The sequence below is a fragment of the Micromonospora sp. NBC_01405 genome, from assembly GCF_045040155.1.
Lineage (GTDB): Bacteria > Actinomycetota > Actinomycetes > Mycobacteriales > Micromonosporaceae > Micromonospora.
The window spans coordinates 4,190,001-4,246,514 of the sequence record NZ_CP109532.1 but is presented as its reverse complement, the minus strand read 5'-3'; the positions used below and the strand labels follow the sequence as shown (position 1 = coordinate 4,246,514).

General features: G+C 73.0%; 52 protein-coding genes, 2 rRNA genes and 1 pseudogene (2 of these 55 running past the window's edge). 15 read left to right on the top strand and 40 right to left on the bottom strand.

Features of this window, described 5'->3' with window-relative positions:
* Nucleotides 1-565, bottom strand: the 5' portion of a protein-coding gene (hrcA, locus tag OG559_RS18515; protein ID WP_387025034.1) for a heat-inducible transcriptional repressor HrcA. The gene continues 458 nt to the left of window position 1, outside the view; the window shows 565 of its 1,023 coding nt (coding positions 1-565); its start codon is at nt 563-565; the stop codon falls past the left edge of the window.
* Between the two features lie 266 nt (nt 566-831).
* Between hrcA and OG559_RS18510 the strand changes: the two genes are divergently transcribed.
* Nucleotides 832-1,527 (top strand): DUF4870 domain-containing protein, encoded by a 696-nt coding sequence (locus OG559_RS18510; RefSeq protein ID WP_405105393.1) that lies wholly within the window; start codon nt 832-834, stop codon nt 1,525-1,527.
* Nucleotides 1,528-1,608: 81 nt separating this feature from the next.
* Here the strand turns inward: OG559_RS18510 and hemW are convergent, their stop codons facing one another.
* A complete protein-coding gene (gene hemW, locus OG559_RS18505; protein WP_405105391.1) occupies nt 1,609-2,832 on the bottom strand; it encodes a radical SAM family heme chaperone HemW in 1,224 nt (407 codons plus the stop codon).
* 18 nt (nt 2,833-2,850) lie between these two features.
* Here hemW and OG559_RS18500 point away from each other — a divergent pair, with 18 nt between their 5' ends.
* The 3 genes from OG559_RS18500 to OG559_RS18490 all read left to right on the top strand — a co-directional run bounded on the left by OG559_RS18500 (nt 2,851) and on the right by OG559_RS18490 (nt 5,810).
* On the top strand, nt 2,851-3,633 hold the full coding sequence (locus OG559_RS18500; RefSeq protein WP_405105389.1) for an enoyl-CoA hydratase-related protein: 783 nt from the start codon (nt 2,851-2,853) through the stop codon (nt 3,631-3,633).
* Between the two features lie 191 nt (nt 3,634-3,824).
* A complete protein-coding gene (locus OG559_RS18495) occupies nt 3,825-4,688 on the top strand; it encodes a hypothetical protein (protein ID WP_405105387.1) in 864 nt (287 codons plus the stop codon).
* A 219-nt stretch (nt 4,689-4,907) separates the two neighbouring features.
* A complete protein-coding gene (locus tag OG559_RS18490; protein WP_405105385.1) occupies nt 4,908-5,810 on the top strand; it encodes a phytanoyl-CoA dioxygenase family protein in 903 nt (300 codons plus the stop codon).
* A 72-nt stretch (nt 5,811-5,882) separates the two neighbouring features.
* On the opposite strand, the gene OG559_RS18485 is transcribed toward OG559_RS18490, so the two are convergent.
* The 9 genes from OG559_RS18485 to OG559_RS18445 form a co-directional block, all read right to left on the bottom strand.
* Complete coding sequence (locus OG559_RS18485) at nt 5,883-6,527, bottom strand: MOSC domain-containing protein (protein WP_405105383.1); 645 nt, start codon at nt 6,525-6,527, stop codon at nt 5,883-5,885.
* Nucleotides 6,528-6,649: 122 nt separating this feature from the next.
* Nucleotides 6,650-7,483, bottom strand: coding sequence for a carbohydrate ABC transporter permease (locus tag OG559_RS18480; protein WP_405116769.1), 834 nt, complete (start codon nt 7,481-7,483; stop codon nt 6,650-6,652).
* A gap of 11 nt (nt 7,484-7,494) precedes the next feature.
* Nucleotides 7,495-8,481, bottom strand: a complete 987-nt coding sequence (locus OG559_RS18475) for a carbohydrate ABC transporter permease (protein WP_387025046.1) — start codon at nt 8,479-8,481, stop codon at nt 7,495-7,497.
* Nucleotides 8,478-9,767 (bottom strand): sugar ABC transporter substrate-binding protein, encoded by a 1,290-nt coding sequence (locus tag OG559_RS18470; protein ID WP_405105381.1) that lies wholly within the window; start codon nt 9,765-9,767, stop codon nt 8,478-8,480. The genes OG559_RS18475 and OG559_RS18470 overlap by 4 nt, the downstream gene beginning before the upstream one ends.
* A 211-nt stretch (nt 9,768-9,978) precedes the next feature.
* On the bottom strand, nt 9,979-10,260 hold the full coding sequence (locus OG559_RS18465) for a GlsB/YeaQ/YmgE family stress response membrane protein (protein WP_405105379.1): 282 nt from the start codon (nt 10,258-10,260) through the stop codon (nt 9,979-9,981).
* A 317-nt stretch (nt 10,261-10,577) separates the two neighbouring features.
* Nucleotides 10,578-10,865: a GlsB/YeaQ/YmgE family stress response membrane protein gene (locus OG559_RS18460; protein ID WP_350887192.1), complete on the bottom strand. Its 288-nt coding sequence runs from the start codon at nt 10,863-10,865 to the stop codon at nt 10,578-10,580.
* Nucleotides 10,866-11,176: 311 nt separating this feature from the next.
* A complete protein-coding gene (gene lepA / locus OG559_RS18455) occupies nt 11,177-13,054 on the bottom strand; it encodes a translation elongation factor 4 (RefSeq protein ID WP_405105377.1) in 1,878 nt (625 codons plus the stop codon).
* 122 nt (nt 13,055-13,176) lie between these two features.
* Nucleotides 13,177-13,710: a DUF4240 domain-containing protein gene (locus OG559_RS18450; RefSeq protein WP_405105375.1), complete on the bottom strand. Its 534-nt coding sequence runs from the start codon at nt 13,708-13,710 to the stop codon at nt 13,177-13,179.
* A gap of 85 nt (nt 13,711-13,795) precedes the next feature.
* Nucleotides 13,796-14,383 (bottom strand): DUF4240 domain-containing protein, encoded by a 588-nt coding sequence (locus tag OG559_RS18445; protein ID WP_405105373.1) that lies wholly within the window; start codon nt 14,381-14,383, stop codon nt 13,796-13,798.
* Between the two features lie 92 nt (nt 14,384-14,475).
* Between OG559_RS18445 and OG559_RS18440 the strand changes: the two genes are divergently transcribed.
* Together OG559_RS18440 and rpsT are read left to right on the top strand one after the other, a co-directional pair.
* A complete protein-coding gene (locus OG559_RS18440; protein WP_405105371.1) occupies nt 14,476-15,504 on the top strand; it encodes a phosphotransferase family protein in 1,029 nt (342 codons plus the stop codon).
* A gap of 113 nt (nt 15,505-15,617) precedes the next feature.
* Entirely contained in the window at nt 15,618-15,884 is a 267-nt protein-coding gene (rpsT, locus tag OG559_RS18435) for a 30S ribosomal protein S20 (RefSeq protein ID WP_396671444.1), read from the top strand.
* 134 nt (nt 15,885-16,018) lie between these two features.
* On the opposite strand, the gene map is transcribed toward rpsT, so the two are convergent.
* Nucleotides 16,019-16,795: a type I methionyl aminopeptidase gene (map, locus tag OG559_RS18430; RefSeq protein ID WP_405105369.1), complete on the bottom strand. Its 777-nt coding sequence runs from the start codon at nt 16,793-16,795 to the stop codon at nt 16,019-16,021.
* Nucleotides 16,796-16,860: 65 nt separating this feature from the next.
* Between map and OG559_RS18425 the strand changes: the two genes are divergently transcribed.
* Entirely contained in the window at nt 16,861-17,163 is a 303-nt protein-coding gene (locus tag OG559_RS18425; RefSeq protein WP_405105367.1) for a helix-turn-helix transcriptional regulator, read from the top strand.
* Nucleotides 17,164-17,615: 452 nt separating this feature from the next.
* On the opposite strand, the pseudogene OG559_RS18420 reads toward OG559_RS18425, so the two are convergent.
* From OG559_RS18420 to pepN, 9 genes and pseudogenes are all read right to left on the bottom strand, one after another.
* Nucleotides 17,616-17,930 (bottom strand): annotated as a pseudogene (locus OG559_RS18420) (hypothetical protein); the annotation flags it as partial.
* A gap of 14 nt (nt 17,931-17,944) precedes the next feature.
* Entirely contained in the window at nt 17,945-18,925 is a 981-nt protein-coding gene (gene holA / locus OG559_RS18415; RefSeq protein ID WP_405105365.1) for a DNA polymerase III subunit delta, read from the bottom strand.
* Nucleotides 18,926-19,048: 123 nt separating this feature from the next.
* Nucleotides 19,049-21,454: a ComEC/Rec2 family competence protein gene (locus OG559_RS18410; protein WP_405105363.1), complete on the bottom strand. Its 2,406-nt coding sequence runs from the start codon at nt 21,452-21,454 to the stop codon at nt 19,049-19,051.
* Nucleotides 21,451-22,221 carry a helix-hairpin-helix domain-containing protein gene (locus tag OG559_RS18405; RefSeq protein ID WP_405116767.1) on the bottom strand — a complete coding sequence of 257 codons (771 nt, stop codon included), beginning with the start codon at nt 22,219-22,221 and terminating at the stop codon, nt 21,451-21,453. The genes OG559_RS18410 and OG559_RS18405 overlap by 4 nt, the downstream gene beginning before the upstream one ends.
* A gap of 575 nt (nt 22,222-22,796) precedes the next feature.
* A complete protein-coding gene (locus OG559_RS18400) occupies nt 22,797-23,657 on the bottom strand; it encodes a DegV family protein (RefSeq protein ID WP_405105361.1) in 861 nt (286 codons plus the stop codon).
* A 47-nt stretch (nt 23,658-23,704) separates the two neighbouring features.
* The gene (locus OG559_RS18395) at nt 23,705-24,334 is read right to left on the bottom strand and encodes a histidine phosphatase family protein (protein WP_405105359.1); all 630 of its coding nucleotides are present in this window, start codon (nt 24,332-24,334) and stop codon (nt 23,705-23,707) included.
* Nucleotides 24,331-24,741, bottom strand: a complete 411-nt coding sequence (rsfS, locus tag OG559_RS18390; protein ID WP_387025074.1) for a ribosome silencing factor — start codon at nt 24,739-24,741, stop codon at nt 24,331-24,333. Before rsfS ends, OG559_RS18395 begins: the two co-directional genes overlap by 4 nt.
* A gap of 110 nt (nt 24,742-24,851) precedes the next feature.
* On the bottom strand, nt 24,852-25,448 hold the full coding sequence (gene nadD / locus OG559_RS18385; protein WP_396675059.1) for a nicotinate-nucleotide adenylyltransferase: 597 nt from the start codon (nt 25,446-25,448) through the stop codon (nt 24,852-24,854).
* Nucleotides 25,449-25,620: 172 nt separating this feature from the next.
* Complete coding sequence (pepN, locus tag OG559_RS18380) at nt 25,621-28,137, bottom strand: aminopeptidase N (protein WP_405105357.1); 2,517 nt, start codon at nt 28,135-28,137, stop codon at nt 25,621-25,623.
* Nucleotides 28,138-28,204: 67 nt separating this feature from the next.
* On the opposite strand from pepN, the gene OG559_RS18375 reads away from it, so the two are divergent.
* A complete protein-coding gene (locus tag OG559_RS18375) occupies nt 28,205-28,423 on the top strand; it encodes a DUF397 domain-containing protein (RefSeq protein WP_350887135.1) in 219 nt (72 codons plus the stop codon).
* A gap of 91 nt (nt 28,424-28,514) precedes the next feature.
* Here OG559_RS18375 and OG559_RS18370 read toward each other — a convergent pair whose 3' ends face one another.
* A complete protein-coding gene (locus OG559_RS18370) occupies nt 28,515-28,919 on the bottom strand; it encodes a hypothetical protein (RefSeq protein WP_405105355.1) in 405 nt (134 codons plus the stop codon).
* 189 nt (nt 28,920-29,108) lie between these two features.
* On the opposite strand from OG559_RS18370, the gene OG559_RS18365 reads away from it, so the two are divergent.
* On the top strand, nt 29,109-30,203 hold the full coding sequence (locus OG559_RS18365) for a glycosyltransferase (RefSeq protein WP_405105353.1): 1,095 nt from the start codon (nt 29,109-29,111) through the stop codon (nt 30,201-30,203).
* A gap of 82 nt (nt 30,204-30,285) precedes the next feature.
* On the opposite strand, the gene OG559_RS18360 is transcribed toward OG559_RS18365, so the two are convergent.
* From OG559_RS18360 to OG559_RS18350, 3 genes are read right to left on the bottom strand one after another with little or no spacing between them, the layout of a single operon-like run.
* Nucleotides 30,286-30,936, bottom strand: coding sequence for a DUF3618 domain-containing protein (locus OG559_RS18360; protein WP_405105351.1), 651 nt, complete (start codon nt 30,934-30,936; stop codon nt 30,286-30,288).
* Nucleotides 30,933-31,397: a phage holin family protein gene (locus tag OG559_RS18355; RefSeq protein WP_405105349.1), complete on the bottom strand. Its 465-nt coding sequence runs from the start codon at nt 31,395-31,397 to the stop codon at nt 30,933-30,935. Before OG559_RS18355 ends, OG559_RS18360 begins: the two co-directional genes overlap by 4 nt.
* A gap of 31 nt (nt 31,398-31,428) precedes the next feature.
* Nucleotides 31,429-32,241 carry a hypothetical protein gene (locus OG559_RS18350; protein ID WP_405105347.1) on the bottom strand — a complete coding sequence of 271 codons (813 nt, stop codon included), beginning with the start codon at nt 32,239-32,241 and terminating at the stop codon, nt 31,429-31,431.
* Nucleotides 32,242-32,434: 193 nt separating this feature from the next.
* Between OG559_RS18350 and OG559_RS18345 the strand changes: the two genes are divergently transcribed.
* Nucleotides 32,435-32,905, top strand: a complete 471-nt coding sequence (locus OG559_RS18345) for a DUF4383 domain-containing protein (RefSeq protein WP_405105345.1) — start codon at nt 32,435-32,437, stop codon at nt 32,903-32,905.
* A gap of 12 nt (nt 32,906-32,917) precedes the next feature.
* On the opposite strand, the gene OG559_RS18340 is transcribed toward OG559_RS18345, so the two are convergent.
* The 8 genes from OG559_RS18340 to OG559_RS18305 form a co-directional block, all read right to left on the bottom strand.
* Nucleotides 32,918-33,367: a GNAT family N-acetyltransferase gene (locus tag OG559_RS18340; RefSeq protein WP_405105343.1), complete on the bottom strand. Its 450-nt coding sequence runs from the start codon at nt 33,365-33,367 to the stop codon at nt 32,918-32,920.
* A 106-nt stretch (nt 33,368-33,473) separates the two neighbouring features.
* A complete protein-coding gene (obgE, locus tag OG559_RS18335) occupies nt 33,474-34,937 on the bottom strand; it encodes a GTPase ObgE (protein ID WP_405105341.1) in 1,464 nt (487 codons plus the stop codon).
* A gap of 100 nt (nt 34,938-35,037) precedes the next feature.
* Nucleotides 35,038-35,289: a 50S ribosomal protein L27 gene (gene rpmA / locus OG559_RS18330; protein ID WP_405105339.1), complete on the bottom strand. Its 252-nt coding sequence runs from the start codon at nt 35,287-35,289 to the stop codon at nt 35,038-35,040.
* 11 nt (nt 35,290-35,300) lie between these two features.
* Nucleotides 35,301-35,615, bottom strand: a complete 315-nt coding sequence (gene rplU, locus OG559_RS18325; protein ID WP_161691814.1) for a 50S ribosomal protein L21 — start codon at nt 35,613-35,615, stop codon at nt 35,301-35,303.
* A 237-nt stretch (nt 35,616-35,852) separates the two neighbouring features.
* Nucleotides 35,853-36,368 (bottom strand): hypothetical protein, encoded by a 516-nt coding sequence (locus OG559_RS18320; RefSeq protein ID WP_405105337.1) that lies wholly within the window; start codon nt 36,366-36,368, stop codon nt 35,853-35,855.
* 119 nt (nt 36,369-36,487) lie between these two features.
* Nucleotides 36,488-39,598, bottom strand: a complete 3,111-nt coding sequence (locus OG559_RS18315; RefSeq protein ID WP_405105335.1) for an Rne/Rng family ribonuclease — start codon at nt 39,596-39,598, stop codon at nt 36,488-36,490.
* A 138-nt stretch (nt 39,599-39,736) separates the two neighbouring features.
* Nucleotides 39,737-40,450 (bottom strand): TIGR03936 family radical SAM-associated protein, encoded by a 714-nt coding sequence (locus tag OG559_RS18310; RefSeq protein ID WP_405116764.1) that lies wholly within the window; start codon nt 40,448-40,450, stop codon nt 39,737-39,739.
* Between the two features lie 172 nt (nt 40,451-40,622).
* Complete coding sequence (locus OG559_RS18305) at nt 40,623-42,614, bottom strand: TIGR03960 family B12-binding radical SAM protein (protein WP_405105333.1); 1,992 nt, start codon at nt 42,612-42,614, stop codon at nt 40,623-40,625.
* A gap of 511 nt (nt 42,615-43,125) precedes the next feature.
* On the opposite strand from OG559_RS18305, the gene OG559_RS18300 reads away from it, so the two are divergent.
* The gene (locus OG559_RS18300) at nt 43,126-44,973 is read left to right on the top strand and encodes a hypothetical protein (protein WP_405105331.1); all 1,848 of its coding nucleotides are present in this window, start codon (nt 43,126-43,128) and stop codon (nt 44,971-44,973) included.
* Between the two features lie 73 nt (nt 44,974-45,046).
* On the opposite strand, the gene OG559_RS18295 is transcribed toward OG559_RS18300, so the two are convergent.
* Entirely contained in the window at nt 45,047-45,748 is a 702-nt protein-coding gene (locus tag OG559_RS18295) for a lysophospholipid acyltransferase family protein (protein ID WP_405105330.1), read from the bottom strand.
* Between the two features lie 274 nt (nt 45,749-46,022).
* Between OG559_RS18295 and OG559_RS18290 the strand changes: the two genes are divergently transcribed.
* Nucleotides 46,023-46,463 carry a carboxymuconolactone decarboxylase family protein gene (locus OG559_RS18290; protein ID WP_405105328.1) on the top strand — a complete coding sequence of 147 codons (441 nt, stop codon included), beginning with the start codon at nt 46,023-46,025 and terminating at the stop codon, nt 46,461-46,463.
* Nucleotides 46,412-47,344: an RNA polymerase sigma factor SigJ gene (gene sigJ, locus OG559_RS18285; protein ID WP_405105326.1), complete on the top strand. Its 933-nt coding sequence runs from the start codon at nt 46,412-46,414 to the stop codon at nt 47,342-47,344. Before OG559_RS18290 ends, sigJ begins: the two co-directional genes overlap by 52 nt.
* A gap of 39 nt (nt 47,345-47,383) precedes the next feature.
* Here sigJ and ndk read toward each other — a convergent pair whose 3' ends face one another.
* On the bottom strand, nt 47,384-47,809 hold the full coding sequence (gene ndk, locus OG559_RS18280; protein WP_405105324.1) for a nucleoside-diphosphate kinase: 426 nt from the start codon (nt 47,807-47,809) through the stop codon (nt 47,384-47,386).
* Nucleotides 47,810-47,953: 144 nt separating this feature from the next.
* Between ndk and OG559_RS18275 the strand changes: the two genes are divergently transcribed.
* Complete coding sequence (locus tag OG559_RS18275) at nt 47,954-49,321, top strand: VOC family protein (RefSeq protein WP_405105322.1); 1,368 nt, start codon at nt 47,954-47,956, stop codon at nt 49,319-49,321.
* A 93-nt stretch (nt 49,322-49,414) separates the two neighbouring features.
* Here OG559_RS18275 and OG559_RS18270 read toward each other — a convergent pair whose 3' ends face one another.
* The 3 genes from OG559_RS18270 to OG559_RS18260 form a co-directional block, all read right to left on the bottom strand.
* Entirely contained in the window at nt 49,415-49,813 is a 399-nt protein-coding gene (locus OG559_RS18270) for a DUF4233 domain-containing protein (protein WP_405105320.1), read from the bottom strand.
* Entirely contained in the window at nt 49,810-51,081 is a 1,272-nt protein-coding gene (locus tag OG559_RS18265) for a bifunctional folylpolyglutamate synthase/dihydrofolate synthase (RefSeq protein WP_405116761.1), read from the bottom strand. Before OG559_RS18265 ends, OG559_RS18270 begins: the two co-directional genes overlap by 4 nt.
* A 95-nt stretch (nt 51,082-51,176) precedes the next feature.
* Nucleotides 51,177-53,795: a valine--tRNA ligase gene (locus OG559_RS18260; RefSeq protein WP_405105318.1), complete on the bottom strand. Its 2,619-nt coding sequence runs from the start codon at nt 53,793-53,795 to the stop codon at nt 51,177-51,179.
* A 69-nt stretch (nt 53,796-53,864) separates the two neighbouring features.
* Here OG559_RS18260 and OG559_RS18255 point away from each other — a divergent pair, with 69 nt between their 5' ends.
* Nucleotides 53,865-54,548 carry a hypothetical protein gene (locus OG559_RS18255; RefSeq protein WP_405105316.1) on the top strand — a complete coding sequence of 228 codons (684 nt, stop codon included), beginning with the start codon at nt 53,865-53,867 and terminating at the stop codon, nt 54,546-54,548.
* A gap of 129 nt (nt 54,549-54,677) precedes the next feature.
* Here OG559_RS18255 and rrf read toward each other — a convergent pair.
* Together rrf and OG559_RS18245 are read right to left on the bottom strand one after the other, a co-directional pair.
* A 5S ribosomal RNA gene (gene rrf, locus OG559_RS18250) occupies nt 54,678-54,794 on the bottom strand.
* Between the two features lie 86 nt (nt 54,795-54,880).
* Nucleotides 54,881-56,514: ribosomal RNA gene (locus tag OG559_RS18245) — 23S ribosomal RNA — on the bottom strand; it runs 1,475 nt beyond the window's last position.

The window sequence follows — 56,514 nt, the reverse complement described above, 5'->3', positions numbered from 1 at the left end:
GGCTGCCGACCAGCTTCTCGTTGACCAGCCGGCGCAGGTCGGTGACGACGTCGGCGGGGACCGGCGCGGGCAGCTCGACCAGCCGCTGCTCGACCCGCCCCGTGTCGGCGATCATCACCAGCATCAGCCGGGTGGTGGAGATCGGCACCAGCTCCAGGTGCCGCACCGAGGACCGGGCGAGCGACGGGTACTGCACCACGGCTACCTGCCGGGTGAGCTGGGCCAGCAGCCGGACCGTGCGGTGCACCACGTCGTCCAGGTCGACCGCGCCGACCAGGAAGCGCTCGATGGCCCGGCGCTCGGCCGGGCTGAGCGGCTTGACCCGGGAGAGCCGGTCGACGAAGAGCCGGTAGCCCCGGTCGGTGGGAACCCGCCCGGCGCTGGTGTGCGGCTGCCGGATGTACCCCTCCTCCTCCAGCACCGCCATGTCGTTGCGGACGGTCGCCGGGGAGACGCCGAGCTGGTGGCGCTCGACCAGGGCCTTGCTGCCGACCGGCTCCTGAGTGGCGACGTAGTCCTCGACGATGGCGCGGAGCACGGCGAGCTTGCGGTCGTCGAGACCCACTCCCCTTACCTCCTGTCGCACGTCGGTGCCCCGTCGTCGCGGCGACGCCCCGGGCCTGCCCGCCTGCTGGCGAAGCCTGGCACTCGACTGTAATGAGTGCCAGTCTACGTCGGCTGCCCCGCCGTCGGTAAGATCACAGACGGACAGTCGGCCCGGCCACGGCACCCGGCGACGGGGCGGGACGCCGGCCCCGCTGCCGATCAGCCCCTCGTCCCGACCAGTGTCGCTCTGGTGTCCACTTGTCGGCAGCCCCTACCGTGACGTGCATGACTGAACCACCTCGCCCTCCCGGATCAGGCGACCCGGGCGGCTACCCGCCCGAGGCCAACCCGCCGTCGGCACCGTACGGCTCGTCGGCGGACGAGCCGCCCACCGCACCACTTTCCGGGGCTCCCGGGGTGGGCGGCTATCCCCCGCCCGGTGGCTATCCACCACCCACCGGCGACCAGTCGCCGTCGGGCGGCTACCCGCCGCCCGGCAGCCAGCCCCCACCGGGTGGCTTCAACCCGGGCGGCTACCCCCCGGGCGGCGCATACCCCCCGGGTGGCGCATACCCCCCGGGTGGCGGATATCCGACCGGCGGGGCGTACCCGGGCCCGACCGGCGGCTACCCGACCAACGACGACAAGACCTGGGCGCTGATCGCGCACTTCGGCGGTCCGCTCGGCGTGGTGGTCGGCGGCAGCCTGCTCGGCTGGGTCGCCCCGCTGATCGCGCTCATGGTCAAGGGCCCGCAGTCGCCGACCGTGCGCGCGCACGCCGTCGCGGCGCTGAACTTCCAGCTCACCTGGGTGGCCGCCCTCCTGGTCAGCTTCGTGCTCGCCGTGGTCACCTGCGGGGTGCTGTTCTTCATCCCGATGCTGGTCGCCCTGGTGCCGATCATCTTCGGCATCATCGGCGGCATCAAGGCCAACGAGGGCACGCTCTACCGCTACCCGATGACCTACAACATCGTGAAGTGACCCGCATCGGCCGGCCCTCGCCGGGCCGGCCCATGCCGGGCAGCCGGCCCGGCGGACGGGGGCGCGGGCCGAGGCGTCCGATCAGGGCAGCAGGTCGCGCACGACCGCGTCGGCCAACAGCCGGCCACGCAGGGTGAGCACGGCCCGGCCGGCCGCGTACCCGGCCGGGTCGAGCAGCCCGCCGGCCACGGCCCGCGCCGCGCCGCCCCGGCCGGGTGCGTCCAGCACGTCCAGCGGCAGGCCGGAGTCGAGCCGCAGGCGCAGCATCACGTCCTCCATGTGCGCCTCGCCGGGTGTGAGCACCTCCCGGGCCAGGCCGGGGGACTCCCCCGCCGCGAGGCGCTTCGCGTACGCGCTCGGGTGCTTGACGTTCCACCAGCGCACCCCGCCGACGTGGCTGTGCGCCCCCGGCCCCAGGCCCCACCAGTCCGCGCCGGTCCAGTAGAGCAGGTTGTGCCGGCACCGCCCGGCCGGCGTGCGGGCCCAGTTGGACACCTCGTACCAGGAGAAGCCGGCCGCGCCGAGGGCGGCCTCCGCGGCCAGGTAGCGGTCCGCCGCCACGTCGTCGGAGGGGTACGGCAGCTCGCCGCGCCGCATCCGCGCGGCCAGCCGGGTGCCGTCCTCCACGATCAGGGCGTACGCGCTGACGTGGTCCACCCCGGCGGCGACCACCTGGTCGAGGGACGCCGCGAAGTCCTCGGCGCTCTCCCCCGGGGTGCCGTAGATCAGGTCCAGGTTGACGTGGTCGAACCCGGCGTCGCGGGCCTCCGCCGCGGCGGCGGTGGCCCGGCCGGCGCTGTGCCGGCGGTCGAGGATCGCGAGCACCCCCGGCGCGGCGGACTGCATGCCCAGCGAGATCCGGGTGTACCCGGCCGCCCGCAGGGTCTTCAGCGACTCCGGCGTGACCGACTCCGGGTTGGCCTCGGTGGTCACCTCGGCGTCGGCGGCCAGCCCCCAGGCGCGGTCGATGCCGTCGAGGATCCGGGCCAGGTGGTCGGCCGGGAGCAGGGTCGGGGTGCCGCCGCCGACGAAGACGGTGTCGACCCTCGGCGGCGGGGTGTCGCCGAGCACCCGGCGGGCGAGCGCCAGCTCGGCCAGCACCGTGTCGGCGTACGACTCGCGGCCGACCCCGCCGCCCAACTCGTCGGCCGTGTACGTGTTGAAGTCGCAGTAGCCGCACCGGCTGGCGCAGAACGGCACGTGCACGTACACGCCGAAGCCGCGCGCGCCGACGGCGCGGGTGGCGGTGGCGGGCAGCGAGCCGTCGACGGGGACGGCTTCGCCTTCTGGAAGGACGCCGGGCATGGCCACTAGTGTGCCCGCATGACCTCCTCCGACGCGCTCGTGCGGGTCACCACGGCCCGCGGGGTGACCACCCTCACCCTGAACAGCCCGCACAACCGCAACGCGCTCTCGACGCCGCTGATGACGGAGCTGCTGGCCGGGCTGGCCGCCGCGGTGGCCGACGACGCGGTCCGGGTGGTCGTGCTCGACCACACCGGCCCGGTGTTCTGCTCCGGCGCCGACCTGAAGGAGACCGCCGCCGCGTACGCCAGCGGCAGCGTCCCGGCGGGGATGCTCGGCGACGTGCTCGCGGCGGTCTGGGAGTGCCCGAAGCCGGTGGTGGCCCGGGTGGCCGGGCCGGCGCGGGCCGGCGGGCTGGGCCTGATCGCGGCGGCCGACCTGGCGGTCTGTGCACAGGAGGCGACGTTCGCCTTCACCGAGGTGCGGATCGGGGTGGTCCCGGCGGTGATCTCGGCGACCGTGCTCCCCCGGCTGGCCCCCCGGGCCGCCGCCGAGCTGTACCTGACCGGCGACACCTTCGACGGCCGGCGGGCCGCCGAGATCGGCCTGGTCACCACCGCCGTGCCGGCCGACGGGCTGGACGCGGCGGTGGAGCGGGTGTGCGCGTCGCTGGTGCGGGGCGCGCCGCAGGCGCTGACCGGGGCGAAGGCGCTGCTGCGCCGGCCGCCGGCCACCGACCTGGCCGCCGAGATCGCCGAGCTGGCCGCCGTGTCGACCGGGTACTTCCTCTCCGAGGAGGGGCGCGAGGGGGTGCTGGCGTTCCGGGAGAAGCGGGACGCGAGCTGGGTGCCGACCGCCTGAGGCGTTTCCCGCCCCGGCCGGCGGGAAAGCCGGCCGGCACCGCGCCCGTCGCGCCCCGGCACCGGGCCGGGCGGAACACACCGCCCCGGGCGTGAAATGTGGTCGACTCGCTACGGAACGGAGCGAACCGGTCGGACGAGCCGGTCGGCGACGGTGGGGACGTACTCTTGGCGGACGCTGGCGAACAGGGGGTGCGGGTGCGAACTCGGGCAGTCGTCGCGGCCGGTGTCGTCGTCGCCGTCATCGCCGCCATCGGGATCTGGTTCGTGGCCCGCCAGGTGGGTGAGCGCCTACGGCTCCCCCTGGCCAGCCGCACCTGTCTCGTGCAGGCGGACGGCCAGGTGCGTCTCGACGCCGACCAGATGGCCAACGCCGCCACCATCGCGGCGATCGGCACCCAGCGGAAGATGCCGGAGCGCGCCGTGGTGGTGGCCCTCGCCACGGCGTACCAGGAGTCCGGGCTGCGCAACCTCGACGGCGGCGACCGTGACTCCGTGGGGCTGTTCCAGCAGCGGCCGAGCCAGGGCTGGGGCACCGGGGAGCAGATCGGTGACCCGCGGTACGCGACCAACAAGTTCTACGCCGCGCTCAAGCGGGTGCGCGGCTGGGAGAAGATGCGGGTCACCGATGCGGCGCAGCGGGTGCAGCGCTCGGCCTTCCCGGAGGCGTACGAGAAGTGGGCCGACGAGTCGCAGGTGTTGACCCGGGCGCTGCTCGGTCAGGCGACCGGGGCCGTGGCCTGCACCGTGGGGTCGACGCCGGTGATGCGCGGCGAGGCCGCGGCGGCGGCCCTGACCCAGGGCCTGAGCCTCGACTGGGGGCTGCCGAGGACGGTGTCGCTGGCCGAGCTGACCGGGCTCGCCGTGCCGGCCACCGACCAGCGCGACGGCTGGCGGTACGCGCACTGGCTCGTCTCGCACGCCTCCGACCACGGGGTGAAGCGGGTGCGCTTCGGCGGGTTGGAGTGGACCGCCGAGGCCGGCACCTGGGACCGGGTGGCCGACGCCCCGACTGCCGACCAGCGGGTCGTAGCGGAGGTCTTCGCCGACGCCTGATCGTCCCCGGATCTCCCCACCGACGGTGACCGCGCAATCCGGCATAGAGGGCAAATTCCCCGGGTTGGCACCCAATTGTCACCCTCCGCGCCCGACCGACTGCCGATCGTCGGGTGACCGCCCGGCCCCGGCCGGGCGCGGCGCCACCCCCGATGCCGGCGCAGTACCATCGGCTGCCTGGGCCAGAGATGGTTTCCTCATGGGGAGGGGTACTACGCGGTGTTCGATTACGACGGCCGGACCGGCTACGAACCGATCAGCGACACCGATCGCAAGGAGTTCCACGAGCAGGGCTTCCTCCTGCTGCGGAACGTGCTGACGGAGGACCACCGGGCCGCCCTGGAGGAGGCCGTCGACCGCGTCTACGCGGAGGAAAAGGCCAAGGGCAAGACCACCAAGGACGGCACCCTGCACCTGCTGGGCTTCCTGGATCGGGACGAGCTCTTCGGCAACCTGCTCACCCACCCGATCGCCTTCCCGTACATGTGGGGCCTGGCCGGGTGGAACATCTACACCCACCACAACCACCTGGACGTCACCCCGCCGGCGGCGGAGCCGGAGAAGCCGTACTGGGGTTGGCACCAGGACGGGTACCGGCAGAACTCCGACCCGGAGACGATGGACCCGAACCTGCCCCGGCCGATGTTCTCGCTGAAGGTGGCGTACGTGCTCTCCGACCTGTCGGAGACCGGGCGCGGCGCGACCAAGGTCATCCCGGGCAGCCACCTGTGGAACTCGCTGCCCCGGCCGAACGACCTGACGGTGCACAACCCCGACCCGGAGGGCACGGTGGAGATCACCGCCAAGCCGGGCGACGCGTTCATCTTCGACCGCCGCCAGTGGCACTCCCGGTCGACGAACCTCTCCACGATCACCCGCAAGATGCTCTTCGTCGGCTACACCTACCGGTGGATCCGCCCCCTCGACGAGCTGCACATCGACCCCGAGAGCGAGTGGTGGGCCAACCGCACGCCGGTGCAGCGCCAGCTCTGCGGCGAGGGCACCCACACCGCGAACTACTGGGGCATCAACTGGAACGGGTACGTCGACGACGAGATCCCGCTGCGCAAGGAGCTCAAGGAGCGCGGCCAGCTCGATCGCAACATCCCCTGGCTCCGCTGACGCGATAGGCGAAGGGCCCTCTGTCGGCGCGCGTCGCGCACGCCAGGGGGCCCTTCCGCACGCCCGGCGCGGTCAGGCCCGCCCCGCGTCGAGCCGGCGGCGGGCCTTCTCCCGGACCGACTCCGGCAGCTCGGGGACGTCGAGCAGCCGGGGCAGCAGCTCCGGCTGCAGGGTGCCGGCCCGGAACACCTCGCCGACGGTGATCCCGTGCGCCGGCCGGTCCACCACCTCGACCGGGTCGCCCGCGCTGACCTCGCCCTCCCGCAGCACCCGCAGGTACGCCCCGGGCGCGGCCCGCACGGTGAACCGCTTGATCAGGTCGGGCACGCCCCAGAACCCGGCGAACGTGGTGCACGGCGTGCGCGGCTTGGTCACCTGGAGCAGGGCCGAGCCGATCAGCCACCGCTCCCCGATCACCGCCCCGGTCACGTCCACGGCGTACGTGGTCAGGTTCTCGCCGAAGCCACCCTCCCGGACGGCCCGGCCCAGCTCGGCCGCCCACCAGGCGGCGTCCTCCTCGGCGTACGCGTAGACCGCCTGGTCGGGGCCGCCGTGGTGGGCCCGCTCGCCGATGAAGTCCCCCTCGACGCCGTCGGCCCGCAGCAGCACCGGCCCGTCGACCGGTCGCTTGTCGATCCCGCTGCGGCCGCTCGCGTCGCCCGCCCACTCCGCCTCGGTCACCACGCCGACGTTCACCGCCACCAGCCTGCCTGTCATGGCGTCAGCCTACGTCCGGGCACCGGCGACCGCCGTCCCCGCAACGGCGGAGGCCGCGCCGCCGGGCGACGGGCAGGGTCCCCTCCGGACGCTCACGCGCCCGGCCGGCCCCTGCCCGCGCCTCAGCCCTTGACCGCGCCCGCCACCAGGCCGGAGACCATCCGGCGCTGCACCAGCAGGAAGAAGATGATCACCGGAAGGGTGAACAGCGTCGAGGCGGCCATCACCGGCCCCCACGCGGTGTCGTCCCGGCCGAAGAAGAACGTCATCGCCACCGGCAGGGTGTACCGGTCCTGATCGTTGATGAACGTCAGCGCGAAGATCAGCTCGTTCCAGGCGGTGATGAAGGAGAAGATGCTGGTCGCCACCAGGCCGGGCGCGACCAGTGGGAACAGGATGCGGCGGAAGATCTGCACCCGGCTCGCCCCGTCGATCGCCGCGGCCTCCTCGAGTTCCTTGGGCACCGCGGCCACGAAGCCGCGCAGCATCCAGACCGCGAACGGCAGCGAGAAGCCGAGGTAGGTGAGGATCAGGCTGGGCAGGGTGTTGTAGAGGCCCAGCCGCTGGATCATCAGGAACAGCGGGATGACCAGCGCCTCCAGCGGGATCATCTGCACCACCAGCAGCATGATCAGGAAGCTGGTCCGCAGCTTGAACCGGAACCGGGCCACCGCGGTCGCCGCCAGCAGCGCGACCAGGCTGCTGAGCACCACGGTCGAGACCGCCACCAGGACGCTGTTGAGGAAGAAGTCCCCGAACGTCACGCCGGGAATCAGGTTCCCGGTCAGGATCTCCCGGTAGTGCTCCAGCGTCGGGTTGGCCGGCACCGGCCGGGGCGTGGCCGAGAAGATCTCCCGGTTCGGCTTGAGCGACGTCGCGATCATCCAGTAGACGGGGAACGCCGCGAAGAGCGCCACCAGCAGGCCCGCGCCGTTGAGGGCGACCCGCTTCACCACCGCGCCGCGCCTCACGACTCCTCCTCCTGCTTGAGCACCATCCGCACGTACACCCCGGTCACCAGGAGCAGGATCAGCGTGAGGATGACCGCGATCGCCGCGCCCAGGCCGTACTTCGGGGGCGGGGAGAAAGCCTCGGCGTACGAGTAGATCGACAACATGAACGTCGGCCGGTCCTGGGTGCCGCCGGCCAGCACGAACTGCTGGGTGAAGACCTTGAAGTCCCAGATGGTGGAGAGCACCACCAGGATTCCGAAGACCGGGCGCAGCAGCGGGAAGGTGATCTTCCAGAACACCTTCCACGGCCCGGCCCCGTCGACCCGGGCCGCCTCGTGCAGCTCGCCCGGCACGCTCTTGAGCCCGGCCAGCACGCTGACCGCGATGAACGGGAAGGAGTGCCAGACCACCACGAGGGTGAGGATCGAGAAGAACATCAGCGGCGAGTTGAACCAGCCGTAGCCGGTCCAGTCGGCGCGCCCGAACAACGCGTTCGACAGCCCGTCCGGCAGGGCGTTGAACAGCCAGGTCACCAGGCCGGAGGTGTCGTCGAACATCCACTTCCACACGATGGTGCCGGTCAGCGCCGGGGTGGCCCAGGCCAGCATCACGCAGCTCGCGACGAAGGTGGCCATCCGCTTGCCCAGCCCGTTGAGCAGCAGCCCGACCAGGGTGCCGAGGACCATCGTCAGCGCCACGTTGGCCACGGCGAAGAGGACCGTGTTGCGCAGCACCGTCAGGAAGAACGGGTCCCCGAGGATCTCGGCGTAGTTGCCGAACCCGACCCAGGGCCATTCCCGGTCGCCGCGCAGCTGCCGGACGTTGTTCAGCCGGAAGAAGGACATCGCCACCACCTGGCCGAGCGGCCACAGCAGCAGCACGCCGATGATCACCAGGCAGGGCAGGAGCAGCAGGTAGGGCAGGCGGTCCACCCGGCGACGCCGCCGCGCGGGGTTCTCCCGCGCGGCGGACGTCTCCGGCGCCTGGATCAGCGTGGTCACTTCGCGTTGAGGATGCTTTCCATCTCGGCAGCCGCCTCGGCGGTGGCCTTCTCGACCGTCTTCTGACCCTTGATGACCGAGCTGTTCATGGCCTGGGTCACCGTCTTGGTACGGCTGACCTCGACCCACTTCGGGGTGAGCGGGGTCAGCTTCGTGTTCTGCATCGTCGTGGCGAACGCCGCCATGAGCTTGTCGTTGGCGTACTCGCCGCCGCTGACCAGGTCGGAGTAGACCGGGAAGAAGCCGAGGCTGCTGGCGAACTCCTTGTCCTTCTGCTTGCTCAGCAGCACGGTCAGGTAGTCCCAGGCGAGGTCCTGCTTCTTGCTGTCCTTCCACAGGGCGATGTCCGAGCCGCCCGCGAAGGCCGGGGCCGGCTTGCCGTCCGGGCCGGGGATGGGGAAGGTGCCCCAGACCTTCTCGATGTCGGGGTTGTCCTTCTTGATGGCGCCGGCCTGCCAGCTACCGCCGAAGGCCATCGCCGCCTTGCCGGTGGCGAACTGGGTCCGGGCGTCGATCTCGTTCCAGCCGGCGGCGGCGGGCGGGGCGACCTTGTGCACGGTGACCATGTCGGTCCAGAACTTGACCGCCTTCTGGGCCTCCGGGGTGTTGTAGCCGGACTTCCAGGTGTCGCCCTGCTTGGTGGCGATCTCGCCGCCCGCGCCCCAGAGGAAGGAGTAGAACGGCAGCTCCGAGTTGCCCGGCAGCGCGATGCCGTAGGTGCCCGGCTTCTTCGCCTGGACGGCCTTCGCGGTGGCGACCAGCTCGTCCCAGCTCGTCGGCGGCTTCACGCCGGCCTCGGCGAACCAGTCGGTGCGGTAGTACAGCGCGCGGACGCCGGCGTACCACGGCACGCCGTACTGCTTGCCGTCGAGCTGGGCGTTCTTGACCAGGTCGGGGAGGATGTCCTTGCCCTCGGCCCAGCCACCGAACTTGCCGGTGACGTCGGCCAGCGCCTCCTGGTCGGCCCAGCCCTGGGTCTCGGTGTTGCCCAGCTCGGTGACGTCGGGTCCCTCACCGCCGGCGAGCGCCGCCTGGAACTTCTTGGGCGCCTCGAGCCAGGGGATGTACTGCACGACCACGTCGGTGTCGGGGTGCTTCTTCTTGAACTCGGTCTCGACGCCGTCGAGGAAGGCGGTCTGCGCCGCGCTGCCCTCGCCCATCATCCAGACCGTCAGCTTGCTGTTGTCGGCGGCCTTGTCGTCCCCCGAGCCACCGCAACCGGTGAGCACCATCGCGGCCGACGCCACCACGGCGGTGACCGGGGCCAGCCGTTTCCACCTGTTCACGCCACATCTCCCTCGCGCCGTCCTGGCACTAACCTTCTCCGCCGCACCCTAGTAGGAAAAATTCCTTTACGACAGGGGCGACTTGGAAGCGAGGCGACCGTACCGCAGCGGGGGCGCGGCGGCAGTCCGACGTGGACCGAACCGGGCGGGACGCAGACGAACGGGCGCCCGACCGGAGAAGGTCGGGCGCCCGCTGACGAGACGGTGGCTGTTACCGGTGGGAGACGCTGCGGCGACCACCCACGCCGGCCACGATCGCGACCGCGATGGCGGCGACGACGACCTGGACCAGCAGCTCGGCCCAGTCAACCCCGGCGGTGTTGGTGGAGATACCGACGGCGTTGGCCAGCACGGTGCCGAGCAGGGCGGCGCCCACGCCGACGAGCATGTGCAGCCAGATCGGCATGTTCTGCCGGCCCGGGACGACCAGGCGGCCCAGGGCGCCCACGATCAGACCGACGATGAGCGCGGTGATGATTCCGGTAACGGTCATGGTCGTTCTCCTCAGAAAGCTTCACAAGTATTGTTTGCTGTGGCGACAACTAAGTTCCCGACCCACCGGAAATCCAAACCCACCCCTCGGACATTGCGATGGATGCCCGCCACTCGGAACGTCTGAGCAGCTCAGGCCGCACGCGGCAGCCCTCGGCGCGCTCCCGGGCCCGGCCGGCACACCGGATCCCACATTGACAAGGGACAACTCGTGCCCACTTTCCCCACGCCTTCGGCACGGGCGCGGAAAGGCCGGACGCACGCGAAGGGCGCCCGACCGCTGTGGTCGGGCGCCCTTCGGGAGAAAACGGTGTGCCGTTACCGGTGGCTGACGCTACGGCGACGGCCGACACCGGCGACCAGGGCCACGGCGACGGCGGCCAGCACGACCTGCACCAGCAGTTCGGTCCAGTCGATCCCGGCCGTCTCGGTGGCGATGCCCATGGCGCGGGCGAGCACGGTGCCGAGCAGGGCGGCGCCGACACCGATCAGCATGTGCAGCCAGATCGGCATGTTCTGCCGGCCCGGGACGACCAGGCGGCCCAGAGCGCCGATGATGAGACCAACAATGAGTGCGGTGATGATGCCCCAAACGGTGAGCTCCACGGTCGCCCTCCTCCTAAAGATGTGTCACAACGGTGTTGTTGCTGTCGTGACCGCTAAGTTCCCGAGGGCCCGAAAATTCAAACCGGGTTCGCCGCCGATCTGCTGCCGCACGTCGATGTCGCCGCCCTCTCCGCCCACCCGCAGGGTGGGAAAAGGCCAGCTGGAAGGGCTCCCACCGCCCCCGCGGGGCGCGCTGCCGGACCCGGAAAATTCCTACCGGTACGACCGGACGCCCGTCCCCGGGCCGGCCTGGGTGGGCGTCCGTCGCGGTCACCCACGGTGGCCTGACCTCCCGGGGAGCGGTGGCGCGGCTACTTCTTGCCGGCGGCCTTGCCGTCGCCGTCGTCGGAGGACAGGGCGGCGATGAAGGCCTCCTGCGGGACCTCGACCCGGCCCACCATCTTCATCCGCTTCTTGCCCTCCTTCTGCTTCTCCAACAGCTTGCGCTTGCGGCTGATGTCACCGCCGTAGCACTTGGCGAGCACGTCCTTGCGGATCGCCCGGATGGTCTCCCGGGCGATCACCCGGCTGCCGATCGCAGCCTGGATGGGCACCTCGAACTGCTGCCGGGGAATCAGTTTGCGCAGCTTCGCGGCGATGGTGACGCCGTAGTTGTACGCCTTGTCCTTGTGCACGATGGCGCTGAACGCGTCCACCGGCTCGCCGTGCAGCAGGATGTCCACCTTGACCAGTTCGGACGCCTGCTCGCCCGAGGGCTCGTAGTCCAGCGAGGCGTAGCCCTTGGTACGGCTCTTGAGCTGGTCGAAGAAGTCGAAGATGATCTCCGCGAGGGGCAGCGTGTAGCGCAGCTCCACCCGGTCGGCCGAGAGGTAGTCCATCCCGAGCAGGTTGCCCCGGCGGCCCTGGCACAGCTCCATCACCGCGCCCACGTAGTCGTTCGGGGTGAGCACGGTGGCCCGCACGACCGGCTCGTACACCTCGGCGATCCTGCCGGCGGGGTACTCGCTCGGGTTGGTCACGACGATCTCCTGGCCGTCCTCCGTGATGGCCCGGTAGACCACGTTCGGCGCGGTGGAGATCAGGTCGAGGTTGTACTCCCGCTCCAGCCGCTCCCGGATGATCTCCAGGTGCAGCAGGCCGAGGAAGCCGCACCGGAAGCCGAAACCGAGGGCGCCGGAGGTCTCCGGCTCGTAGTCGAGCGCGGCGTCGTTGAGCTTGAGCTTGTCCAGCGCCTCGCGCAGGTTGGGGTAGTCGGACCCGTCGATCGGGTAGAGGCCGGAGTAGACCATCGGCTTCGGGTCCTTGTAGCCGCCGAGCGCCTGCGTCGCCGGCCTGGCGTTGATGGTGACCGTGTCACCGACCCTGGACTGGCGGACGTCCTTCACGCCGGTGATCAGGTAACCCACCTCGCCGACGCCGAGCGCGTCAGCCTTCACCATCTCCGGCGAGATGACGCCGATCTCCAGCAACTCGTGGACGGCGCCGGTGGACATCATCTTGATCCGGTCCCGGGCACCGATCCGGCCGTCGATCACCCGGACGTAGGTGACCACGCCCCGGTAGACGTCGTACACCGAGTCGAAGATCATCGCCCGGGCGGGCGCGTCGGCGTCGCCGACCGGCGGGACGAGCTGCCGGACGATCTCGTCGAGCAGGTACGGCACGCCGACGCCGGTCTTGCCGGAGACCCTGATGCAGTCCGCCGGATCGCAGCCGATCAGGTGGGCCAGCTCCTCGGCGTACTTCTCGGGCTGGGCGGCCGGCAGGTCGATCTTGTTGAGCACCGGGATGATCGGCATGTCGTTCTCGAGCGCCAGGTAGAGGTTCGCCAGGGTCTGCGCCTCGATGCCCTGGGCAGCGTCGACCAGCAGGACCGCGCCCTCGCAGGCGGCGAGCGACCGGGACACCTCATAGGTGAAGTCAACGTGGCCAGGGGTGTCGATCATGTTGAGCACGGCCTGTTCGCCGACCCGGTCGCCCTCGCGGACCGTCCACGGCATCCGGACAGCCTGGCTCTTGATGGTGATGCCGCGCTCGCGCTCGATGTCCATCCGGTCGAGGTACTGCGCGCGCATCTGCCGGGGGTCGACCACGCCGGTGAGCTGCAACATCCGGTCGGCCAGGGTCGACTTCCCGTGGTCGATGTGGGCGATGATGCAAAAGTTCCGGATGCGCGCCGGGTCGGTGGCACCGGGAGCGTTCGCGCCGGAATCGAGCGTCGGTGACACAGCGGTCCGTTCTGGTCGGCTGACGTGAGCGGGCCGACGCGACGCCGGCCCCCTCTATGCTCCCACGTCGCCCCGAGCCCGGTCGGATCACTCCTCCCGCCGCCCGGGGCGCGGCCGGCGGCTCACTCCGCGGGCGGCTCGACGAAGAGCGCGGCGAGCTTCGGCAGCCGGCGGCGGGCCTCCTCCTCGTCGTCGAAGTCCCAGAACTCGCCCAGCTCCGGGTAGGGCGTCTCCGGCACCGCCGGCAGCTCGCTGGCGGTCGCCTTCCGGTACGCCTCCTCGGCGACGGTGAGCATCTGCTCGGCCTCGAACTCCTCGCCGGTGAGCGCCGCCTGACGGATCTGCGGCAGCGCCGCCAGCGAGTCCGGGTCGGCCACCGCGCGGGCGAAGACCTCCCGGCCCTGGGTGATCAGCCAGCCCCGGAAGTACTCGAACCCGTCGTCGGACGCGCCCCCGTTGATCAGGTAGGCCGCGCCCCAGAGATCGGCCCGGTGGGACGCCGCCATGACTCGGCGCTGGTGCTGCGCATACCCGACGATGTCGGCGGCGTCGCGCTCGGCCAGCAACGCCACGGCCCGGACTGCGACCGGGCCGGCCGCCCCGCCCCCGCCGGCCCGGGCCCGGTCGATCAACTGCCAGAAGTCGTCGGTCCTCATGGGTTGGCAGTCTGACAGAGCCGGCCGCCGCCGCGGCGGTCGCGCGGGTCGCGGCGGTCCCGCGCCGCACCGCGGACGCCGCGGGTCACAGGCGGGCGGGCACGGGCGGGAACATCGCCGCCAGGCGTGGGTACCGGCGGGCGAACTCGGCCGGATCGTCCGACTCCTCCGGCTCGTCGCCGGGGTCCGGCGAGTCGTCGCCCGGCTCGCCGCCGCGCGCGAGCACCGCGCCCTCCAGGCCCTCGGCGACGCCGGTGATCCGCTCGTGCGCCTCGTCCGCCACGTAGTCGAGGGACTCCCAGTCCGGCCACTCGTCGTCGGACCACTCGCGGGTGGGGCGGCCGGCCAGCCGGCGCACCTGGGGAACGTCGGCCAGGGTGTCCGGGGCCGCCACCGCCCGCTCGAAGACCGACCGCCCCAGCCCGACCAGCCACGCCTGGAAGTAGCGGAACCCGTCGTCGGAGCAGAGCCCGCCGCAGATCCGCAGCGCGGCGACCCAGAGCAGCGTGGTGTCAGCCCGGGCGTGGGCTTCGTCCAGCCGGAGCTGGAAGTCGACCACCTCCGTCGCGGGGAGGCCGGCGAGCCGTTCCGTGAGCCAGGTCAGCCGCTCGTCCGGGCCGCCACAGGCCCGGGCGGACGCCTCCACCAGCGCCCAGAATCCCTCCGTGTCCATGCCGGCATCATCGCGCGGCGGTACGACATCCTTGGCCTGCTCACGGCACCCGGCGAACGGAGCGCCGGGCGCGGGTGGGGCAGCATGGTCGGATGGTCCCGATCTCACTTCCCCCGGTGCCGTACGACGCGACCGCGCTGCGCCCCGGCTGGGCGGAACTGCCGGCCGGCCTGCGGGCGGCGGTGACCGCCCGGCTGGGCGGTCCGGTGGCGGTGGCCCGGGTGGCCGGCGCGGGGTTCACCCGGGGCTTCGCCGCCGTCCTGGAGACCGCCGCCGGGCGGCGGACCTTCGTCAAGGCGGCGTCGCTGACCGAGCAGCGGCACCTCGTCGACTGGTACGCCCGGGAGGCCTCAGTCCTGGACCGGCTCCCCGCCGGCCTGCCGGTCCCCCGCCCGCGCTGGGCGGTGGCGGCGGCCGGCTGGTACGCGCTCGGCCTGGACGCGATCGACGGTCGCACGCCCACGCTGCCGTGGACCCCGGCGGACCTCGACGCGACCCTGGCCGGGTACGCCGAGGTGGCCGCCGCGCTGGCCGACCCTCCCCCCGAGCTGCTGGGGCTCGGCCTGCCCCGGCTCGCCGACCTGGCACGGGAGGACATCCTCTGGTGGGGCGAGGTGGCCGCCGGCCGGGAGCCGGCCCCGGAGCTGCCGCCCTCGGCCCGGGACCGGCTGCCCGAGCTGGTCGCGCTGGAGTCGCGCCTGCCCCGGTACGCCGAACGCGGCGGCCTGGCCCACGGCGACCTGCGGCTGGACAACGTACTCGTCGACCCGACCGGCCGGGCGTGGTTCTGCGACTGGACCTGGACCTGCCACGGGCCGGCCTGGTTCGACCTGGTCAGCCTGCTGATCACCGCCCACGCCAGCGGCCTGGACGCCGACGGGCTCTTCGCCGGGCACCCCGCGGCGGCCGGCGCACCCCCGGACGCCCTGGACGTGACCCTCGCCGCGCTCTCCGGTTACCTGCTCACCTCGGCCGCCGCCGGGCCGACGAGCGCGTCCCCGCACATCCGGGCGCACCAGCGCTGGAGCGGCGGGCAGGCGCTGGGCTGGCTCGCCGTCCGGCAGGGCTGGGCGGCGGCGCCGGAGGGCCGGGAGCCAACCACCCCCGGGCTGCGGAAGTGAGCCGTTTTGGCTCGTCCGGGCGGACCTGGTAGCCTGGCTATTCGCGCAGCGATGACGCATGCTCGTCGCAGCGGAATGCAGACCATACCGAGCTATCAAGACGAGGCTGTCGCGTGGCGAACATCAAGTCCCAGATCAAGCGCAACCGGCAGAACGAGAAGCGCCGGCTGCGTAACAAGTCGGTCAAGTCGTCGCTGAAGACCGCCATCCGCAAGTTCCACGAGGCTGCGGCGGCCGGTGACGCCGAGAAGGCCACCGTCCTCATGCAGGATGCCTCGCGCAAGCTGGACAAGGCTGTCAGCAAGGGCGTCATCCACTCGAACCAGGCGGCGAACCGCAAGTCGGCGATCGCCAAGCGCGTGACCTCGCTCGCCGCCTGACCGGCGTCCACAGACCTGACCGGAAGCCCCGGGTCAACCGGGGCTTCCGGCTTTCTGTGTGTCCGCACCGGCCTCCCCCGCGCGCCGGCTCCGGTTCCTGCGCACGGGGAACGCGGAAGGCCGTCACCTCACGGTTACGCCTGCTTCGGCAGGGTGAGGACTTCGGCTCCATCGTTGGTGATGGCGATCGTGTGCTCACTGTGCGCTGTCCGGCAGCCTGTCGCGCTTCGGAGTGTCCAGCCGTCGGCATCGGTGACGAGCTCGGCGGTGTCCGCCATGACCCATGGCTCCAATGCCAACAGCAGCCCAGGGCGCAGCCTGTATCCGCGACCCGGCCGCCCCGTGTTCGAGACGTGCGGGTCCTGGTGCATCGTCGATCCGACGCCATGACCGCCGAACTCGGTGTTGATCGAATATCCCGCCTCGCTGAGGACCGAGCCGATGGCATGGGAGATGTCACCGATGCGAGCTCCGGGACCGGCCGCGGCTATCCCTGCGCTCAGTGCACGCTCGGTCGCGTTGATCAACGCAATGCTCTCCGGGGGCTTGACGTCGCCCACGATGAAGCTGATGGCGGAGTCAGCGACAACTCCGCCTTGGGAGACAGCGAGGTCGAGCTTCAGCAGGTCGCCGTTGGCAAGCGGGTAGTCGTGCGGCAGTCCGTGGAGCACAGCGTCGTTAACTGACGTGCAGATGTAGTGGCCGAACGGCCCACGTCCGAAGGGCGGCTCATAGTCGACATAGCAGGACTGCGCCCCGGCCTCGGTGATCATGCTGCGGGCCCACAGGTCGATGTCCAAGAGGTTTGTGCCGACCGTGCTGCGGCTCCTCAGTGTCTGCAGGATGCCGCCGACCAGGGCGCCGGCGTCCTTCGCTCGCACCAGGTCTGTGGGACTCAGGATCTCGATCATGCAGCGCCTTCCTCGCGCGGCCAATAAATATCCCGGCCATATTATCCCGGTACTAGAATCGGAGCATGGTCAGGTTGCCGCTCACCCCCGCAGAGGTCGAGCGCGGGCAGCGCCTCGGCGCCCTCCTGCGTCGAGCCAGGGGGGAGCGTTCGATGCTCGTCACCGCCCTGGAAGCAGGTGTCTCGCCGGAGACTCTTCGGAAGATCGAGTCCGGTCGCGTAGCCACCCCTGCCTTCCCGACCATCGCTGCCATCGCCGACGTCCTCGGCCTCTCCCTCGATGCGGTGTGGTCGGAGATCAACCAGTCAGACGGCGGGGCCGAACTCGCAAGATCAGGTCGCTACGCAGGTGGGCGGTTGGCCTCGTGAGTCCCGACCCCGCAGCTCCGTTGCAGTTGCCGACGACAGAGAACACCGGGGCACAGCTCTCCATCAACGTCCCCGGCCAGTACAGCTAGGACAGCGCGGCACGGGCTCGGTGCGAAAAGGCCGCCCCGAGGCGGCGGCCCGCGCCCGGATCAGGGGCGGGGGCCGGGGGTGTGGTCCGGGAGGGTGTGGTCCGGGAGGCCGGGCTCCGCGCGGCGGAGGCCGTGGCGGGGCCGTTCTGCGCGCCCCGCCGGCTCGGGATGGACGAGAACGCCCGGGATGGCCCGCGAGGCCGAACCCGGAGCGTCGCGCGGGCCGGCACCGGGCGAGCCGGCGACACCGATCGCGCCCCGGCCACCAGCGCCCCCGCCCGCGTGACCAGCGCCCGCCTGACCAGCCCCACCCCGGTCAGCGTGACCGGCCGCCCCCGGACGGCCACCGACGCCGTGGACCGTGGCGCGCCCGATGACGGGCTCCATCTGCCGGCGGAACCGGTCCCGCTCCTGCTCCGGCACGAGCGCGGCCGTCCGGACCACCGCCTCCGCCACCATGTCGTTCAGCTTGACCATCGCCGCCACGGCGGCGGGCAGCACGAGCACCGCCCACCAGGTCACCAGCTCGGCCAGGGCAAGCAGGACGGCCAGCGCGACGGCTCCCTCGCAGAAAAGGAAGCAGAGCACACCGCCGGGGTTGACGAAGCGCAGGCCGAGGGCCCGGGCGTAGAGGGGGCGGTACCGCTCCTGGGCGGAGGGGACCGTCGCCCACGACACCCGGACCGGCCGGTTCACCGGGCGCCGCCCTGCCGGGCCGCCGCGACCGAGAACACCGCCCGCTCCAGCGCGTACGCGCGATCGTCCGAGCCACCCTTGACCGCCGCGTTGCACTCGGCGGCGGCCCGCATCGCCTGCACGAGGCCCTCCGGCGTCCAGCCCCGGGCCCGCTGCTGAGCGCTCTTGACCTTCCAGGCCGGCATGCCGAGGGTGCCTGCCAGCTGGTACGGGTCGCCCCGCCCCGCCGCGGCGACCCGGGCGACGGTGCGGACGCCGTCCGCGAGGGCGTCGGCGATCGGAACCGGGTCGACGCCGACGTGCAGCGCCCAGCGCAGCGCCTCCAGCGCCGCCGGCACGTCGCCGATCAGGGTGGCGTCGGCGACGGTGAAGCCGCTCACCTCGACCCGTCCCTTGTAGTAGCGGGCCACGGTGTCGGCCCCGATCCGCCCGTCGGTGTCGGCGATCAGCTGGGAACACGCGGCGGCCAGCTCGCGCATGTCGTTGCCGACCGCCGCGATGAGCGCCTCGGCCGCGTCGTCGGTGCACTTGCCGCCGGCCCGACGGATCTCCTCGCGGACGAAGGCCACCCGCTCGCGGTGCCCCTTGAGCTTCGCGGCCGGCACCACCGTCGCGCCCGCCGCCCGCAGCCCGTCCGCGAACGCCTTGCCCTTGGCTCCCCCGAGGTGCAGCACGACGAGCTGGACGTCCGGGTCCGGGTTCTTCGCGTACGCCAGCAGCGCCGCAGCCAGGTCCTTGCGGGCGTCCTGGCCGGAGCGCAGCACCAGCACCCGCCGACCGCCGAACAGCGACGGGCTGAGCATCTCGGCGATCTCACCGACGGCCAGCGCCCCGGCCTGATACTCCCGGACGTCGACGTCGGGATCGACGCTGCGGGCCCTGGCCACGGTCTCGGCCACCGCGCGCGTGGCGAGCAGTTCCTCGTCGCCGAGGACGAGCAGAATGGGAGCGAGGTCGGCGGCGGTCACGCCGCCCATATTCGCACGCCGCCCCCGGGATCGTGCCTGCTCGTCGAGGCCGCAGAAGGCGGAGCTCGCACTCAGCGCAAATCCAGACATTTACTTTTATCTCCCGCCAATGCCGCCAATAACCTTCGGTCCTCAGCGCTGCTGTCGTCCCGGGGCGAGGCCCCGACTCACCACGGCCATTCCGTCCCGCCCCAACACCACCGCCACGTCACCGTCGGTGTCCGTACGCAGCACCCGCGCCCCGCCCCTGGCGAGCCGGGCGAGCACGGCGGCGTTCGGGTGCCCGTACGAGTTGCCGACGCCCACCGGCACCAGCGCGACCCTCGGCCGGACCGCGTCCAGGAACGCCGGCTCCTGGTACGCCGACCCGTGGTGGGCGACCTTCAGCACGTCGGCGCGTACGCCGCCGGGCGGTGCCCGGTCGAGTAGCGCCCGCTGCTCCTCGGTCTCGGCGTCCCCGGCGAGCAGGATCCGCACCCCGGCCACCGTGGCGCGCAGTACGAGCGAGTTGTTGTTCGGGTCGGACCGGGTCCCCCGCAGCGGGTACGGCGGGCCGAGCACGACGAGTTCCAGCCCGCCGACCCGGTACGTCCACCCCGCCGTGGCCGCCGCCGTCCCCGCCCCGCCCGTCGCGGCGGCGGTGCGCACCAACTCCCGCCCGGCGGCGGGCTCGGGCCACTGCGGCGTGCGCACCGCCGTCACCCGCCGGCCCCGGAAGATCCCGGCCACCCCGCCGGTGTGGTCGACGTGGAGGTGGCTGAACAGCAGCAGCGGGACCTCCCGTACGCCCAGCCGGCGCAGGCAGCCGTCCACGGCCGCCGGGTCCGGCCCGGCGTCGACCACCACCGCCCGGCCGGTGCCCGCCGGCAGCACCAGCGCGTCGCCCTGGCCCACCGCGCACGCCACCGCCACCCAGCCGGTCGGCGGCCAGCCGGCGGCCACCAGCCGGACCGGCAGGGTGCCGGCGATCACGGCGACCGCGACCACCGCCACCAGCCGGCGGACCAGCGGCCGACGGGTGGCGACCAGCAGCGCCACGGTCAGCCCGGCCAGCAGCAGCGCCCCCGGAATCCCGCCCGGCCAGGGCACCGCGCCCGCCGGCAGCCGCGCCCCGTATCGGGCCACCGTGACCAGCCACCAGGCCGGCCAGCTCGCCAACCAGGCCGCGAACTCCGCGCCCGCCGGCCAGGCCGGGGATAGCACCGCTGCCGCCACCCCGAGCACCGTGGCGGGCGCGATCGCCGGCACCACCAGCAGATTCGCCGGTACGGCGACCAGGCTCACCGTCCCGGAGATCCCGGCCACCACCGGGCCGCAGGCCACCTGCGCCGCGGCCGGCACGGCCAGCGCCTCGGCGAGCCCCGGTGGCACGCCCCGCCGCCGCAGGCCGTCCCGCCACCCGGGGGCGAGCAACAGCAGGCCGGCGGTGGCCAGCACGGACAGCGCGAACCCGGGGTCGCCGGCCAGATCCGGGTCGAGTAGCACCAGCCCGGCCACCGCCGCGGCGAGCGCCGGCAGGGCCGCCCGGGGCCGGCCGACGGCCAGCGCCGCGAGGCCGATCGCGCCCATGGTGGCGGCGCGCACCACGCTGGGCGAGGGGCGGACCAGGATGACGAAGCCGACCAGGGCCAGCGCGCACAGCCCGGCGGCCACCCGGGGACCGGCCCGGGACCAGCGGGCCAGCAGCAGCACCGCGCCCACGACGATCGCGACGTTGGAACCGGAGACAGCATTCAAGTGGGTCATCCCGGTGTCCCGGAAGTCCTCCTCGACCGCCGACGGCAGCCGGCTGGTGTCGCCGACCACCAGGCCGGGCAGCAGCCCGCCCTGCTCGTCGGGCAGCGGCGCGCAGGCCCGTTGCAGGCCGGCGCGCAGTACGCCGGCGGCGCGCTGGGACCACGGCGGCGGGCCGTGCGGCGTCGGCGGACCGGGCACCGTGAGCACGGCGGCGGTCAGGTCACCGCCGCGCGGCGCGCCCAACCGCCCCTCGGCCGTGAGCCGCTGCCCGGGCAGCAGGCCCCGCCACCCCGGGTCGGTGGCGAGCACCAGCACCCGCACCGGGGCGGCGACCCGCGCCCCGTCGGGGCCGGTCAGGGCCACGAGGTCGGCCCGCACCAGCAGGGTGGCGGGCCGACCCGCCACGCCCCGGACCGGGCGCGGGTCGTCCCGGACGACCAGCTCGGCGTCGACCGTGGCCCGGTCGTCGACGAGGGACCGGACGGCGGGTGCGTCCCGGACGACGAGCCGGGCGGCGGTCGCCGCCGCGCCGCAGACCACACCGAGCAGCAGGGCCACCGCGATCCACCCGAAGCGACGCACGGGGGCCGCCGGGCGGCCCAGCGCGCCGAGCAGGTGGGCTGCGGTGAGCGCGGCCAGCCCGGCGGCACCGGTCGCGAGCAGCGCCGCCGCGCGGGGATCCAGGTGCAGGCTGGCCAGCGCGGCCAGCCAGGCGGCCACCGCCAGCCCGGCCAGCCGCAGATCGGGAATGCTCCCCCCGTCGGCCGTGGGACCGGCGTCCGGTCCCGGCGGGCCGCTCACACCGTCACCAGTTCCTTGAGCTGCTCGTACCGGGCGTCGCCGATGCCCTCCACCTGACGCAGGTCGCCGACGGAGCGGAACCCCCCGTGCTGGTCCCGGTGGGTCAGGATGCGCTGGGCGAGCACCGGCCCAACCCCGGGCAACGCGTCCAGTTGCGCCAGGGTGGCCGTGTTCAGGTTGATCCGGCCTCCGGCGACCCCCGGGCCCCCGCCGGGCGCGACGGGCGCGGCACCGGGCTGGCCCGCCGGGGCGGGCACGCCGACCAGGATCAGCTCTCCGTCGGTCACCTTGCGGGCCGGATTCAGTAGCGCCACGTCCACCCCGGGGAGCGCACCGCCGGCCGCCTGCACCGCGTCGGCTACCCGGGAGCCCGCCGGCAGCCGGACGAGCCCCGGCCGACGCACCTTGCCGGCGACCGCCACCACCAGCTCACCGCCCGGCGTCGGCCCGCCGGCCCCCGGCTGGGCCTCCTCCGGCCCACCGGAACCCGGGGCGACGGACGGGGCGGCCCCGACCGGTTCGGCCTGCGGCCGGGACTGCCACGCCCAGAAGCCCGCGCCGAGCACCACCAGCACGGCGACCACCGCCAGCGCCCGCACCCCCCGCCGCCCGGGGTCGAACGCGCCGGGACCCGGAAGCCGGGACGGCCGTTCCTCGGACGTCGGCTCGTCGCCGGGCCCGGAACCGTCACCGTGCCCGCTGGAGGAACCCGGGCGACCGGCGAAGAGAGCGGTGACCGGCGACGACGCGGGCTCCGGACCAGCCACGGCGAGCGGGTTGACGGACGGCGACGGTTCGGGCCCCGGGCCACCGGCGGGTGACGGGTGCCCGGGTGAGCGCGCGGGCCCGGGGGCACGGCGCCGGCGCGGCCCGGGGCCCGCCCGACCCGGCCATGGCACCGGCCGCTCGGCCGCCGGGCCGCTGGCCGGGGCCCACCGGTCCTCCGGGGGCAGCACCGTCGGCCACTCGGCCGACCGATCACCCGCCGGTGCCCGCCGGCCCTCGGGCGGCGCCACATGGGCCTCACTCCCGGCCGGCTCCGCCGGGAAACCGTCCCCGACCGGCGGCAGGTCGTCGGTGGGGGTCGGCCCGGCCGCCAGCCAGCGCAACCGCCGCCGTACGACCGTCTCCTCGTCGTCTGACACGACGCGAGGCTAGGCCGGCGGGCGTACCCGCTGCCCTCGCCTGTGGACAACGAGGCCCCTTGTGGACGAACGCCTGATCATGCCAGTCGTGTGCTACGGCTAGCGGGTCAGCCGGCCGCCGGCTCGTCGGCCGCGACCGGGCCGTGACGGGCGAGGTGCAAGACGACAGGCGCGCGGACCCTGGCTGGCAGAACGGATCATCCGACAGCACCGGACCGGCGGTGCACGACCACGCAGGCCAGCCCGGGGCCCGCGTGCGCGGCCACCACCGCGCCCGCCTCCGTCACGTACGACGAGCGCAGCCGGTCGCCGAGCCGCTCGGTGAGCGCGGCGAGGAGCTGCTCGGCACGCTGCGGGGCGGCGAGGTGGTGCACGGCGAGGTCCACGTCGGCGTCGCCGGCCGCGCCGACCGCCAGGTCGACCAGGCGGGCCACCCCCCGGCTCGCGGTGCGCACCCTGTCCATCAGCACGATCGCCCCGTCCGGCATGTGCATGATCGGCTTCACCGACAGCGCGGTGCCGAACAGCGCCTCGGCGGCGCCGATCCGGCCGCCCCGGCGCAGGAACTCCAGCGTGTCGACGTAGAAGAAAATGCTGGTGCGGTCGATGGCGTCGACCGCCGCCCGGCGTACCCCGGCCAGGTCGGCGCCCCCGGCGGCGGCCTCGGCCGCCGCGAGCGCCGGGAAGCCGAGGCCCATGCCGGTGGAGCGGCTGTCGACGACCACGATCCGGTCGCCGACCTCGGCGGCGGCCAGCCGGGCCGCCTCCACCGTCCCGGACAGCTCGGCCGACAGGTGCACCGACACCACCGCGTCCGCGCCCGCGTCGAGCAGCTCCCGGTACGTCCCGACGAACTGCTCCGGGGACGGCCGGGAGGTGCTGACGGAGACCCGGCGACCACCCAACGCCCGGGTGGCGTCCTCAGGGAAGGTTTCGATGCCCTCCAGCCCTTCCGCACCGTTGAGCACCACGGTCAGCGGGACGACGGTGAGCCGGTGCGACTGCGCCAGCTCGGGCGGAAGGTAGGCGGTGGAGTCGGTGACGACCGCGACGGGCATGCCGGCACGGTAGCCGATGTCGGCCCCGACCGCCCGGGACCGTGTGGTCAGACCGCCTCGGCGGGAGCCGGCAGGGTGACCGGGCCGACGTTGTGGGCCAGCAGCTGCCAACCCCGCGATTCGCTGTGCCGCAGCTCGGTCCAGTGACAGTTCTGCAGCGGGCCGATGGCCCGCAGCACCGTGTGGTCCCAGCCGAGCAGGTACCCGCAGCCCTGCCGGGCCCCACCGCCGTGGGTGGCGACCACGATCGTGCCGCCGGGTGCCACGTCGACCGCGTCCTGCAGGGCGGTGCCGATCCGTTTGCCGAGGTCATCGAGGCTCTCGATGTCCGCCCCCGGGTCCGGGTCGCCGGCCCGCCAACGGGAGTACTCGTCCGGGTACCGCTCGGCCGCCTCGGTGCGCGCGAGCCCCTGCCACTGGCCGAAGTGCCGCTCGCGCAGCCGGGCGTCGGCGCGCACCGGCAGCCCGGTGAGCGCGGCCAGGGCGGCGGCGGTGTCCGCGGCGCGGCTCAGGTCGCTGGCCACGATCGCGTCGGGACGCAGCGCCGCGAGCAGTTGTGCGGCGACGGCGGCCTGCTCCCGGCCGAGGTCGTTGAGCGGTACGTCGGTCTGTCCCTGCACCCGGTCGGTGGCGTTCCAGTCGGTGTTGCCGTGCCGCCAGACGATCAGTCGGGTCATTCGCCGGCGGTGGGTCCGGCGGAGGCCTCGGCCTCGACCAGGTCCCGGTCGACGAACGGGATCTGCGGGCAGTCCTTCCACAGCCGGTCGAGGGCGTAGAACTCGCGCTCCTCGGTGTGCTGGACGTGCACCACGACGTCGACGTAGTCGAGCAGGACCCACCGGCCGCCCCGCTCGCCCTCGCGCCGGAGCGGCTTGGCCTTCTCCGGCAGCTCGAGCAGCCGCTCCTCGATGGCGTCGACGATGGCCAGCACCTGACGCTCGTTGGGGGCGGCGGCGAGCAGGAACGCGTCGGTGATGGCGAGCTGCTCACCCACGTCGATGATGACGATGTCCTGCGCCTTCTTGTCGGCCGCAGCCTGGGCGGCGGCCATCGCCAGCTCGTGTGCGCGTTCGGAAACTGTCACCGTTCTCCTTCGATCAACCGTGCGACGCTCCAAGCGTCTCACACCCGGCGACGCGACGACCTGTCAGTTCTGGTCGATTTCCCGGACAATAAGGCGCGTATCCGGCGCGATCACCCGAGATAGAGCCGTCGTTTCGCGATGTACTGCACCACACCGTCGGGCACCAGGTACCACACCGGCTCCCCCCGGGCCACCCGGTCCCGGCAGTCGGTCGAGGAGATCGCCATCGCGGGCACCTGCACCAGACTGACCGTGTCGGCGGGGAGGTGCTTGGCGGACAGCTCGAACCCGGGGCGGGTGACCCCGATGAAGTGGGCCAGTTCGAAGATCTCGTCCAGGTCCTTCCAGGACAGGATGCGATCCAGCGCGTCCGCCCCGGTGATGAAGTAGAGCTGCACCTTCGGGCCGTACTGGGCGTGCAGGTCGCGAAGCGTGTCGACGGTGTACGTCGGCCCGCCCCGGTCGATGTCCACCCGGCTGACCTGGAACCGGGGGTTGGAGGCGGTGGCGATCACCGTCATCAGGTAGCGGTCCTCGGCCGGGGTGACCGACTGGTCCGCCTTCTGCCACGGCTGCCCGGTCGGCACGAAGACGACCTCGTCCAGCCCGAACCGGTCCGCCACCTCGCTGGCGGCCACCAGGTGACCGTGGTGGATCGGGTCGAAGGTGCCGCCCATGATCCCGACCCGGCGGGTGTCTTCCTCCATCCGGAGATCGTATGCCGGCCCCGCCCGGCCCGAACCGGGCCCTCGAACCGGGACGGGCCGGGCGGAAACGAACCGGGCGACACCGGGACGGATCGCGACGGGCAGGATCGGAAGGGGACGGCGGGAACAGGACGGAACCGGGCGGACCGGGGCCGGGCTGGAAGGGCCCGGGTCAGGCAGCGGCAGCGGCCACGGCCGTGCGGGCCACCAGGGCCCGGCGCAGGTCGTCGTCCAGGTCGGTGACCACCCGCCGCAGGCCGGCGGGAAGATCGTCGCGGGCCAGCAACGCCGCGGCCAGGTCCCGGGTGGGCTGCGCCACGGCGTACCGGGGGAAGGCCAGGTGCGCGACGGACTCGGCGGCCGAGGGGGTGCGCCGGGGCCACGCCGCCGGCATGTCGGCGAAGTACCGCGACACGTACGGCGCGGTCAGCTCGGCCTGCTCGGGCTGCCAGAAGCCCCCCGCGGCGGCCTCGACCAGCCGGACGGACAGCTCGGTGTTGCGCACCACGGCCTCCCACGCCGCCGCCTTGGCGGCCGGGTCGGGCAGCGCGGCCCGGCAGCCGGCGGCCCGCTCAGCGCCGGCGGCGCTCAGGTCGGCCGCCGCCTCGGCGGAGATCTCCGCCTCCCCGGCCGCGCCGAGCACCACCAGCCGGCCGAGCACCGACCAGCGCAGCTCGGTGTCCACGGCCAGCCCGTCGGGCACGCCCCGGCCGGCCAGCCAGCCGGTCAGCAGGTCGATGTCGGTGGTCGCGCCGATCAGGGCCCGCGCGGCGGCCAACTGCCGCGACCCGCCCGGGCCTGCGGCGGCGAGCATCCGCTCGCAGGCCCCGGCGAGCCGGAGCAGCGCCGCCTCCCGGGCCAGCGGGTCGAGGTAGCGGTCGACCAGCGGCCGGACCGCCAGCAGCACGTCCTCCACGACCCTCAGCTCGGTCTCGCCGGGCAGCGCGGCGTCGACCAGCCCCACCAGCCCGGCGACCGGCCGCTCGCCGTCGGTGGCGGCGTCCAGCGCCTCACCCCAGAGCAGGGCCCGGGCCAGCGGGTCGGTCAGGGTCGGCAGCACCAGGGGTACGGCGTCCGCCGAGGCGGGGTCGAGGCGGATCTTGGCGAAGGTGAGGTCCCCGGCGTTGGGCAGCAGCAGCCGGGCGGCCGGCTGCCCGACCAGACCGGTGAGGACCGTCCGGCCCCCGTCGGCGTCCGGGTCGAGGTCGACCTCGTCCCGGGTGACCGTGCCGTCGGCGGCGTACCGGGCGACGCCGATCCGGTGCGGGCGCAGCACGGGGTGGCTGGCCGGGGCCGTCTGCACGATCGCCGCCTGCGCGTACCGGCCGTCGGCGTCGACGGTGACCTCGGCCCGCAGGGTGTTCACCTGGGCCCGGCGCAGCCAGCGCCCGGCCCAGCCGGACAGGTCCCGGCCGCTGGCGGCGGAGAGTGCGCCGAGCAGGTCGGCGAGGGTGGCGTTGCCGAACCGGTGCGCCGCGAAGTGCGCGTTCAGCCCAGCCAGGAACGCCTCGTCGCCCAACCACGCCACGAGCTGACGCAGCACGCTGGCGCCCTTGGCGTACGAGATGCCGTCGAAGTTGAGCAGCGCCAGGGCCGAGTCGGCGACCTCCTCGGGCGCGACGGGATGGGTGGACGGGCGCTGGTCGGCCGCGTACCCCCAGCCCTTGCGGCGCAGCGCGAAGGTGGTCCACGCCTGGTCGAACCGGGTCGCCTCGGCGGTGACCCGGGTGCCCAGGTACTCGGCGAACGACTCGTTCAGCCACAGGTCGTCCCACCAGCGCATGGTGACCAGGTCGCCGAACCACATGTGCGCCATCTCGTGGGCGATCGTGGTGGCCCGCTGCTCGCGCTGGCTGTCGGTGACCGCCGAGCGGAAGACGAGGTCGTCGCGGAAGGTCACCAGGCCGGGGTTCTCCATCGCGCCGACGTTGAACTCCGGCACGAACGCCTGGTCGTACTTGCCGAACGGGTAGCGCTCGGCGAACAGCTCGTGGAACCGGTCCAGGCACTGCCGGGTGATGGTGAGGATCTCCTCGGCGTCGGCGTCCAGGTGCTCCGCCAGCGACCGCCGGCACCAGATGCCCAGCGCGACGCCGTCGTGCTCGGCCCGGCGCACGTGCCACGGCCCGGCGATCAGCGTGACCAGGTACGGTGCCAGCGGGGCCGTCGGGGCGAACTCCCAACGCCCCGGCCGGGGGGTGGCGACCGGTTCGGCGTTGGCCGCGACCGTCCACTCCGTAGGGGCGGTGACGGCGAGGGTGACCGGGGCCTTCAGGTCGGGCTGGTCGAAGGCGGCGAAGACGCGCTGGGCGTTGTCCAGGAAGGACATGGCGTACAGGTACGTCCCGCCGTCGGCGGGGTCGACGAACCGATGCAGCCCCTCGCCGGTGTTCGAGTACGCCATCTCGGCCTCGACGACGAGCGTGTTGGCCTCGGCCAGCCCGGCCAGCGGAAGCCGGTTGCCCGTGAGGACCCCGGGGTCGAGGTCCCGGTCGTTCAGGCGCACGGCCAGCAGCCTCGCGGGGTTGACCTCGACGAACGTCTCCGCCCCGGGGGTCGCCCGGAAGCGGATCGTGGTGTGCGAGCGGAACTGCCCGCCGCCACCGGTCAGGTCGAGGTCCACCTGGTAGGACTCGACGGTAATCAACGCGCCACGCGCGGTCGCCTCTACATGGCTCAGGCTCGGCATCCGCTTATCCTGCCCGATGGGAAACCACACTCGTTTCCCATCACGTTCTGCGATGGAGGAACCAACAATGGGTCAGCACCCCAAGGGCGACTTCGACCTGTCCCGGGCGATCTGGCAACGGGCCGAGGGCGACACCTCGGACAGCGCGGTCGAGGTGGCCTTCGTCGACGACCTGATCGGCATGCGCAACTCCGCCGAGCCGGAGGGCCCGGTGCTCGTCTTCACCCAGGCCGAGTGGGACGCCTTCGTCGCCGGTGCCCAGGACGGCGAGTTCGACCTGGACTGAGCCGGTCGACGCGACGTCGGCCCCTCGTCGGCGGCGGGATGGCACACCCGATCGGGGATGCCGCACCGCCGCCGACCCGGGGCCCGCCCGCTCAGTCGCCGTCTCCCCAGCCAAGGCCGCCCGGACCCGGCCCATGGTGGAAGCCGGGATGGCCGGCCACGTCGACACACCGCTCGCCGTCCGGGCCGACCGCACCGCAGAACAGCCGCTCGGCCCGGTGCCAGGCGTCGGCCGGGGACAACGCGGCGGCCCCGAGGGCCAGCTCGGGGCGGAGCAGGCTCAGCCCTTCGGCGTACGTGACGGCCAGCTCGCGGGCCAGGTCGGCGCCGTCGGCCGCGAACCCGAGGTGCACCGTGAAGTAGCACGGCGGCGCCTGCCGCCGGGGCGGGGCGAGCAGCGGGCGATCGGGTCCACCGATCCCGCCACCCGCCGGGCCTGCGCCCAGCCCCCTGACCGCCCGACGCTCCCGCCAGCGCCGCGACCCGTTCTCCCGCATGCGGTCCTCCCCGTCCTCGCCGACCGGCCGGGCCGCGGTCGGCCCGTGCGACCCAGCGAACCAGGTTTCCGCCGCCCGGGGAGGGGCCAGCCGGGCGCGGATCCGCCCGCCGACCCCGGGCGAGCGTTTGACCAGCCGAAATGCGGGCATCCGCTGCGGCCCGGCCGATCGACACCACGGGAGGCACCGGTGCCCTTCGACGTCAATGCGGCCGGCCGGCCGGCCACCGCCGTCCCCGACGGGGCGGACGTGGCGGACGTGGCGAGCCGGCCGGGGACGCTCGCGGACGCCGCCCCGGTCCGCCGCCGGCTCCCCGTCGAGTACGTCCTGCCGCTGCGCTGGTCCGGCGACGCCGGGCTGGCCGAGCTGACCGGCTACCTGCGCGAACTGGGCCGCCTCGTCGACGTGACCGTGGTCGACGGCTCCGCCCCCGAGGTCTTCGCCCGGCACGCCGCCGCGTGGCGGGGCGTGGTGCGCCACCTCGCCCCCGATCCGGCGGTGCGCGGCGGCAACGGCAAGGTCGTCGGGGTGCTGACCGGGGTGGCGGCGGCCCGACACGAGCACGTGGTGATCGCCGACGACGACGTCCGGTACGACGAGGCGGGGCTGCGCGCCGCGCACCGGCTGCTCGGCGGCGTCGACCTGGTCCGCCCGCAGAACCACTTCGACCCGGTGCCCTGGCATGCCTGGTGGGACACCGGCCGGACCCTGCTCAACCGCGCCCTCGGCGCGGACTGGCCGGGCACCCTGGCCGTGCGCCGGAGCACCTTCGTCGCCATGGGCGGGTACGACCCGGACGTGCTCTTCGAGAACCTGGAGCTGGTCCGCACCGTGCGGGCGTACGGGGGTACCGAGGCGACCCCGCCCGGGCTGTACGTCCGCCGGCTCCCACCGGACGGCGCGCACTTCTGCGGGCAGCGGGTCCGCCAGGCGTACGACGACCTGGCCCAGCCGGCGCGGTTGGCGACTTCGCTGGCGGTGCTGCCCGCCGTGCTGACCGCGTTGGCGGCCCGCCGCCCCGGCCTGGTGCTCGGCGCGGTGGCGGCCGTGGTGGCGCTCGCGGAAATGGGCCGCCGCCGGGCCGGCGGGGCACGGGTCTTCCCCCGCACGGCAGCGCTGGCCGCCCCGCTGTGGCTGCTCGAGCGCGGCGTCTGCTCGTGGCTCGCCGTCGCCCACCGGGCGCTGGGCGGCGTGCCCTACGCCGGTGTCCGCATCGCCCGCGCCGCCAACTCCCCCGGCGCCCTGCGGGCGAGGCGGAACGTCCGGTCGACACCCGAGGCGTAGCGGGCCCCCGACCGACGCAGCTCGCGGCCACTGCCCGGCCTGCGCCGGGCGTGACCGCGAGCTGCGCAGTACGGTGCCCTGATCAGTACCGGGCCTGTTCGCGGGACTGCTGGGCCTGGTCCCGCACGTCGTGCGCGGCCGACTTGGTGTCGTCCTTGACCGCGTGCACGGCGTCCTGGGCGGTGGACCGCACGGACTCGGTGGCCTGCCGGGCCGGCTCGCGCAGCTCCTCCTTCAGCTCGTTGGCGACCTCGCCGAGCTTCTCCTTCACCACACCGGCGTGCTCGCTGGCCCGGTCCTTGACCTGGGTCGCCACCTGCTGCTCGCGGCGGGTCGCCGGGATCAGCGAGGAGACCAGCATGCCGACGCCGAAGGCGATCAGTCCGGCGGCCAGCGGGTTGCCCTCCGACTTCTCCCGCAGCACCTGCGGTGCCCGCTGCGCGGCGTCGCCGACGGTCGAGGCCGCCGAGTGCGCCTTGTCGGAGACGGTGGACGCCGCCGACGAGGCCCGGTCGGCCACCGAGTGCGCGGCGTGGCTGGAGCTGTGGCCGTAGTCGGAAGCGGTGCCCATGACCTTGTCCCTCACATTCTGCAGCGCGTTGCGCGCCCGCTGCTTACGGTCGTCGACGATGCGGCCCGGGCTGACCTTGTACGCCAGGGCGTCCACATCGGTGCTGAGGCTGTTGCGGGTGGCCTCGATCTCCCGGCGGATCTGGTCGGGATCGGTGCTCATCGGGTGACTCCCTCCGGGTGGGGCTTGAGCGCGTCGGGAATCCGCTGCACGCTGTCGCTGGTCTGCTTGAAGCCGCGTACACGCTGGGCGTTCTTCTTGGCCATGGAGTAGAGGACGGCGGCGATCGCGCCCCAGATCACGGCGACGATCAACGCCGCCCAGCCGGCGTCCATGACGTTGGACAGCCCGGCCCAGAGGGCGATCGACAGGAACAGCGCCACCATGTAGCCGCCGAAGCCGGCGCCGCCGAACAGGCCGGCGGCCTTGCCAGCCTTCTTGCCCTCCTGGCGGATCTCAGCCTTGGCCAGCTCGACCTCCTGGCGCATGAGCGTGGAGAGGTCGCTGGTCACCTGGCGCATCAGCTCGCCGATGGAGCTGCCCCTGACCTCGTCCGCGGTGTGCGGCGCACCTGCGGGGCGGTACCCGGAGTCCACTCCGGGGTCCTGCGTCGGCACGGTCATCCCGTCGCCTCCCTTCGGATGGCTCGCACGGTCACGGACGGATGGTGCCGCTGGACGGCACGCCCGGCAGCGGGTCGGTCTGGGTCACCGGGGGCAGCGGCTGGCCGGTGCCCCCGGCCGGGTCGGCGTACCCGGTGGTCGTGCCCGGGTCGGGGTAGGCCGCGCCCTGGCCGGAGTAGCCGGCGCCGGACCCGGCGTAGGTGCCCGGGGTCGGGTCGAGGTAGCCGCCCGGCGGGATCTGGTCCGGCACGGCGCGGGGGGCCGGCGGGGTCGGGATGACGGCGGTCCGCTCCGGGTCGTAGCCGTCGGTCGGGCCGTACGCCCCGCGGGCGTCGCCGGTGCCGCCGGACGCGGCGGACAGGTTCCGGGTCAGCCGGCCGGCGAGCACGCCGAGCACGGCGGCGCCGACCAGGAAGGTGCCCGGGTTGCGGCGGGCGTAGCCCTTGACCTCGTTGACGATGTCGCCGGGCTGCCGCTCCTCCAGCCAGCCGGCCACGCCGTTGACCCGGTCGGCGGCCTGGTGGGCCAGCTCGGTCACCGGGCCGGCCTGGCCGCCCTGCTGCGCCATCGAGCGCATCTCGTCGGCCAGCGAGCGCAGCCCACCGGCGGCCCGGCGCTGCTGCTCACCGGTCTGGCCGGCGAGCTGGTCGCGTGCCTCGCCGTAGAGGTTGCGGGCCTGGCGCTTCGTCTCGCCGACCACCTCCCGGCCCTGCTCCTTGGCGGTCTGGGCGACCGCGTCGCCGGCGTGCGCGGCCTCGGAGCCCACCTGGCGGGCCTGCTCCCGGACGCCGTTGCTCGGCTCCGTCCCGTACGTGGAGGTCGTGGGTGACAGATCGTAGGTCATGATGCCCCTTCCGCTCGAAAAGTCGTCGCGGTATCACTTCATTGGGATTCGCTGGCCTTCATACCGCCGGCGTCTTTTGACCTACCCTCGGTCCAGCCCGCCATACCTGATTCCTGATTTCACTGCGGAATCTGTGAGCGCACACACAGAATGGAGGATCGTCGGGAGCTGCTGATCCACGGAGGTGACAGCGATGGCGCACGGAACTCCCAAGCCCCGGGTGCGACAGGCCGCCGCCGCGGTGGCCGCGCTGTTCCTCCTGCTCGGCGTCCTCGGCTTCGTCCCCGGCGTCACCACCGGCTACCACGAGCTGACCTTCGCCGGGCACACCTCCGGCGCGAAGCTGTTCGGCCTGTTCCAGGTGTCGGTCCTGCACAACGCCCTGCACCTGCTCTTCGGCCTGGCGGGGCTGGCCCTCGCCCGCAGCGTCGGCGGCGCGCGGATCTTCCTGGCCGGCGGCGGCGCGCTCTACCTCGGGCTCTGGCTCTACGGGTTCGCCATCGAGTTCTCCGCCGAGCACAGCGCGGTCAACTTCATCCCGCTCAACGGCGCGGACAACTGGCTGCACCTGGCGCTCGGCTTCGGCATGCTCGCCCTGGGTCTGCTGCTGTCCGAGCGGGCCGGCACGGGCGGCCGGCTCGACGACCCGATCGACCGCCCCTGAGGGGTGGCGGTGTCAGGCCGCGACCGGGAGGCGCTTGGCGAAGCAGCGGCTGTACGGGTTGGCGACGTACTCGCCGAACACCGGGATCGGGGCGTATCCGCAGGAGGCGTAGAGGCCGATGGCCGCCGGCAGGTAACTGCCGGTCTCCAGCCGGATCTCGGCGTACCCCTGTTGGAAGGCCAACTCTTCCAGTGCGGCCAACAGTTGCCGGGCGATCCCCCGCCCCCGGTACGCGGGCCGGACGTACATCCGCTTCAGCTCGCCGGTGCGCGGGTCGAGCTCCTGGATGCCGCCGCAGGCGACGGCCCGGCCGGTGGCCACGAACGCGAGGTAGCGGATGTCGTCGTGGGTGACGGTCGCCTGCCCGTCCAGGCCGCCGTCGGCCTCCCGCAGCTCCCGCTGCTGCGCCGCGACCAGGGTGGCGATCTCCGGGTCGGTGGTGGGCCGCGATTCGATCAGCATCCCGAGAACGTAGGCCGCCCGGGTTTCCCCCAGGTTTCCGGCGGGCGACCCGGCGGCGGAGCCCGGCGAGCGGTTCGTCGTAGGGCCGCCCGCCGGGCCGCCGGAGCTATTCGTCGAGGTCGGCGTCCGACTCGTCGTCCGTCCCGTCGGCACCCGGTTCGTCGTCCGAACGCACCCGGCGGGACTTGCGCGCGGCGAGCCGCTCGGCGGCCGAGGCCCGGGACGACTTCTCCTCCAACCGCACGTCGGTGCCCCGGTTGCCCGGGACGAAGTCGACGCCCGCGTGGAGGGTGGGCTGCCAGTCGAACTCGCGCTCGCCGATCCGCACCAGGTCGCCGGGGTTCGCCCCGGCCTTGGCCAGCTTGTCCTCGACGCCGAGGCGGGCCAGGCGGTCGGCCAGGTAGCCCACCGCCTCGTCGTTGTCGAAGGTCGTCTGCCGCACCCAGCGCTCCGGACGCACGCCCCGGACGGTGAACGACCCGTCCGGCTCCGCCTCGACGGTGAAGCCGGTGTCGTCGACCGCCTTCGGGCGGATGATGATCCGGGTCTCCTCGGTCGGCGTGGCGGCGATGCGGCCCTGCTCGACCAACTCCGCCATGGCGAACATCAGCTCCTTGAGGCCCTCGCGGGTGGCCGCGGACACCTCGAAGACCCGCAGGCCGCGGGCCTCCAGGTCGGGGCGGACGATCTCGGCGAGGTCCCGACCGTCCGGCACGTCGACCTTGTTCAGGGCGACGAGGCGGGGCCGGTCCACGAGCCCGCCGTACTCGGCGAGCTCGGCCTCGAGGGCGTCGATGTCGGCCAGCGGGTCCCGGTCGGGCTCCAGGGTGGTGGTGTCGATCACGTGCACCAGCACCGCGCAGCGCTCGATGTGCCGGAGGAACTTCAGCCCGAGGCCCTTGCCGGTGGCCGCACCCGGGATCAGGCCGGGCACGTCGGCGACCGTGAAGATGTGGTTGTCGGCCTGGACCACGCCCAGGTTGGGCACCAGCGTGGTGAACGGGTAGTCGGCGATCTTCGGCTTGGCCGCCGAGATGACCGAGATCAGCGACGACTTGCCGGCCGACGGGAAGCCGACCAGGCCGACGTCGGCCACGCTCTTGAGCTCCAGGACCACGTCGAGCTGGTCGCCGGGCTCACCCAACTCGGCGAAGCCGGGGGCCTTGCGCCGGGAGTTGGCCAAGGAGGCGTTGCCCCGGCCGCCCCGGCCGCCCCGGGCCACCTCGAACGTGGCGCCGGCGCCGACCAGGTCGGCCAGCACCTCGCCGTCCGGGGTCTGCACGACGGTGCCGTTGGGCACCTTGAGCACCAGTTGGCGCCCGTTCGCGCCGTCCCGGTTCGAGCCCGCGCCGCCCTTGCCGTTCTCGGCCTTGACGTGCGGATGGTAGTGGAAGTCGAGCAGGGTGTGCACCTGCGGGTCGACGACCATGGTCACGCTGCCGCCGTGCCCGCCGTTGCCGCCGTCCGGGCCGCCGAAGGGCTTGAATTTCTCCCGGTGGATCGAGACACAGCCGTGCCCGCCGTCACCGGCCTGCAGGTGCAGGACGACCCGGTCCACGAACATCGTCACGTCGTCAATCCTTCCAGCGGGATGCGCCCCGCGCGTACGAGAAAAGGCGAAGCGGGCCGGGACCTACCGGTCCGCGGCCCGCAACGCCTTCGAACTACTGCTACGCCGGTACGATGCTGACGGTCTTGCGACCGCGCTTGGTACCGAACAGGACCGAGCCGGCGGCCAGCGCGAAGAGCGTGTCGTCGCCGCCACGGCCGACCAGGTCACCGGGGTGGAACTTGGTGCCACGCTGCCGGATGAGGATCTCACCCGCGCTGACGACCTGACCACCGAAGCGCTTCACGCCGAGCCGCTGGGCCGCAGAATCACGGCCGTTACGCGAGCTGGACGCACCCTTTTTGTGAGCCATTTGAGGACGACCTACTTCCCGCTGGAGATGCCGGTCACCTTGACCTGGGTCAGCGGCTGGCGGTGACCCTGGCGCTTGTGGTAGCCGGTCTTGTTCTTGAACTTGTGGATCTTGATCTTCGGGCCCTTGGTGTGTGCGGCGATCTCGCCGGACACTGCGACCTCGGCAAGCTTCGTCGCGTCGGTCACCAGGTCGTCACCGTCGACGAGGAGCACCGCGGTGAGCTTCACCGCGTCACCGGGGGCACCGGCGAGCTTCTCGACCTCGATCACGTCGCCCTCGGCGACCTTGTACTGCTTGCCGCCGGTCTTGACGATCGCGTACATCGGAGGCGGACTCCCTGTCGTTGAGGCTGCTGGCGGTCGTTCCCTCGGCGGCTCACCGGGTAGCAGAGGCACGGCGGCGTGGGCACGCGGGAACACGGCACACCAAAGTGCGCCGCAAGATAGCCTACGCCATCGGTGGGCTGACGCCCAAACCGGGCTCCCCGCACCCCGGCGTGGCCGCCGGGGCCGAGACGGGCTCCGCGGCCACTTTCCGGGTGCGGCAGGGGCCTCGCCCCGTCAGCGGGCGCAGAGCTGGTCGAGGCGCTGCTGGAGCTCGTCCAGCTCCTCCTCGTCGATCGCGTCCACGTCGGTGCCCAGGGTGCCCACCTCGCTGGCCAGGTCAGCCAGCAGCGTCTTGAGCTGTGGGTCGGTGGCCCGGGCGGACTGCTGTCGCAGTTCGGTACGCCAGCCGGCCAACGCGGCCTCGGCCCGCTTGCGGGCGACCTCCGCCGTCGCACTGTCGTTGGCCCCGACCGCGCCGATCATCCGGCCCAGCTCCGCCACGTACGTGCGGACCGCCGCACCGCTGGCCTTCTGGGCTGCGGCGCAGACCTCCGGGCCGTTCCCACCGGCCGGCGGCCCGAGCGACCCGCCGGCCGCGCCAGGGCCGGCTCCCCCCGCCCCCGGGGTGGCCCCGGCCGCCGCAGGCGGCGAACCGCTCGGTCCGGGCTCGGAACCGGAGCGCTCGGCGGAGCAGGCCGCCCCGGCGGACAGGACCGCCATGGCGGCGGCAAGGGCGAGCAGACGACGCATTCTTCTTCTCCTGACCGGGGTGGCCGATCCTAACCGGGGCCGGGATGACCGACAGGGCCCCGCCCACCGGTGCTGTTGCCGGGGAAGGGGCCCTGCGGGAAGCGCGGAAGGTCAGCCGGTCACGGGCGGGTGCGCCGCCGGGTACCGCCCCGGCGGGACCGGCGCCGGCCGGTGCCGCCCTCGGTGTCGCCGTCGGCCTCGTCGCCCAGGGCGTCCGGGTCGTCGGCCCCGGCAAGCCGGGGTGACTCGCCCTGCTGGCTGTCCGTCACGGCCGGTGCGGCAGCCGTGTCCGCCTCGTACCGGGACAGGTCGTAGCCCATGGTGTCCTGGTACTCGACGACCGCGCTCCCGCCCGGTGCCTCGGGTGCCTCGGCCACCTCGACCACCGCGCGCTCCGGCGCGGCGCTCTTGCGGGCCCGCCGCCGCGGCGACGCCCCGCCGACCTGCTCGGCCGGGGCGGGGGTGGTGACGGCCGAGGCGACCGCCTTGACCTTCTCCCCCGCGCCCGCAGCGCGCGGCTTCTCCGGCACCGGCTCGGTGTGGATGACCACGCCACGGCCCTTGCAGCAGTCGCAGGTCTCGCTGAACGCCTCCAGCAGCCCCGCGCCGATCCGCTTGCGGGTCATCTGCACCAGGCCCAGCGAGGTGATCTCGGTGACCTGGTGCTTGGTGCGGTCCCGGCCCAGGCACTCGGTGAGCCGGCGCAGCACCAGCTCACGGTTCGACTCCAACACCATGTCGATGAAGTCGATCACCACGATGCCGCCGATGTCACGCAGCCGGAGCTGGCGGACGATCTCCTCCGCCGCCTCCAGGTTGTTGCGGGTGACCGTCTCCTCCAGGTTGCCGCCCGCACCGGTGTACTTGCCGGTGTTGACGTCGACCACGGTCATCGCCTCGGTCCGGTCGATCACCAGATGACCGCCGGAGGGCAGGAAGACCTTCCGGTCGAGACCCTTGAGGATCTGCTCGTCGATCCGGTACTCGGCGAACACGTCGCCGGTGCCGACGTACCGGCGCACCCGGTCGACCAGGTCCGGCGAGACGTGCGAGAGGTACGACTCGACCATCCCGTACGACTCGTCGCCCTCGATCACCAGTTCGCGGAAGTCCTCGTTGAACAGGTCCCGCACGACCCGGATGACCAGGTCCGGCTCCCCGTAGAGCAGCACCGGGGCGCCGCCGGAGGCCACCTTGGCCTGGATGTCCTCCCACTGGGCCTGGAGCCGCTCGACGTCGCGGGCCAGGTCGTCCTCGCTCGCCCCCTCGGCGGCGGTCCGGACGATCACGCCCGCCCCGTCGGGGACCAGCTTCTTGAGCGCGTCACGCAGCCGCTTGCGCTCGGTGTCGGACAGCTTGCGGCTGATGCCGGAGGCGTTGCCGTTCGGCACGTACACCAGGTGCCGGCCGGACAGGGCGATGTGGCTGGTCAGCCGGGCGCCCTTGTGCCCGATCGGGTCCTTGGTGACCTGCACCAGCACCGAGTCGCCGGACTTGAGGGCGTGCTCGATCGAGCGGGCCCGGCCCTCCAGACCCGTGGTGTCCCAGTTCACCTCGCCGGCGTACAGCACGGCATTGCGACCCCGACCCACGTCGACGAAGGCCGCCTCCATGCTCGGCAGGACGTTCTGCACCTTGCCGAGGTAGACGTTGCCGGCCATGGTGCCGGAGGAGTTGCGGGTGACGTAGTGCTCGACCAGCACACCGTCCTCCAGGACGGCGATCTGGGTGCGGTCGCCGCGCTGGCGTACCGCCATCACCCGGTCAACTGCCTCCCGGCGGGCCAGGAACTCCGACTCACTGAGGATCGGCGGACGGGTCCGCCGCTGCTCCCGGCCGTCGCGACGGCGCTGCCGCTTCGCCTCCAGTCGGGTCGACCCGGAGACGCCCTGCACCTCGTCGACGGCCTTGCGCGGCTCGCGGATCTTCACGACGGTGGGCACGCCGTCGTCGGCACCGCCGTCACTGTCCCCGGCGCCCCGCCGACGACGACGACGGCGGCGGCGGGTCAGCCCGTCCCCGCTCTCCTCGCCCTCGTCCTCGTCACCCTCGGCCTCGGCGGTCTCCTCCTCGGCCTGGGCGGTCTCCTCGGCGTCCTCGTCGGCGTCGTCGTCCGCGCCGCCCTTGCCGCGCCCCCGGCCCCGGCGGCCACGCCGACGCCGCCGGCGGGCCGCCGCGGTCTCGTCCTCGTCCTCGTCCTCATCCTCGTCGTCCTCGGCGGCCTCCTCGGCCTCCTCGATGACGGGCTCCTCGACGGGCTCCACCGCCTCGACGAGCTCGGCCTCGCGGCGACCGCGGCGACGTCGCCGGGTCGGCTCGGGCTGTTCCTCGGCCGGCTCCTCCTCGATCACGACGGGCACCACGACCCGGGCGACCGGCGCCTCCTCCGGCTGGGGTGCCATGAAGAGCACGGTGGGCGCGGAGAGCGCAGCCCGCCGCCGCCGGGTCTTCGGCTCGACGGGCTCGGTCGCCTCGACGGGCCCGACCGGCGGCACGGCGGGCACGGCCGCGCCGGGCGGGACCTCCCCGGCGCGGTTCTCCGCGCCGCTGGGCCGGGTGCCGGCGGCGGCCTGCGCCTCGGCGGCCCGGGTGGCCTCCGCGGCCTGGTCGGTCTCCTCGTCCTCGGCCGCCGCGCTGTCGACCGGCTGGGCGGCGGCGGGCCCGGACGTGGTCTGGGTGGCGGCGGGCGCGGACGACGCCTCCGCCTGGGTGACGGTCGGTTCGGCGCCGGCCTCGGCCGGGGCCTCCACCGCGGGCGCGGTGGCCTTGCGGCGGCGGGTCCGGGTCACCTTCACCGGGGGTACGACCTCGGCGGACGCCTCCTCCACGCCGGCCGCGACGATCGGCTCCTCCGCCGCCTTCGCGGTGGTCGCCTTGCGGCGGCGGCGCGGCGTCTTCGGGGCCTCATCCAGCTCACCGGCGATCGGGGCGAAGACCTCGGCCTGGGGGGACTCGCTGCTGGTCGAGCCGGCGGAGGTGGACGCCTCCGTCGGCGCGTCGGTCTGCTCCGGCTGGTTCAGCGGGGCAGCCCGCCGCCGGGTGGCCCGCTTGCGGGGCGGGGCGGGCGGCGCCTCGGCGGCCGGTTCCCCACCGGGCGCCTGCTGGGCGGCGGTGGACCCGCCGACCGGGGCGGCGCCCTCGGCTGTGCCGGCGTCGGTGGTGCGGTCAGCGGTCTCGCCGGCCGGCTGTGAACCGGTCCGTTCGCCGCCCTCGGGCTCGTTCTCGAGCATGGAGGTTCTCCAGTTCTGGCTGCCCCGGGCGCGGTTGAGCGCTGCCACGCAGGGTTGCCGCAAAAGTGTTTCCGCCGGGCGCGCGAGGTGCGCGACCGCCGAAGTCTGCCTGCCAGAGCGTTGACCGACGGTCAACGCTCATACGATGGCTGCCCCGATGCGGTCCGCGTCCAACGGATCCGCGATCGCGCCCTGCGCGGTCAACGTGCCCTGCGCCAGCCGGATCACCCTCGGGGCGACCGGCGGCTCCAGGTCGGCCACCGCGCGGAGGCCGGAAAGGACGTCATCGGGTCGTACGGACGGGGTGACCTGCCGGACGACCAGTTCGAGTATCGCACACGGTACGGCCGTGGCCCCGGAAGGCGTCTGCGGAGACGCAATCACATCGATGCTGATGACTGCCGCGCGAGCATCGAAGGTGCGGCGGCCCTGCTTGGTCATCCGCTCGACCTGGACATCCTCGGCGGCGGTGAAGGCGGCCACCGCGCGATCCAGCACGGCCGGCTCGACCTCCGGCAACTCGATCCGCCAGTGCGACGCCTCGATCCGGTCGGCAAGACCACCGCCGGAGGCGACGACAGCTTCCAGGATGTCGAGGCCGGGCGAGAGGGCGGCGTCCAGGGCGGCCCGCAACTGCTCCGGGTCGACCGGCTCGCGGAGCCCGATCTCGAGGTACTCCGCCTCACTGGCCACCCCGGTCGGGGCGGCGCTGGCGTAGGAGATCTTGGGATGCGGGGTGAAGCCCTGCGAGAAGGCGATCGGCACACCCGCCCGACGCAACGCCCGCTCGAAGGCACGGGCGAAGTCGCGGTGCGAGGTGAACCGCAGCGGTCCACGCTTGGCGTACCGGATCCGGACACGCTGGACGATCGGGGCCTGCCCGCCCTCCGGCTGTGGTTTCCTGCTGATCGTCGTGCTCCTCGGACTCAGAACCGGTTGGTCGTGCAGGTGCCGTCGCCGACATGCCGTGACCGTGACGACACCTACCTGATCAACGCAGCGGGCGGTGGTGGCCGGCCGTGGGTCAGGGGTGGGTGTGGGTGGGCACCTTCAGGCCGGCGCCGTTGAGCGGGGTGAGCGGAAGCAGCTTCTGGCCCGTCGGGCCGATCTGGATCTCGGTGTCCATGGACGGGCAGACCCCACAGTCGAAGCACGGGGTCCACCGGCAGTCGTCCTGCTCGTACTCGGACGTCGAGTCCTGCCAGTCCTTCCAGAGCCAGTCCTTGTCCAGGCCCGAGTCCAGGTGGTCCCAGGGCAGGACCTCCAGCTCGTCGCGCTCCCGGGTGGTGTACCAGTCCAGGTCCACGCCGAAGGCCGGCAGCGTCGCGGCGGCGGCGTCCACCCAGCGCTGGTACGAGAAGTGCTCGCTCCAGCCGTCGAACCGGCCGCCGTTCTCCCAGACCCGACGGATCACCGCGCCGACCCGGCGGTCGCCGCGACTGAGCAGGCCCTCGATCAGCGACGGCTCGCCGTCGTGGTAGCGGAAGCCGATCGCGCGACCGAGCGACCGGTTCGAGTTGATCTCCTGCTTGAGCAGCCTCAGCCGGCCGTCGATGACCTCCGGCCGCTCCATCTTCGCCCACTGGAACGGGGTGTGCGGCTTCGGCACGAACCCGCCGATGGAGACCGTGCAGCGGATGTCCTTCGAGCCGGTGGCGGCCCGGCCCGCCTTGATGACCTCGTGGGCCATCCGGGCGATCTGGAGCACGTCGTCGTCGGTCTCGGTGGGCAGGCCGCACATGAAGTACAGCTTCACCTGCCGCCAGCCGTTGGTGTATGCGGTGACGACGGTGCGGATCAGGTCCTCCTCCGACACCATCTTGTTGATCACCTTGCGGATCCGCTCAGACCCGCCCTCGGGGGCGAAGGTCAGACCGGTGCGCCGGCCGTTGCGGGACAACTCCTGGGCCAGGTCGATGTTGAACGCGTCCACCCGGGTCGACGGCAGCGACAGCGACACGTTGGTGCCCGCGTACTGCTCGGCCAGGCCGGAGCACATGTCGCCGATCTCGGAGTGGTCGGCGGACGACAGCGACAGCAGGCCCACCTCGTGGAAGCCGGAGAACTCCAGCCCCTGCTGCACCATCTGTCCCACAGTGGTGATCGACCGCTCCCGGACGGGCCGGGTGATCATGCCGGCCTGGCAGAACCGGCAGCCCCGCGTGCAGCCCCGGAAGATCTCCACCGCGTACCGCTCGTGCACGGTCTCGGCGAGCGGGACCAGGGGCTTCTTCGGGTACGGCCAGGCGTCCAGGTCCATCGTCGTGCGCTTGTGCACCCGGAACGGCACGTCCGCCCGGTTCGGCACGACCCGCTGGATCCGCCCGTCGGGCAGGTAGTCCACGTCGTAGAAGCGCGGGACGTAGACGCTCTCGGTGCGGGCCAGCCGCAGCAACAGCTCGTCCCGGCCGCCCGGGGAGCCCTCGGACTTCCACTCCCGGACGATCGTGGTGATCTCCAGGACAGCTTCCTCGCCGTCGCCGAGCACGGCGGCGTCGACGAAGTCGGCGATCGGCTCCGGGTTGAACGCGGCGTGCCCGCCGGCCACGATCACCGGGTCGGCGTCGGTGCGATCCGCCGCGAGCATCGGGATGCCGGCCAGGTCGATCGCGGTGAGCAGGTTGGTGTAGCCCAGCTCGGTGGAGAACGAGATGCCGAACACGTCGAAGTCGCGCACCGCGCGGTGGGCGTCGACGGTGAACTGCGGCACGCCGTGCGTGCGCATGAGGCTCTCCAGGTCGGGCCAGACCGCGTACGTCCGCTCGGCGAGCACGTCAGGCAGCTCGTTGAGGACCTCGTACAGGATCTGCACGCCCTGGTTGGGCAGCCCGACCTCGTAGGCGTCCGGATACATCAACGCCCAGCGGACGGTCGCCGTGTCCCAGTCCTTGACCACCGCGCCCAGCTCGCCACCGACGTACTGGATGGGCTTGGTCACCTGGGGCAGCAGCGGCTCCAGCCGGGGCCAGACGGAGTTGGCCGCGGCGGGGCGCGGGGTGGTGGACGGGACGCTCATGATGCCCAAGGGTACGCGTCCGCCCACCGGCCGCCGCGTCGCATCCGCCACGCGCCCGGCCCCGCCCCGGGGAGGACCGGTCGGGCCAGCGCTGATCAGCGCGGCGGTGCAACTGCGGGATGGTGGCCACCTACCCGATGAACACGCCACCGGGCGGGAGTTGCGCCGCCGCTACGGTGATCCGGCGGCACTGCCGAGGAGTGCCGGCGGAAGGAGCGGGCCCGGTGCCCGCGCCGGGGTCAGGCCTGCCCGACAACGAGAGGCACGGCCTCGGCGTCGTGCTGCACGGTGGTGGCGGCGTCCATCAGGCCCTTCTGATGCGGCCAGTAGGAGCGCCCCGGCGGCGGTGCCGCCGGCGACGGGACGGCGATGCCGGCCTGGGCGCAGGAGGACCCGGCCGGTGGGGAAGCGGCTGCTGGTGCCCGTCCACGCGCCACCCGGGACGTGGGCGGATCGTCGTCGGTGGCACCCCGGTACTAATCTCGGACCGGCGTGAGAGGAGATTGCCGCGATGCCGCACCCGCAGCCGGGAGCAGACCGACCGGCCGACGGGGGCACCCCGGCCAACGACCGGGACCAGGGTCCAGCCGTCGCCGGCGAGTCGACCCCCTCCCCCGAATCACCGCCCGCCGCCCCGGGCTCACGCGGCACCTCCGCGCCGCCCGCCGCCGCGGACGTGCCGGCCGCGGACCCGGAGGGCACGCCCGCCACCCCGGCGGATGACGCCCCCGACCCGGTCGGCTCCGCCGGCACCCCGGGTAGCGACGCTCCCGACGCGACCACCCCGGTCCGCGAATTCCGACCGGCGGCCGAGGCGTCGGCTCCGCCGGAGCCCACCCGGGTCGACCCTGCGGCGTGGCCCGAGCCGGCCACCCCGGCCCTGGCGGCCGACACCGCACCGCAGCCGACCGCGCCGCAGCCGACCGCCCCGGACCCGACCGGACCGGACCCGGCCGGACCGGACCCGGCCGGACCGGACCCGGCCGGACCGGACCCGACTGCGGCCGAGGCGACTCTCGAACAGAACGGCCCGGACCCCACCCGGGTCGAGGCCGCCCCGCAACGCACCGGCCCGGACCCCACCCGGATCGAGGCCACCCCCGGACGAACTGGCCCGGATCCGGCTCGCGGCGACGGTGGGCCGACCCCGGCAGTCCCGACCCCCGACCCGACGAAGGTCGACGCCCGACCCGACCGGACCACCCTCGACCCCGCCGCTTCCGCGCCCCCGGCGCCCCGGTGGACCGGCTCCGCGCCGGTCCCACCGCCGCCGCAACACAGGCGGCACTGGGGCGAGTCGGCGGAGCCCACCCCGCCGCCACCCGCCCCGATCGGGCACGGCCCGCTGCCGCCCCCGGAGAGCCAGGTGCCGGTGGACCCGTGGGCCGGCGTGGACACCGGCAGTTGGGACCTGCACTCCGCCGAGTTGCCCCCGCTGCCGCCGACGCTGTCGTACCCGACGCCGCCGGCCGCCCGGCGGCACCCGGGGCCGGTCGCCGGCTCGGCACCCGTCGTCGGGCCCCCGACCCCGCCGCCGGTGGCCCATCCGGCCACCCCACCGCAGGGGGCCCGGCCGGTGTCGCCCGCGGCGCGGCCCGTCAGTTCGCCGCCGCCCGTGGCCCGGCCACCGGCGCCGACCCGTCAGATGCCATCGCAGGCCCTGCCGCGTCAGGTGTCACCGTCCGCCCCGCCGCCGGCTCTGCCGGTCGCGCCGTCCCGGCCGCCGCAGCAGCACCGGCCCGCCCCGCCGCCGGCGGCGCCGATGCCGCCCGCGCCGAGGGCCCCCCGCCGACGCCGTCGGCGCTGGCCGTGGGTGCTGCTGCTCAGCATCGCCTGCTGCTGCGGCTGCCCGGCCTACTGGGTGAAGCCGATGTGGGAGCAGTACCCGGCGAGCGCCGCGCTGCCGCAGCAGATCTCCGACCTGTCGCTACGCGAGGACGCCCGAAGCCAGGCCACCGCGAAGGAACTGGAGAAGGAGGTGCGCAAGGCACACCTGCTGACCGAGGGCACCTTCGCCGGCGTGTACGCCTCGCCGGCGGGCAAACCGGTGGCGGTGTTCGGCGGCACCGGGTTCCGGCTGACCCCGGAGAGCGACGCGGACGACGAGATGACCCGGCTGACGGAGCCGTACCGGCTCGGGGACAAGCAGGTGGTGGAGACCGGCGTCCGGGGCCGGTTCGAGCGCTGCGCCGTCGGCGCCCTCGACGGCACCGACGTGGTGGTGTGCACCTCGGTCGACCATGGCAGCCTCACCACCGGCGTGTTCACCCAGCTCTCCGTCGACGACAGCGCCCGGCTGCTGGAGACCATGCGCGAGCAGATCGTCACGCCCGACCAGGACCCGGGCACGACGGGCTGAGGCCCGGCGCGACGGGGTGGGGTCGGCCGAGGCCGGCAGCCAGGGGCCGGAGTGAGGAACCGGGGCGGGCCGGTCAGGCCGCGGCCGGCGGCTCGCCCTCGGCCGCCGGACGCGCGCGGGGCGGGGCGTAGCGCGGCACGTACTCCTGGCCGGTGAGCTTCTGGATCTCGCTCATCACCTCGTCGGTCATCTCCCGCAGCGAGGTCCGGTCGTCCGGGCGGCCGGTGAAGTCGAGCGGCTTGCCGAAGCGCACGACGATGTCCGCCCGCCCGGGCCGGGGGACCCTGGTGCCGATCGGCTGCGCCTTGTCGGTGCCCGTCATACCGACCGGGATGATCGGGACGCCGGCCGCGACCGCCAGCCGGGCGGCCCCGGTGCGGCCCCGGTAGAGCCGCCCGTCGGGCGAGCGGGTCCCCTCCGGGTACACGGCGACGAAGTCACCGGCTCGCAGCGCCGGGATCGCCGCGTCGAACGCGGACAGCGCGGCCCGGCCGCCGGCCCGCTCGACCGGGATGGCCCCCAGCCCGGTGAGCACGAACTTCGACAACGCGCCCTTCGGGCCGGTCCCCTTGAAGTACTCCGACTTCGCCCAGAACGCCAGGTGCCGGGGCACGACCGTGCCGAGGAACAGCTCGTCGGCGACGGAGAGGTGGTTGCCGGCGAAGATGGCGCCACCGGTCGCCGGGATATGCTCCAAACCCTCCACGGTCGGTCGGAAGGCCAACCGGAGCGCGGGCGCCACGGTGAGCTTGCCGATGGTGTAGAGCAGCGGCACTGGTCCTCCGGCGGTCGTGCTGGACGGGGCGATGTCACGTTAGCCGACGCGGTCACGCCGGGCCGAACGGGTGGCCGGGCCGTCCGCTGCGTGGCGGAGGGCTGCCGGGCAGCGGCTCCTCCCGGAAAGGGCCCGTCTCGGCCGGCGGCCCGGGCCTCCGGCGAGGCCTCGAAGGTCGGCCGGCGGCGGCATGACCGGCGTCACACCCGCCGCCGTCACATCCACGCCCCCGCCACCCGTCGTCCTGTTGTACCGACGAGGACGGGAGAACACGATGAGTCGGATCGATCTGGAAACGGTGGCGCCGGAGGCGTACCGGGCGGTGGCCGGACTGGAGCGGTACAGCCGCGCGAACCTCGACCACACGGTGCTGGAACTGGTGAAGCTGCGCGCGTCGATGCTGAACGGCTGCGCGTTCTGCGTGGACATGCACAGCCGGGACGCCCTCGCGGCGGGCGAGTCCAGCCGGCGGCTGTTCGCCGTGGCGGCCTGGCGGGAGGCGCCCTTCTTCGACGAACGGGAACGGGCCGCGCTCGCGCTCACCGACGCGCTCACCCGCCTCGGGGAGCACGGGGTGCCCGACGAGGTCTGGGACGCCGCCGCGAAGGTCTGGTCGGAGAAGGAACTGGCGGACCTGACGGTCGCGATCGCCACAATCAACGTGTGGAACCGGATCGTGGCCGCCACCCGGCGCCAACCGCCGACGGACGGGTGACGACGGCCGGGGCGGCGCAGGCGGCCGGTGCGCTCGACGCGCACCGGCCGATGCTGCTCGGCCTGGCGTACCGGATGCTCGGCAGCCTGCACGACGCCGAGGACGTGCTCCAGGACGCGTACCTGCGGTGGCTGGGCGTCGACCGGGCTGCGGTGGACGAGCCGCGCCGCTACCTGTCCCGGGTGGTCACCCGGCTCGCCATCGACCGGCTCCGGGCCCGGCAGGCCACCCGGGAGACGTACGTCGGACCCTGGCTGCCGGAGCCGGTGCCCACCGCGCCCTCGCCGTTCGGGCCGCCGGAACACGCGGAGCTGCGCGACTCGCTCTCCCTGGCGCTGCTGCACCTGCTGGAGCGGCTGACTCCGCCGGAGCGCGCGGTCTACGTGCTGCGCACCGCCTTCGACCTGCCGTACGCGCAGGTCGGCGAGATCCTGGACCGGTCCGCGGCGGACTGCCGGCAGTTGCACCACCGGGCGGCGGCCCGGATCGCCGACGACCGCCGACGCTTCGCGGCCGACCCGGGCGAGCAGCGGCGGCTGCTGGACGCGTTCCTCGCCGCGGCCCGTGACGGCGACCTGGCCCGGCTGACGGACCTGGTGGCGACCGACGTCACCTCGTGGAGCGACGGGGGCGGCCGGGCCAAGGCGGCCCGCAACCCGGTGCGCGGGGCGGACCGGGTGGCCCGCTTCTTCGCCGGAGTCCTCGGGCCCCGGCGGCCGACGCCACGCGCGGTCCCGATCGAGTTCAACGGCCGGGCCGGGTACGTCGTGGACTGGCCCGGCGGCCGGCGGTACGCGCTGACCGTGGCCGCCGCCGGCGGCCGAATCACTGACCTGTACGTGGTCGCCAACCCGGAGAAGCTCACCCGACTGACGGGGTGAGCCGGCGGCCGGGCCGGGGTGCCCGGCGTCGGGAAGCCGTCAGCCCAGCTCGGGGAACCAGAGCGTGATCTCGCGCTTGGCGCTGTCGGTCGAGTCGGAGGCGTGCACCAGGTTCTCCCGGTTGGACAGGGAGAAGTCGCCCCGGATGGTGCCGGCGTCGGCCCTGCGGCCGTCGGTGCTGCCGATCATGCCGCGCACCACCTCGATGACCTGGTCGCCGGAGAGCACCAGGGCCACCAGCGGGCCGCTGGTCATGAACCCTTTCAGCGGCGGGTAGAACGCCTTGTCGACGTGCTCGGCGTAGTGCTGGTCGGCGAAGTCGCCGTCCATCGTCCGGAGAGCCATGGCGTCGATCCGCAGGCCCTTGCGCTCGAAGCGGGAGAGGATCTCACCGACCAGGCCACGGCCGACCGCGTCGGGCTTGATCAGAACGAGAGAACGCTCGTCCGGGCTGCTGCTGGACACGCTGGGTTCCTCCTGTGCGCGGAAGACGGCTCGGCTGGGTACGGTCAGCCTAGCGACCCGGTGCCGGCACCGGCGCGGCGGCTGCGCTATTCCCTGGGTCGCCGATCCGGCCTAGCCTGGCCCTTGACCCATGGGAGGTCCACAGTGGCGAATGGCGGGAACCGACCCATCGCGCCGGTACGCAAGCTCATCGCGGCGGTGCTGGGCACCGTGGCGACCTTCGTGGTCCTGTTCGGGCTGGGCATGACCAGCTGGGCGATCGTGGCGCTCGGGGTGGCCCTGCTGGTGCTGGCGATCGCGATGGCCACCGTGCGCGGCGGCGGCCGAACCTGGGTGGTCGGCGTCGGCCACGTGCACAGCGCCTCCGAGCCGCCGAACGCGTACGCGTTCGGCCGCTGCGAGTTGCAGCTCGTCATCGACGCGCCCGGCCTGCCGCCCCGGTCGAAGAAGATCATCGAGCCGCGGGTCCCGGTGGCGAAGTGGCCCTCGATCGGGCAGGCCCTGCCGATCCGGGTGGCCCTGGACGACCAGCGGCACGTCCGCGTCCTCTGGGACGAGGTGCCCACCCACGCGGAGACCGCCGCGGCGGCGATGGCCGACCTCCCGCCCGAGTACGCGGGCGCCGACCCGGTCGACGAGATGTTGATCCAGCAGGAGGCGCCGCCGTGGGCCGACCGCGTGCCGGACGACGACTTCCGCGACGACCTGCGCGACCTGCCCGGTTTCCACGACGACCTGCGTGGCTCGTCCGGTTTCCGCGACGACCTGCGCGACCCGCCCGGGCCCGACCCGCTGCGCGACGACGACCTCGGCCCGCTGCCGGAGGGCCGGGAGCCGGTCGTGATGCACCAGCGGCCGGGTGGCCCGGTCGTGCTGGAGGGGACGCTGGTGGACCCGGCCTCTGGCCCGCTGCCCCGGCGGGCCACCCCGGCCCCCCGCCCGCCGGCCGAGGAACGGTTCGACCCGACCGTCCCCGTCGAGACCATCGACGCGGGCGCCCCGGCCGACCCCATCGACGTGCCGCTGGGCGACCCGGCCCCGCGCCCCGGGCCGGCCCCCGACCAGCACGAGCTGGACGAGCTGGACGAGGCGATCTTCGGTTACGACCCGGAGACCGAGCCCGCCGAAGCGACGGCCCCGATCAGCGGGGTCGGCATCACCCTGCTGGTCACCGGCCTCGACCGGTCGTTGGAGTTCTACCGGGACACCCTCGGCTTCGAGGAGGTCGACCGGGGCGCCGGCAACGCCGTGCTCGCCTCCGGGACGACCCGACTGGTGCTGCGCGAGGTCACCGGCGCGGCCCCGATGAGCCGCCGCCTGGTCCACGTGAACCTGGAGGTCGACGACATCCAGGGCGCGTACGAGCGGCTGCGCGACTCCGGCGTCCGCTTCACGTACGCCCCGAGGGTGGTGAACCGGGGCACCAAACTGGAGGTCTGGGCGGCGGCCTTCCGCGACCCGGACGGCCACGGCATCGCCCTCACCCAGTGGCGCACCCGCGCCGACGCCTGAACGTGTGGGGACGGCCCTCCGACACCGGGCTCCGCGCCGCAGAGCCGCGCCGCGGAGCCGTCCCGCAGCGGACCCCGTCCGGCAGGCGGCGGCTCAGCGGCCGAGGATCACCCGGCGCACGTGCAGGGCGTACCCCCAGACCAGGGCGAAGATGATCCCCACCACCAGCAGCGACCAGTGCAGCAGCCCGGCAAGCAGCAGCGCCCCCTGGAGCACCGTGCCGGCGTACCAGGCCCACCGTCGGCGCATCATCCCGGCGAGCACCACCGCCGCCACGGCCAACGCCACGATCACCGCGACGGCCGCGCCACTGAGCTCCCCGCCGACCACCCGGATCGGCTGGATCGCGAGCAGCAGCACCAGGGCCTCCAGGCCGAGCGTCCCGGCGCCCAGGCCACGCACCGCCCCCTCGGGGTTGCGCAGCCCGGAGCGCCGTTGACCCGACCCGTCGCCGACGCCCTCCGCCGGGCGGTCGGGGTCCGGGGCGGTCATCGCTTGAACAGCCTGCGGGCGTCGGCCACGGTCACCACCGACCCGGTGATCAGCACGCCGACCCCGGACAGCTCGCCGGGGACGTCGGCCTCGGCCTCGGCCACCGCCGCCTCGATCGCGTCGGGCATCTCCTCGGCCACCGCCACCCGGTCCGCCCCGAAGACGGCCAGGGCCAACTCGGCCAGCTCGTCGACCGGCATCGCCCGCGGCGAGCTGTTGCGGGTGACCACCAGCGAGTCGAGCACCGGCTCCAGCAGCTCCAGCAGGCTCACCGCGTCCTTGTCGCCGAGCACACCGAGCACACCGACCAGCTTGCTGAACGCGAACTCCTCCTGCAGGGCGGTCACCGTGGCCGCCATCCCGTGCGGGTTGTGCGCCCCGTCGAGCAGGATCGTCGGCGCGTTCCGCACCTTCTCCAGCCGGCCGGGCGAGCTGACGGCGGCGAAGCCCTCCCGGACCGCCTCCACGTCGAGCTGCCGATTCGCCCCCGCCCCGAGGAACGCCTCCACGGCGGCGAGCGCCACCGCCGCGTTCTGCGCCTGGTGTGCGCCGTGCAGCGGAACGAACATCTCCTCGTACACCCCGCCGAGGCCCTGGATGCTGAGCACCTGGCCGCCGACCGCCACCGAACGGCGCAGCACGCCGAACTCCGACCCCTCGCGGGCGATCGTCGCGCCGACCTCGGCGCACCGCTCCAGGATCGGCCGGGCGGCCTCATCGTCCTGCGCCGCGCAGACGACCGTGGCCCCCTTGTGGATGATCCCGGCCTTGTGCAGGGCGATGTCCTGGAGGGTGTCGCCCAGCCACTCGGTGTGGTCCAGCCCGATCGGGGTAAGCACCGCGACGCCGGCCTGAATCACGTTGGTGGAGTCCTCCGCCCCGCCGAGCCCCACCTCGACCACCGCGACGTCGACCGGGGCGTCCGCGAAGGTGGCGAACGCCAGCGCGGTGGTCAGGTCGAAGTAGGTCAACGGCTCGGCGGAGCGCTGGTCGACCAGCTCGGCCAGCGGCACCACCTCGCGGTACGTGGCCACGAAGCGTTCCTCGCTGACCGGCTCCCCGTCCAGGCTGATCCGCTCCCGGACGGTCTCCAGGTGCGGGCTGGTGTACCGGCCGGTGTGCAGCCCGAACGCCCGCAGCAGTGAGTCGATCATCCGGGCGGTCGAGGTCTTGCCGTTGGTCCCGGTCAGGTGGATCGACGGGTACGCCCGCTGTGGGCTGCCGAGCAGGTCGAGCAGCGTCTCGATCCGGTCCAGCTCGAAGTGCATGCGGGTGAACCCGCGCGCGGCCAGCTCGGCGTCGACGGCGGCGAACTCGCCGTCGACGCCGCGAGCGGTGCGGTGGGTGCGATCGTTACGTTCGGTCACGAGGGCAGCGCCTCCAGAGCGGCATCGATGCGGATCAGGTCGGCCTCGGCGGTGGCGAGCCGGTCGCGGATCTTGGCGACCACCGGCTCCGGGGCCTTCCCCACGAACGCCGGGTTGTCCAGCTTCGCGCGGGCCTGCGCGACCTCCTTCCCGGCGGCGGCGCGGTCCTTGGTCAGCCGGGCCCGCTCGGCGGCCACGTCGATCGAGCCCCGGGTGTCCAGCGCGACGCTCACCTCGCCGGGCATGGCCAGGGTCGCGCTGGCCTGGAAGTCGTCGCCGGCCGGGTCGAGCCGGACCAGCGAGCGGATCAGCCGCTCGTGGGAGGCGATGCCCGCGCCGGTCAGACCGTCGAGCCGGGCGACCACCCGCTGGGTGGGCCGCAGGCCCTGGTCCGAACGGAACCGCCGGATCTCGGTCACCACCCGCTGGACGGCGCCGACCTCGCCCTCCGCGGCGTCGTCGATCCCGGTACGGTCGGCGGCCGGCCACGCGGCCGTCACCACCGTCTCCCCGCCGGTCAACGCGATCCACAGTTCCTCCGTGACGAACGGGATCACCGGGTGCAGCAGCCGCAGGAGCTGGTCCAGCACGTGCCCGAGCACCCGCCGGGTGGCGTCGGCCGCCGCCTCGCCCTCGGCGAGCACCGGCTTGCCCAGCTCCACGTACCAGTCGCAGACGTCGTCCCAGGCGAAGTGGTAGAGCAGGTCACAGACCTTCGCGAACTCGTACGCCTCGAACTGCTCGTCGACCTCGGCGGTGACGTGCGCCAGCCGGGACAGGATCCACCGGTCGACGGTGGAGAGCTGCTCGGCCGGCGGCAGCGGGCCGTTGGTGTGGGCGCCGTTCATCAGCGCGAACCGGGTGGCGTTCCACAGCTTGTTGCAGAAGTTGCGGGAACCCTGGCACCAGTCCTCGCTGACCGGGACGTCCTGGCCGGGGTTGGCGCCCCGGGCGAGGGTGAACCGGGTGGCGTCCGCGCCGAACCGGTCGATCCAGTCCAGCGGGTCGACCACGTTGCCGAACGACTTCGACATCTTCTTGCCGTGCTCGTCGCGCACCATGCCGTGCAGGGCCACCACGTCGAACGGCGGCCGGCCGTCCATGGCGTAGAGGCCGAACATCATCATCCGGGCGACCCAGAAGAACAGGATGTCGTAACCGGTGACCAGGACGCTGGTCGGGTAGAACTTCGCCAGGTCCGGGGTCTGCTCCGGCCAGCCGAGGGTGGAGAACGGCCACAGCCCGCTGGAGAACCAGGTGTCCAGCACGTCCTCGTCCCGGTGCCAGCCAGCGCCGGTCGGCGGCTCCTCGTCCGGGCCGACGCAGACGATCTCGCCGTCCGGGCCGTACCAGACCGGGATGCGGTGGCCCCACCAGAGCTGGCGGGAGATGCACCAGTCGTGCATGTTGTCGACCCAGGCGAAGTAGCGCTTGGCCAGCTCGGCCGGCTCGACCTTCACCCGGCCGTCGCGCACCGCGTCCCCGGCCGCCTTGGCCAGCGGGGCGGTGTTGACGAACCACTGCAGCGACAGCCGCGGCTCGACCGTGGTCTTGCACCGTGAGCAGTGGCCCACCGCGTGCACGTACGGCCGCTTCTCGGCCACGATCAGGCCCTGCTCGCGGAGCGCGGCGACGATCGCCGGCCGGGCCTCGTACCGGTCCAGGCCCTCGAACGGACCCGGCGCCGTGATGATGCCGCGCTCATCCATGATCGTCAGGGCGGGCAGGTCGTGCCGCTGGCCGATCTCGAAGTCGTTCGGGTCGTGCGCCGGGGTCACCTTCACCATGCCGGTGCCGAAGCTCGGGTCGACGTGCTCGTCGGCGACGATCGGGATGCGCCGGTCGGTCAGCGGCAGGGCGACCTCGGTGCCGATCAGGTGCCGGTACCGCTCGTCGTCGGGGTGCACCGCCACCGCGGTGTCGCCGAGCATCGTCTCGGCGCGGGTGGTGGCCACCACGACCTCGTCGCTGTACCGGATCGAGATCAGCTCGCCGTCGTCGTCGGTGTGCTCCACCTCGATGTCGGACAGCGCGGTCAGGCAGCGCGGGCACCAGTTGATGATCCGGTTGGCCCGGTAGATCAGCCCGTCGTCGAAGAGCTTCTTGAACATGGTCTGCACGGCCCGGGACAGCCCCGCGTCCATGGTGAAGCGCTCGCGGTCCCAGTCGACCGCGTCGCCGAGGCGGCGCATCTGGCCCAGGATCGCGCCGCCGGACTCGGCCTTCCACTGCCACACCCGCTCGACGAACTTCTCCCGGCCCAGGTCGTGCCGGGACAGGCCCTCGCCGGCGAGCTGCCGCTCGACCAGGTTCTGGGTGGCGATGCCGGCGTGGTCCATGCCCGGCAGCCAGAGCGCCTCGAAGCCCTGCATCCGCTTGCGCCGGGTCAGAGCGTCCATCAGCGTGTGCTCGAACGCGTGGCCCATGTGCAGCGAGCCGGTCACGTTGGGCGGCGGGATGACGACGGCGAAGGGTGGCTTGTCGCTCTGGGCCGACGCCCGGAAGTGCCCGGCGGCTACCCACTGCTCGTACCGTCGCTGCTCAACCTCGCCCGGCTGGTACTGGGCGGGCAGGGTCGGGGCGTCGGGGCGTCGGGCATCCAGTCTGTCGGTCACCCTGAAAGTCTACGGAGCGCTTCCGCGGACCCGACGTGCGCCACCTGCCCTTCGCGTACGGTGTCGGCTATGTCCGACGCACATCTCACCGAGCGTCCGCTCGCCGACGAGCCTGAGCCGATCGACCTCACCGAGGAACCGATCCGGCTCAGCAACCGGGACCCGCAGGACGGGGCCCGACGGCGCGGCCCCCAATCCCGGCGCGGACGGATCGCCCTCGCCGTGCTCCTGGCGGCCGGACTCGCCGGCGTCGGGGCGCTGGGCGTCGCCGGCTGGCGGGTGGCGCAGCAGAAGGACGCCCGGCTGGCCGCTCCGGCCACCGTCGCCGGCCTGCAACGCGACGACAGCGAGCGGGCCCGCAGCACCGCCGACTACCTGCGCGACGGGCTGTCCGCCGACATCGACCTGGATCGCAGCCTCGGCGTCGTGTACCGCGATCCGGCGGACGACAAGCGCTCGGTGCTGCTCTTCGGGGGCACCACCCTGCTGTGGCAGCCCGAACGCGACCTGGACACCCTCTTCGGCCTGATGGCCGACGAGACCGGGAAGGTCACCGGGCTGCGCAAGGTGCCGGCCGGCCGGTTCGGCGGGGTGATGAAGTGCGGCACCACCAGCGGCGACGGGGGTGACTTCGCCGTCTGCGGCTGGGCGGACCACGGCAGCGTCGCGCTGGCGATGATGCCGGGGCGCCCATTGGACGCCGCCGGTGACCTGATGCGGCAGATCCGCGAGGATGTCCAGACCCGCTCCTGAGCCCGCAGCGCCCCCGGCCGGAGACCTCGTTCAGGACGGTTCACGCCCGGAGCGGCCCGGTCCGGGTTCGGAAATGGTCACGGAAACGCGTCAGGGCCACCCCCGAAGGGGTGGCCCTGACCGAAAGATGTCCGGCGGTGTCCTACTCTCCCACACCCTCACGAGTGCAGTACCATCGGCGCTGGAGGGCTTAGCTTCCGGGTTCGGAATGTAACCGGGCGTTTCCCCTCCGCCATGACCGCCGTAACTCTATCGACATATCAAACAACACCAAACAAATCTGGTCTGTTGTTCATTTGTCGAGAGTTGCACAGTGGACGCGTAGCAGCTTAGTAGTCAAGTCCTCGGCCTATTAGTACCGGTCAACTCAACCCGTTACCGAGCTTACATTTCCGGCCTATCAACCCAGTAGTCTAGCTGGGGGCCTTACCCCACCAAAGGTGGGTGGGATACCTCATCTTGAAGCAGGCTTCCCGCTTAGATGCTTTCAGCGGTTATCCCTTCCGAACGTAGCTAACCAGCCGTGCCCTTGGCAGGACAACTGGCACACCAGAGGTTCGTCCGTCCCGGTCCTCTCGTACTAGGGACAGCCCTTCTCAAGTATCCTACGCGCACGGCGGATAGGGACCGAACTGTCTCACGACGTTCTAAACCCAGCTCGCGTACCGCTTTAATGGGCGAACAGCCCAACCCTTGGGACCTGCTACAGCCCCAGGATGCGACGAGCCGACATCGAGGTGCCAAACCATCCCGTCGATATGGACTCTTGGGGAAGATCAGCCTGTTATCCCCGGGGTACCTTTTATCCGTTGAGCGACACCGCTTCCACTCGCAAGTGCCGGATCACTAGTCCCGACTTTCGTCCCTGCTCGACCTGTCAGTCTCACAGTCAAGCTCCCTTGTGTACTTGCACTCAACACCTGATTGCCAACCAGGCTGAGGGAACCTTTGGGCGCCTCCGTTACCTTTTAGGAGGCAACCGCCCCAGTTAAACTACCCACCAGACACTGTCCCTGAACCGGATAACGGCCCGAAGTTAGAAACCCAAATCAACCAGAGTGGTATTTCAAGATTGCCTCCACCCATACTGGCGTATGGACTTCACCGGCTCCCACCTATCCTACACAAGCTAATTCGGATACCAATGTCAAGCTATAGTAAAGGTCCCGGGGTCTTTCCGTCCTGCCGCGCGTAACGAGCATCTTTACTCGTAATGCAATTTCGCCGGGCCTGTGGTTGAGACAGTGGGGAAGTCGTTACGCCATTCGTGCAGGTCGGAACTTACCCGACAAGGAATTTCGCTACCTTAGGATGGTTATAGTTACCACCGCCGTTTACTGGCGCTTAAGTTCTCCGCCTCGCCCCGAAGAGCTAACAGGTCCCCTTAACGTTCCAGCACCGGGCAGGCGTCAGTCCATATACATCGAATTACTTCTTCGCATGGACCTGTGTTTTTAGTAAACAGTCGCTTCCCCCTGCTCTCTGCGGCCATACAACGCTCCACCCGCAAGGGGCTTCACGTCTCCGGCCCCCCTTCTCCCTAAGTTACGGGGGCAATTTGCCGAGTTCCTTAACCACAGTTCGCCCGATCGCCTCGGTATTCTCTACCTGACCACCTGTGTCGGTTTGGGGTACGGGCCGCTAAGAACTCGCTAGAGGCTTTTCTCGGCAGCATAGGATCACTGACTTCACCTGAATCGGCTCGGCATCACGTCTCAGCCCATATGCACCGCGGATTTGCCTACGGTACGGCCTACACGCTTACCCCGGCACAACCACCGGCCGGGCTCAGCTACCTTCCTGCGTCACCCCATCGCTTGACTACTACCCGCCAGGTTCCCACACTCACCCAGTTAAGTCCGAAGACCGCCCCAAGATCACACGGTTAGCACAACGAAGTTCATCATGGGCGTTCTTTCGCGGGTACGGGAATATCAACCCGTTGTCCATCGACTACGCCTCTCGG

Bases quoted from the DNA above. Each gene is read 5' to 3' on its own strand.
- OG559_RS18445 (WP_405105373.1), bottom strand. From the start codon at position 14,383: ATGGACACGGAGGGATTCTGGGCGCTGGTGGAGGCGTCCGCCCGGGCC.
- OG559_RS18395 (WP_405105359.1), bottom strand. From the start codon at position 24,334: ATGACCCGACTGATCGTCTGGCGGCACGGCAACACCGACTGGAACGCC.
- OG559_RS18290 (WP_405105328.1), top strand. From the start codon at position 46,023: ATGAGTCGGATCGATCTGGAAACGGTGGCGCCGGAGGCGTACCGGGCG.
- OG559_RS18500 (WP_405105389.1), top strand. From the start codon at position 2,851: ATGACCTCCTCCGACGCGCTCGTGCGGGTCACCACGGCCCGCGGGGTG.
- OG559_RS18265 (WP_405116761.1), bottom strand. From the start codon at position 51,081: ATGCACTTCGAGCTGGACCGGATCGAGACGCTGCTCGACCTGCTCGGC.
- OG559_RS18510 (WP_405105393.1), top strand. From the start codon at position 832: ATGACTGAACCACCTCGCCCTCCCGGATCAGGCGACCCGGGCGGCTAC.
- OG559_RS18400 (WP_405105361.1), bottom strand. From the start codon at position 23,657: ATGCCCGTCGCGGTCGTCACCGACTCCACCGCCTACCTTCCGCCCGAG.
- pepN (WP_405105357.1), bottom strand. From the start codon at position 28,137: ATGCCGAGCCTGAGCCATGTAGAGGCGACCGCGCGTGGCGCGTTGATT.
- OG559_RS18270 (WP_405105320.1), bottom strand. From the start codon at position 49,813: ATGACCGCCCCGGACCCCGACCGCCCGGCGGAGGGCGTCGGCGACGGG.
- OG559_RS18345 (WP_405105345.1), top strand. From the start codon at position 32,435: ATGGCGCACGGAACTCCCAAGCCCCGGGTGCGACAGGCCGCCGCCGCG.
- OG559_RS18375 (WP_350887135.1), top strand. From the start codon at position 28,205: ATGGGTCAGCACCCCAAGGGCGACTTCGACCTGTCCCGGGCGATCTGG.
- OG559_RS18340 (WP_405105343.1), bottom strand. From the start codon at position 33,367: ATGCTGATCGAATCGCGGCCCACCACCGACCCGGAGATCGCCACCCTG.
- OG559_RS18485 (WP_405105383.1), bottom strand. From the start codon at position 6,527: ATGACAGGCAGGCTGGTGGCGGTGAACGTCGGCGTGGTGACCGAGGCG.
- OG559_RS18320 (WP_405105337.1), bottom strand. From the start codon at position 36,368: ATGCGTCGTCTGCTCGCCCTTGCCGCCGCCATGGCGGTCCTGTCCGCC.
- OG559_RS18440 (WP_405105371.1), top strand. From the start codon at position 14,476: ATGGTCCCGATCTCACTTCCCCCGGTGCCGTACGACGCGACCGCGCTG.
- OG559_RS18355 (WP_405105349.1), bottom strand. From the start codon at position 31,397: ATGACCGTGCCGACGCAGGACCCCGGAGTGGACTCCGGGTACCGCCCC.
- rpmA (WP_405105339.1), bottom strand. From the start codon at position 35,289: ATGGCTCACAAAAAGGGTGCGTCCAGCTCGCGTAACGGCCGTGATTCT.
- holA (WP_405105365.1), bottom strand. From the start codon at position 18,925: ATGGGCGGCGTGACCGCCGCCGACCTCGCTCCCATTCTGCTCGTCCTC.
- OG559_RS18255 (WP_405105316.1), top strand. From the start codon at position 53,865: ATGTCCGACGCACATCTCACCGAGCGTCCGCTCGCCGACGAGCCTGAG.
- OG559_RS18465 (WP_405105379.1), bottom strand. From the start codon at position 10,260: ATGACCGTTACCGGAATCATCACCGCGCTCATCGTCGGTCTGATCGTG.
- hemW (WP_405105391.1), bottom strand. From the start codon at position 2,832: ATGCCCGGCGTCCTTCCAGAAGGCGAAGCCGTCCCCGTCGACGGCTCG.
- map (WP_405105369.1), bottom strand. From the start codon at position 16,795: ATGATCGAGATCCTGAGTCCCACAGACCTGGTGCGAGCGAAGGACGCC.
- nadD (WP_396675059.1), bottom strand. From the start codon at position 25,448: ATGGAGGAAGACACCCGCCGGGTCGGGATCATGGGCGGCACCTTCGAC.
- rplU (WP_161691814.1), bottom strand. From the start codon at position 35,615: ATGTACGCGATCGTCAAGACCGGCGGCAAGCAGTACAAGGTCGCCGAG.
- OG559_RS18425 (WP_405105367.1), top strand. From the start codon at position 16,861: ATGGTCAGGTTGCCGCTCACCCCCGCAGAGGTCGAGCGCGGGCAGCGC.
- OG559_RS18350 (WP_405105347.1), bottom strand. From the start codon at position 32,241: ATGACCTACGATCTGTCACCCACGACCTCCACGTACGGGACGGAGCCG.
- OG559_RS18370 (WP_405105355.1), bottom strand. From the start codon at position 28,919: ATGCGGGAGAACGGGTCGCGGCGCTGGCGGGAGCGTCGGGCGGTCAGG.
- OG559_RS18360 (WP_405105351.1), bottom strand. From the start codon at position 30,936: ATGAGCACCGATCCCGACCAGATCCGCCGGGAGATCGAGGCCACCCGC.
- OG559_RS18305 (WP_405105333.1), bottom strand. From the start codon at position 42,614: ATGAGCGTCCCGTCCACCACCCCGCGCCCCGCCGCGGCCAACTCCGTC.
- OG559_RS18300 (WP_405105331.1), top strand. From the start codon at position 43,126: ATGCCGCACCCGCAGCCGGGAGCAGACCGACCGGCCGACGGGGGCACC.
- OG559_RS18450 (WP_405105375.1), bottom strand. From the start codon at position 13,710: ATGAGGACCGACGACTTCTGGCAGTTGATCGACCGGGCCCGGGCCGGC.
- OG559_RS18315 (WP_405105335.1), bottom strand. From the start codon at position 39,598: ATGCTCGAGAACGAGCCCGAGGGCGGCGAACGGACCGGTTCACAGCCG.